Source organism: Flagellimonas marina (assembly GCF_042651185.1).
Lineage (GTDB): Bacteria > Bacteroidota > Bacteroidia > Flavobacteriales > Flavobacteriaceae > Flagellimonas > Flagellimonas marina.
This window is the reverse complement of sequence record NZ_JBHSCL010000003.1, coordinates 57672-112686: the sequence shown is the minus strand read 5'-3', so window position 1 is coordinate 112686 and position 55015 is coordinate 57672. Positions and strand designations below refer to the sequence as shown.

General features: G+C 46.1%; 72 protein-coding genes and 3 tRNA genes (2 of these 75 only partly in view). 61 read left to right on the top strand and 14 right to left on the bottom strand.

The annotated features are described in order from the left end of the window. On the bottom strand, positions 1-385 hold the beginning of the coding sequence (locus tag ACFOWS_RS02915) for an ATP-dependent Clp protease ATP-binding subunit (protein ID WP_379762463.1). The gene continues 2171 nt to the left of window position 1, outside the view; only the first 385 of its 2556 coding nucleotides appear in the window; its start codon is at positions 383-385; its stop codon lies beyond the left edge, outside the window. A gap of 261 nt (positions 386-646) precedes the next feature. Between ACFOWS_RS02915 and gyrA the strand changes: the two genes are divergently transcribed. Together gyrA and ACFOWS_RS02905 are read left to right on the top strand one after the other, a co-directional pair. Further along, on the top strand, positions 647-3133 hold the full coding sequence (gene gyrA / locus ACFOWS_RS02910) for a DNA gyrase subunit A (protein WP_379762462.1): 2487 nt from the start codon (positions 647-649) through the stop codon (positions 3131-3133). Between the two features lie 72 nt (positions 3134-3205). Continuing rightward, positions 3206-4468, top strand: coding sequence for a tetratricopeptide repeat protein (locus tag ACFOWS_RS02905; protein WP_379762461.1), 1263 nt, complete (start codon positions 3206-3208; stop codon positions 4466-4468). A gap of 56 nt (positions 4469-4524) precedes the next feature. Here the strand turns inward: ACFOWS_RS02905 and ACFOWS_RS02900 are convergent, their stop codons facing one another. Then, a complete protein-coding gene (locus tag ACFOWS_RS02900; RefSeq protein WP_379762460.1) occupies positions 4525-5274 on the bottom strand; it encodes a C40 family peptidase in 750 nt (249 codons plus the stop codon). Positions 5275-5294: 20 nt separating this feature from the next. Then, on the bottom strand, positions 5295-6470 hold the full coding sequence (locus ACFOWS_RS02895) for an acetyl-CoA C-acyltransferase (protein WP_379762459.1): 1176 nt from the start codon (positions 6468-6470) through the stop codon (positions 5295-5297). Between the two features lie 113 nt (positions 6471-6583). Between ACFOWS_RS02895 and ACFOWS_RS02890 the strand changes: the two genes are divergently transcribed. From ACFOWS_RS02890 to ACFOWS_RS02855, 8 genes are all read left to right on the top strand, one after another. Further along, positions 6584-8620 carry an HD family phosphohydrolase gene (locus tag ACFOWS_RS02890; protein ID WP_379762600.1) on the top strand — a complete coding sequence of 679 codons (2037 nt, stop codon included), beginning with the start codon at positions 6584-6586 and terminating at the stop codon, positions 8618-8620. Positions 8621-8734: 114 nt separating this feature from the next. Then, positions 8735-8818, top strand: a tRNA-Ser gene (locus ACFOWS_RS02885). Between the two features lie 147 nt (positions 8819-8965). Then, positions 8966-9043 (top strand) — tRNA-Pro (locus tag ACFOWS_RS02880). A 138-nt stretch (positions 9044-9181) separates the two neighbouring features. Continuing rightward, on the top strand, positions 9182-10510 hold the full coding sequence (locus ACFOWS_RS02875; RefSeq protein WP_379762458.1) for a phage integrase SAM-like domain-containing protein: 1329 nt from the start codon (positions 9182-9184) through the stop codon (positions 10508-10510). 86 nt (positions 10511-10596) lie between these two features. Further along, entirely contained in the window at positions 10597-11190 is a 594-nt protein-coding gene (locus ACFOWS_RS02870) for a hypothetical protein (protein WP_379762457.1), read from the top strand. A 200-nt stretch (positions 11191-11390) separates the two neighbouring features. Beyond that, complete coding sequence (locus ACFOWS_RS02865) at positions 11391-11573, top strand: hypothetical protein (protein WP_379762456.1); 183 nt, start codon at positions 11391-11393, stop codon at positions 11571-11573. Next, positions 11539-12282 carry a hypothetical protein gene (locus ACFOWS_RS02860; RefSeq protein ID WP_379762455.1) on the top strand — a complete coding sequence of 248 codons (744 nt, stop codon included), beginning with the start codon at positions 11539-11541 and terminating at the stop codon, positions 12280-12282. The genes ACFOWS_RS02865 and ACFOWS_RS02860 overlap by 35 nt, the downstream gene beginning before the upstream one ends. Beyond that, positions 12279-12467 (top strand): hypothetical protein, encoded by a 189-nt coding sequence (locus ACFOWS_RS02855; protein ID WP_379762454.1) that lies wholly within the window; start codon positions 12279-12281, stop codon positions 12465-12467. Before ACFOWS_RS02860 ends, ACFOWS_RS02855 begins: the two co-directional genes overlap by 4 nt. On the opposite strand, the gene ACFOWS_RS02850 is transcribed toward ACFOWS_RS02855, so the two are convergent. After that, positions 12447-12863 (bottom strand): helix-turn-helix transcriptional regulator, encoded by a 417-nt coding sequence (locus ACFOWS_RS02850; RefSeq protein WP_379762453.1) that lies wholly within the window; start codon positions 12861-12863, stop codon positions 12447-12449. The two genes, ACFOWS_RS02855 and ACFOWS_RS02850, sit on opposite strands and share 21 nt — an antisense overlap. A 121-nt stretch (positions 12864-12984) precedes the next feature. On the opposite strand from ACFOWS_RS02850, the gene ACFOWS_RS02845 reads away from it, so the two are divergent. The 22 genes from ACFOWS_RS02845 (at position 12985) to ACFOWS_RS02740 (ending at position 25058) form a co-directional block, all read left to right on the top strand. Beyond that, positions 12985-13251 (top strand): helix-turn-helix domain-containing protein, encoded by a 267-nt coding sequence (locus ACFOWS_RS02845; protein ID WP_379762452.1) that lies wholly within the window; start codon positions 12985-12987, stop codon positions 13249-13251. Further along, positions 13251-13526, top strand: a complete 276-nt coding sequence (locus ACFOWS_RS02840; protein WP_379762451.1) for a hypothetical protein — start codon at positions 13251-13253, stop codon at positions 13524-13526. The genes ACFOWS_RS02845 and ACFOWS_RS02840 overlap by 1 nt, the downstream gene beginning before the upstream one ends. A gap of 332 nt (positions 13527-13858) precedes the next feature. Further along, positions 13859-13932 (top strand) — tRNA-Met (locus ACFOWS_RS02835). Positions 13933-14013: 81 nt separating this feature from the next. Further along, positions 14014-14268: a hypothetical protein gene (locus ACFOWS_RS02830; protein ID WP_379762450.1), complete on the top strand. Its 255-nt coding sequence runs from the start codon at positions 14014-14016 to the stop codon at positions 14266-14268. Positions 14269-14283: 15 nt separating this feature from the next. Then, entirely contained in the window at positions 14284-14844 is a 561-nt protein-coding gene (locus ACFOWS_RS02825) for a hypothetical protein (protein ID WP_379762449.1), read from the top strand. A 102-nt stretch (positions 14845-14946) separates the two neighbouring features. Next, positions 14947-15186 carry a hypothetical protein gene (locus ACFOWS_RS02820; RefSeq protein ID WP_379762447.1) on the top strand — a complete coding sequence of 80 codons (240 nt, stop codon included), beginning with the start codon at positions 14947-14949 and terminating at the stop codon, positions 15184-15186. Then, positions 15176-15601, top strand: a complete 426-nt coding sequence (locus ACFOWS_RS02815; protein ID WP_379762446.1) for a hypothetical protein — start codon at positions 15176-15178, stop codon at positions 15599-15601. The genes ACFOWS_RS02820 and ACFOWS_RS02815 overlap by 11 nt, the downstream gene beginning before the upstream one ends. Further along, complete coding sequence (locus ACFOWS_RS02810) at positions 15598-15804, top strand: hypothetical protein (RefSeq protein WP_379762445.1); 207 nt, start codon at positions 15598-15600, stop codon at positions 15802-15804. The genes ACFOWS_RS02815 and ACFOWS_RS02810 overlap by 4 nt, the downstream gene beginning before the upstream one ends. 16 nt (positions 15805-15820) lie before the next feature. Next, positions 15821-16546 carry a ParB N-terminal domain-containing protein gene (locus ACFOWS_RS02805; RefSeq protein ID WP_379762443.1) on the top strand — a complete coding sequence of 242 codons (726 nt, stop codon included), beginning with the start codon at positions 15821-15823 and terminating at the stop codon, positions 16544-16546. Between the two features lie 21 nt (positions 16547-16567). Beyond that, the gene (locus ACFOWS_RS02800; protein ID WP_379762441.1) at positions 16568-16900 is read left to right on the top strand and encodes a hypothetical protein; all 333 of its coding nucleotides are present in this window, start codon (positions 16568-16570) and stop codon (positions 16898-16900) included. Continuing rightward, positions 16897-17280, top strand: coding sequence for a hypothetical protein (locus ACFOWS_RS02795; RefSeq protein ID WP_379762439.1), 384 nt, complete (start codon positions 16897-16899; stop codon positions 17278-17280). Before ACFOWS_RS02800 ends, ACFOWS_RS02795 begins: the two co-directional genes overlap by 4 nt. Continuing rightward, complete coding sequence (locus ACFOWS_RS02790; protein ID WP_379762438.1) at positions 17277-17561, top strand: hypothetical protein; 285 nt, start codon at positions 17277-17279, stop codon at positions 17559-17561. The genes ACFOWS_RS02795 and ACFOWS_RS02790 overlap by 4 nt, the downstream gene beginning before the upstream one ends. A 2-nt stretch (positions 17562-17563) precedes the next feature. Beyond that, positions 17564-19579, top strand: a complete 2016-nt coding sequence (locus ACFOWS_RS02785; protein WP_379762436.1) for a hypothetical protein — start codon at positions 17564-17566, stop codon at positions 19577-19579. A gap of 1 nt (position 19580) precedes the next feature. Further along, positions 19581-19901 (top strand): hypothetical protein, encoded by a 321-nt coding sequence (locus ACFOWS_RS02780; RefSeq protein WP_379762435.1) that lies wholly within the window; start codon positions 19581-19583, stop codon positions 19899-19901. 31 nt (positions 19902-19932) lie between these two features. Further along, positions 19933-20277 carry a hypothetical protein gene (locus ACFOWS_RS02775; protein ID WP_379762434.1) on the top strand — a complete coding sequence of 115 codons (345 nt, stop codon included), beginning with the start codon at positions 19933-19935 and terminating at the stop codon, positions 20275-20277. A 75-nt stretch (positions 20278-20352) separates the two neighbouring features. Further along, on the top strand, positions 20353-20859 hold the full coding sequence (locus tag ACFOWS_RS02770; RefSeq protein WP_379762432.1) for a hypothetical protein: 507 nt from the start codon (positions 20353-20355) through the stop codon (positions 20857-20859). Further along, entirely contained in the window at positions 20856-21176 is a 321-nt protein-coding gene (locus ACFOWS_RS02765; RefSeq protein WP_379762431.1) for a hypothetical protein, read from the top strand. The genes ACFOWS_RS02770 and ACFOWS_RS02765 overlap by 4 nt, the downstream gene beginning before the upstream one ends. Further along, positions 21173-21535: a hypothetical protein gene (locus ACFOWS_RS02760; protein ID WP_379762430.1), complete on the top strand. Its 363-nt coding sequence runs from the start codon at positions 21173-21175 to the stop codon at positions 21533-21535. The genes ACFOWS_RS02765 and ACFOWS_RS02760 overlap by 4 nt, the downstream gene beginning before the upstream one ends. Positions 21536-21778: 243 nt before the next feature. Next, positions 21779-23563 carry a DNA cytosine methyltransferase gene (locus tag ACFOWS_RS02755; protein ID WP_379762429.1) on the top strand — a complete coding sequence of 595 codons (1785 nt, stop codon included), beginning with the start codon at positions 21779-21781 and terminating at the stop codon, positions 23561-23563. A gap of 11 nt (positions 23564-23574) precedes the next feature. After that, a complete protein-coding gene (locus ACFOWS_RS02750) occupies positions 23575-23886 on the top strand; it encodes a hypothetical protein (protein ID WP_379762428.1) in 312 nt (103 codons plus the stop codon). Beyond that, positions 23883-24533, top strand: coding sequence for a hypothetical protein (locus ACFOWS_RS02745; RefSeq protein WP_379762427.1), 651 nt, complete (start codon positions 23883-23885; stop codon positions 24531-24533). Before ACFOWS_RS02750 ends, ACFOWS_RS02745 begins: the two co-directional genes overlap by 4 nt. Positions 24534-24638: 105 nt before the next feature. Beyond that, the gene (locus tag ACFOWS_RS02740) at positions 24639-25058 is read left to right on the top strand and encodes a helix-turn-helix domain-containing protein (protein WP_379762426.1); all 420 of its coding nucleotides are present in this window, start codon (positions 24639-24641) and stop codon (positions 25056-25058) included. Here ACFOWS_RS02740 and ACFOWS_RS02735 read toward each other — a convergent pair. Continuing rightward, positions 25039-25482 (bottom strand): hypothetical protein, encoded by a 444-nt coding sequence (locus tag ACFOWS_RS02735; RefSeq protein WP_379762425.1) that lies wholly within the window; start codon positions 25480-25482, stop codon positions 25039-25041. The two genes, ACFOWS_RS02740 and ACFOWS_RS02735, sit on opposite strands and share 20 nt — an antisense overlap. Before the next feature lie 220 nt (positions 25483-25702). Between ACFOWS_RS02735 and ACFOWS_RS02730 the strand changes: the two genes are divergently transcribed. The 26 genes from ACFOWS_RS02730 to ACFOWS_RS02605 all read left to right on the top strand — a co-directional run bounded on the left by ACFOWS_RS02730 (position 25703) and on the right by ACFOWS_RS02605 (position 46683). Beyond that, positions 25703-27517, top strand: a complete 1815-nt coding sequence (locus ACFOWS_RS02730; protein ID WP_379762424.1) for a hypothetical protein — start codon at positions 25703-25705, stop codon at positions 27515-27517. Between the two features lie 76 nt (positions 27518-27593). Next, positions 27594-27980, top strand: a complete 387-nt coding sequence (locus ACFOWS_RS02725) for a hypothetical protein (protein WP_379762423.1) — start codon at positions 27594-27596, stop codon at positions 27978-27980. 80 nt (positions 27981-28060) lie between these two features. Beyond that, entirely contained in the window at positions 28061-28684 is a 624-nt protein-coding gene (locus ACFOWS_RS02720) for a hypothetical protein (protein ID WP_379762422.1), read from the top strand. Positions 28685-28775: 91 nt separating this feature from the next. Beyond that, positions 28776-29138, top strand: a complete 363-nt coding sequence (locus tag ACFOWS_RS02715; protein ID WP_379762421.1) for a hypothetical protein — start codon at positions 28776-28778, stop codon at positions 29136-29138. Beyond that, positions 29138-29446, top strand: a complete 309-nt coding sequence (locus ACFOWS_RS02710) for a hypothetical protein (protein WP_379762420.1) — start codon at positions 29138-29140, stop codon at positions 29444-29446. The genes ACFOWS_RS02715 and ACFOWS_RS02710 overlap by 1 nt, the downstream gene beginning before the upstream one ends. A 12-nt stretch (positions 29447-29458) precedes the next feature. Beyond that, positions 29459-30460 carry a hypothetical protein gene (locus tag ACFOWS_RS02705; RefSeq protein ID WP_379762419.1) on the top strand — a complete coding sequence of 334 codons (1002 nt, stop codon included), beginning with the start codon at positions 29459-29461 and terminating at the stop codon, positions 30458-30460. Next, a complete protein-coding gene (locus ACFOWS_RS02700; RefSeq protein WP_379762418.1) occupies positions 30441-30629 on the top strand; it encodes a hypothetical protein in 189 nt (62 codons plus the stop codon). Before ACFOWS_RS02705 ends, ACFOWS_RS02700 begins: the two co-directional genes overlap by 20 nt. Beyond that, positions 30629-31171, top strand: a complete 543-nt coding sequence (locus tag ACFOWS_RS02695; protein WP_379762417.1) for a hypothetical protein — start codon at positions 30629-30631, stop codon at positions 31169-31171. The genes ACFOWS_RS02700 and ACFOWS_RS02695 overlap by 1 nt, the downstream gene beginning before the upstream one ends. Before the next feature lie 16 nt (positions 31172-31187). After that, positions 31188-31784 (top strand): hypothetical protein, encoded by a 597-nt coding sequence (locus ACFOWS_RS02690; RefSeq protein WP_379762416.1) that lies wholly within the window; start codon positions 31188-31190, stop codon positions 31782-31784. 10 nt (positions 31785-31794) lie between these two features. Next, positions 31795-32283: a carboxypeptidase-like regulatory domain-containing protein gene (locus tag ACFOWS_RS02685; RefSeq protein ID WP_379762415.1), complete on the top strand. Its 489-nt coding sequence runs from the start codon at positions 31795-31797 to the stop codon at positions 32281-32283. 53 nt (positions 32284-32336) lie between these two features. Beyond that, a complete protein-coding gene (locus ACFOWS_RS02680; RefSeq protein ID WP_379762413.1) occupies positions 32337-32948 on the top strand; it encodes a hypothetical protein in 612 nt (203 codons plus the stop codon). A 2-nt stretch (positions 32949-32950) separates the two neighbouring features. Beyond that, on the top strand, positions 32951-33196 hold the full coding sequence (locus ACFOWS_RS02675) for a hypothetical protein (RefSeq protein WP_379762412.1): 246 nt from the start codon (positions 32951-32953) through the stop codon (positions 33194-33196). 4 nt (positions 33197-33200) lie between these two features. Continuing rightward, entirely contained in the window at positions 33201-34244 is a 1044-nt protein-coding gene (locus ACFOWS_RS02670) for a hypothetical protein (protein WP_379762411.1), read from the top strand. Positions 34245-34247: 3 nt separating this feature from the next. Beyond that, a complete protein-coding gene (locus ACFOWS_RS02665; protein WP_379762410.1) occupies positions 34248-35681 on the top strand; it encodes a hypothetical protein in 1434 nt (477 codons plus the stop codon). A gap of 62 nt (positions 35682-35743) precedes the next feature. After that, the gene (locus ACFOWS_RS02660) at positions 35744-36430 is read left to right on the top strand and encodes a hypothetical protein (RefSeq protein WP_379762409.1); all 687 of its coding nucleotides are present in this window, start codon (positions 35744-35746) and stop codon (positions 36428-36430) included. Between the two features lie 8 nt (positions 36431-36438). After that, on the top strand, positions 36439-36753 hold the full coding sequence (locus ACFOWS_RS02655) for a hypothetical protein (protein ID WP_379762408.1): 315 nt from the start codon (positions 36439-36441) through the stop codon (positions 36751-36753). Next, positions 36746-40243, top strand: coding sequence for a hypothetical protein (locus tag ACFOWS_RS02650; protein ID WP_379762407.1), 3498 nt, complete (start codon positions 36746-36748; stop codon positions 40241-40243). Before ACFOWS_RS02655 ends, ACFOWS_RS02650 begins: the two co-directional genes overlap by 8 nt. 111 nt (positions 40244-40354) lie before the next feature. Beyond that, complete coding sequence (locus ACFOWS_RS02645) at positions 40355-40645, top strand: hypothetical protein (protein WP_379762405.1); 291 nt, start codon at positions 40355-40357, stop codon at positions 40643-40645. A 13-nt stretch (positions 40646-40658) separates the two neighbouring features. Next, positions 40659-40904 (top strand): hypothetical protein, encoded by a 246-nt coding sequence (locus ACFOWS_RS02640; protein ID WP_379762404.1) that lies wholly within the window; start codon positions 40659-40661, stop codon positions 40902-40904. Between the two features lie 26 nt (positions 40905-40930). Further along, positions 40931-41281 carry a hypothetical protein gene (locus tag ACFOWS_RS02635; RefSeq protein ID WP_379762403.1) on the top strand — a complete coding sequence of 117 codons (351 nt, stop codon included), beginning with the start codon at positions 40931-40933 and terminating at the stop codon, positions 41279-41281. 53 nt (positions 41282-41334) lie between these two features. Beyond that, a complete protein-coding gene (locus ACFOWS_RS02630; RefSeq protein WP_379762402.1) occupies positions 41335-41943 on the top strand; it encodes an N-acetylmuramoyl-L-alanine amidase in 609 nt (202 codons plus the stop codon). 22 nt (positions 41944-41965) lie between these two features. After that, positions 41966-42658 (top strand): hypothetical protein, encoded by a 693-nt coding sequence (locus tag ACFOWS_RS02625; protein ID WP_379762401.1) that lies wholly within the window; start codon positions 41966-41968, stop codon positions 42656-42658. Next, entirely contained in the window at positions 42640-43035 is a 396-nt protein-coding gene (locus ACFOWS_RS02620) for a hypothetical protein (protein WP_379762400.1), read from the top strand. Before ACFOWS_RS02625 ends, ACFOWS_RS02620 begins: the two co-directional genes overlap by 19 nt. Next, complete coding sequence (locus ACFOWS_RS02615) at positions 43032-43346, top strand: hypothetical protein (protein ID WP_379762399.1); 315 nt, start codon at positions 43032-43034, stop codon at positions 43344-43346. Before ACFOWS_RS02620 ends, ACFOWS_RS02615 begins: the two co-directional genes overlap by 4 nt. Then, positions 43343-43807 carry a hypothetical protein gene (locus ACFOWS_RS02610; protein WP_379762398.1) on the top strand — a complete coding sequence of 155 codons (465 nt, stop codon included), beginning with the start codon at positions 43343-43345 and terminating at the stop codon, positions 43805-43807. Before ACFOWS_RS02615 ends, ACFOWS_RS02610 begins: the two co-directional genes overlap by 4 nt. A 17-nt stretch (positions 43808-43824) precedes the next feature. After that, positions 43825-46683 (top strand): ArdC family protein, encoded by a 2859-nt coding sequence (locus ACFOWS_RS02605; RefSeq protein WP_379762396.1) that lies wholly within the window; start codon positions 43825-43827, stop codon positions 46681-46683. 227 nt (positions 46684-46910) lie between these two features. On the opposite strand, the gene ACFOWS_RS02600 is transcribed toward ACFOWS_RS02605, so the two are convergent. From ACFOWS_RS02600 to ACFOWS_RS02565, 8 genes are all read right to left on the bottom strand, one after another. Then, positions 46911-47180, bottom strand: coding sequence for a hypothetical protein (locus ACFOWS_RS02600; protein WP_379762395.1), 270 nt, complete (start codon positions 47178-47180; stop codon positions 46911-46913). A 19-nt stretch (positions 47181-47199) separates the two neighbouring features. Then, on the bottom strand, positions 47200-47688 hold the full coding sequence (locus ACFOWS_RS02595) for a hypothetical protein (protein ID WP_379762394.1): 489 nt from the start codon (positions 47686-47688) through the stop codon (positions 47200-47202). Next, positions 47678-47863 carry a hypothetical protein gene (locus tag ACFOWS_RS02590; protein WP_379762393.1) on the bottom strand — a complete coding sequence of 62 codons (186 nt, stop codon included), beginning with the start codon at positions 47861-47863 and terminating at the stop codon, positions 47678-47680. Before ACFOWS_RS02590 ends, ACFOWS_RS02595 begins: the two co-directional genes overlap by 11 nt. A gap of 7 nt (positions 47864-47870) precedes the next feature. After that, positions 47871-48308: a hypothetical protein gene (locus tag ACFOWS_RS02585; protein WP_379762392.1), complete on the bottom strand. Its 438-nt coding sequence runs from the start codon at positions 48306-48308 to the stop codon at positions 47871-47873. A gap of 2 nt (positions 48309-48310) precedes the next feature. Beyond that, positions 48311-48469, bottom strand: coding sequence for a hypothetical protein (locus tag ACFOWS_RS02580; protein WP_379762390.1), 159 nt, complete (start codon positions 48467-48469; stop codon positions 48311-48313). A gap of 26 nt (positions 48470-48495) precedes the next feature. After that, complete coding sequence (locus ACFOWS_RS02575; protein WP_379762389.1) at positions 48496-48906, bottom strand: hypothetical protein; 411 nt, start codon at positions 48904-48906, stop codon at positions 48496-48498. Further along, positions 48903-49115: a hypothetical protein gene (locus ACFOWS_RS02570; protein ID WP_379762388.1), complete on the bottom strand. Its 213-nt coding sequence runs from the start codon at positions 49113-49115 to the stop codon at positions 48903-48905. The genes ACFOWS_RS02575 and ACFOWS_RS02570 overlap by 4 nt, the downstream gene beginning before the upstream one ends. 193 nt (positions 49116-49308) lie before the next feature. Further along, positions 49309-50013, bottom strand: a complete 705-nt coding sequence (locus ACFOWS_RS02565; RefSeq protein ID WP_379762387.1) for a hypothetical protein — start codon at positions 50011-50013, stop codon at positions 49309-49311. Positions 50014-50409: 396 nt separating this feature from the next. Between ACFOWS_RS02565 and ACFOWS_RS02560 the strand changes: the two genes are divergently transcribed. Beyond that, positions 50410-51711 carry a site-specific integrase gene (locus tag ACFOWS_RS02560; protein WP_379762386.1) on the top strand — a complete coding sequence of 434 codons (1302 nt, stop codon included), beginning with the start codon at positions 50410-50412 and terminating at the stop codon, positions 51709-51711. Between the two features lie 471 nt (positions 51712-52182). Beyond that, a complete protein-coding gene (locus tag ACFOWS_RS02555) occupies positions 52183-53979 on the top strand; it encodes a ParB/RepB/Spo0J family partition protein (RefSeq protein ID WP_379762385.1) in 1797 nt (598 codons plus the stop codon). A gap of 145 nt (positions 53980-54124) precedes the next feature. Here ACFOWS_RS02555 and ACFOWS_RS02550 read toward each other — a convergent pair whose 3' ends face one another. Continuing rightward, entirely contained in the window at positions 54125-54451 is a 327-nt protein-coding gene (locus tag ACFOWS_RS02550; protein ID WP_379762384.1) for a hypothetical protein, read from the bottom strand. Between the two features lie 200 nt (positions 54452-54651). Between ACFOWS_RS02550 and ACFOWS_RS02545 the strand changes: the two genes are divergently transcribed. Next, positions 54652-55015 carry the 5' portion of a hypothetical protein gene (locus ACFOWS_RS02545; protein WP_379762383.1) on the top strand. The gene runs 197 nt beyond the window's last position, so only the first 364 of its 561 coding nucleotides appear in the window; it begins with the start codon at positions 54652-54654; its stop codon lies off the right edge, out of view.

The following is a 55015-nucleotide window of genomic DNA, read 5'->3' as shown; positions in this document are numbered from 1 at the left end:
GCAGTTTTGTTGTGGGGTCATTCTCATTTCTAAGGATGCACAACAACAGGTGCGCGGTATTTATGGAGGAGCTTTGGAAAAGCTTTGCTTCCAAAAAAGTGGTCTTCAGCGCACGCTCGGCTTGGCGGGTGAGGTGAAGATTTTTCTTGTCCTTTTGCATGGTTCCCGTGTTTGGATTTGCCGGACTAAGGATTTCCACCTTTCTGCGAAGGTGGTCCAAATCCACGTCAAGGGCATCCAAAATGTTAATGGCCTTGCCATTTCCATCTCTTAAAAGACCGAGCATAAGGTGCTCCGTACCAATGAAATCATGCCCCAATCTTAGGGCTTCTTCCTTGCTGTATGCTATTACGTCTTTTACTCGGGGGGAAAAATTATCATCCATACCTTTCTTTTTCAGCAATTAAAATTAATAAAAGTATTGTTACAGTAGTCAAATACTGTACCCTTATTCGATAAACTAGTGGTAAATGTCGAAATAAAGGGTGTTTTTTTACCAGTTTAACAAACCTTTATTATAATAAACACCTCCTTCCAATACTGTTAATAATTTTTTTAATAAAGTAAGTGTCAATTGTTTTGAAAGGGCCTATTTTCCGTATATTGCCATGATATTTTAACCACAAATAAACAATAAGATTTTAGCATGGCGGAAGGAGAAAAGTTAATTCCTATCAACATAGAGGATGAGATGAAATCTGCCTACATTGATTATTCAATGTCGGTCATTGTGTCACGTGCCCTGCCAGATGTTCGTGATGGACTAAAACCAGTTCACCGTAGGGTTCTTTTTGGAATGCATGAACTTGGGGTAAGATCTAACAGTTCACACAAGAAATCTGCCCGTATTGTTGGGGAGGTTTTGGGTAAGTACCACCCGCATGGGGATACATCGGTGTATGACACTATGGTACGTATGGCACAGGAATGGAGTTTACGGTACATGCTTGTCGATGGGCAAGGTAACTTTGGTTCGGTTGATGGGGACAGCCCCGCGGCCATGCGTTATACCGAGGCCAAAATGCGGAAGATCGCCGAGGAGATGTTGGCCGATATCGATAAGGATACGGTGGACCATCAACTCAATTTTGATGATTCTTTACAGGAGCCTTCGGTTCTTCCTACCCGTATTCCCAATTTATTGGTGAACGGTGCATCAGGTATTGCAGTAGGTATGGCCACCAATATGCCACCCCACAATCTATCTGAAGTGGTTGATGGCACTATTGCTTATATCGATAATAGCGATATTGAAATAGATGAACTTATTACCCATATCAAAGCCCCTGATTTTCCGACAGGGGGTATCATTTACGGGTATGATGGTGTAAAAGAGGCCTTCCACACCGGTAGGGGACGTGTGGTAATGCGCGCCAAAGCTTCGTTTGAGGAAGTTCAGGGAAGGGAGTGCATCGTTGTTACCGAGATTCCATATCAGGTCAATAAGGCAGACATGATCAAAAAGACTGCTGACCTGGTCAATGAAAAGAAAATAGAGGGGATTGCATCCATTAGGGATGAATCCGATAGAAAGGGGATGCGTATCGTTTATATTTTAAAGCGAGATGCCATACCCAATATCGTATTGAACATGCTGTACAAGTATACAGCGCTTCAATCTTCTTTTAGTGTCAACAACATTGCATTGGTCAATGGTAGACCGCAGTTGTTGAACCTTAAGGAAATCATTCACCATTTTGTGGAACACAGGCATGAGGTGGTGGTTCGAAGGACCAAATACGAGCTGCAAAAGGCCGAAGACAGAGCACATATCCTTGAAGGGTTGATTATTGCTTCGGATAACATTGATGAGGTAATTGCCATTATTAGGGCATCCTCAAATGTTGAAGAGGCACGTACCAGTTTAATGGAGCGCTTTAAGTTGACCGAGGTTCAGGCCAAGGCCATTGTGGAGATGCGTTTGCGCCAACTTACTGGTCTGGAACAGGACAAATTGCGTGAGGAGCATGCAGAACTTTTAAAGACCATTGAAGATTTAAAAGATATTCTAGCCAAGAAAGAGCGTAGAATGCAAATCATCAAGGATGAATTGCTGGAAGTAAAAGAGAAGTATGGAGATGATAGAAGGTCTGAAATCAACTACGCAGGTGGTGATTTGAGCATTGAGGATATGATTCCCGATGAGCAGGTAGTCATTACCATTTCCCACGCGGGCTATATCAAAAGAACAAGCTTGTCCGAATACAAGACACAAAATAGGGGAGGTGTGGGGCAAAAAGCTTCGTCCACCCGAAATGAGGATTTCTTGGAGCATCTTTTTGTGGGAACCAACCACCAATATATGTTGTTCTTTACCCAAAATGGAAAATGCTTCTGGATGCGGGTTTATGAAATCCCGGAAGGAAGTAGGACTTCCAAAGGAAGGGCCATCCAGAATCTCATCAATATTGAGATGGAGGATAAGGTGAAAGCCTTTATCTGCACCCAAGACCTCAAGGATGAGGATTATGTGAACAGTCATTATGTGATCATGGCTACCAAAAAAGGTACGGTTAAGAAAACGTCATTGGAGCAATATTCCCGTCCACGTCAAAATGGAATTAATGCCATTACCGTTAAAGATGGCGATGAGCTCTTGGAAGCCAAATTGACCACCGGTACCAGCCAAATTTTCTTAGGATTGAAATCAGGAAAGGCCATCCGTTTCGAGGAAAGCAAAACCCGACCTATGGGTAGGAATGCTTCCGGGGTTCGAGGAATTACCTTGGCCGATGATAAGGATGAGGTAATTGGAATGGTATCCGTGCATAATTTTGAAGATGACATCTTGGTCGTTTCAGAAAATGGCTATGGAAAAAGATCCAACTTAGAAGATTATCGCGTAACTAATAGGGGTGGAAAAGGGGTGAAAACCATTTCCATCACGGAAAAGACCGGCGGACTGGTAGCTATCAAGAATGTTACCGATACGGATGACTTGATGATCATTAACAAATCTGGTATTGCCATTCGAATGAGTGTGGAGGATCTTCGCGTAATGGGAAGAGCCACCCAAGGTGTTCGACTCATCAACCTAAGGGAAGGTGATTCCATTGCTGCAGTGGCCAAAGTGATGAAAGAAGACGATGATCTTGATGATGCTGATGTGCTTGACATTGAGGTGAATGACTAAGATGGCATGGCAATTGATAAGAACAAGGAGAATAATTAATAATCGATAAACACTAAATAATTACATTTTAACATGAAGACTAAAGTTTTAATACTGTTAGCCATAGGAATTTCAACCATGGGCTTTTCCCAGAAGAGTGAGATCAGGGATGCGGAAAAAGCACTGAAAGATGGCGATGTTGCAGCTGCAAAAACTGCTTTGGATGCAGCAGCATCCAGCATTGATGCCGCTGATGAAAGATTGCAGGCACAATATTATGCCGTTTTGGGAAATGTATATTCCGATATGGCATCCAAAGGTGATGCTGAGGCCTTTCAACCTGCCATTGACGCCTATAACAAGGTTATCTCAATTGAAGAGGCCAGTGGAAAGGAAAAATACACTACTGTGGCACAACAAAAATTGTCGCAAATGACCGCTGACTTAGTGAATGCTGCCGTTGAGGATAACAACAACCAGAAATTCTCTGAAGCTGCCGAAAAATTGTATTTGAGCTATAAGTTGAGCCCAGCTGATACCGTTTATTTATACTATGCTGCGAGCAGTGCTGTAAATGGCCAAGAGTATGAGCAGGCCTTGAAGTACTACAACGAGTTAAAGGAAATTAATTACGACGGTAGTGGAGTAACTTACACCGCTGTAAATGTGGAGACCGGAGAGGTTGAAACTATGGATAAAAACACTAGGGACCTTTATGTGAAAGCAGGCACCCACAAGGATCCAAAGGAAGAAAGAAGCCCTTCCAAAAAACCTGAAATAGTTAAAAATGTGGCTTTGATCTACCAACAATTGGGAGACTCTGATAAAGCTTTGGAAGCTTACGCAGAAGCAAGAGAAGCCAATCCGGAGGATGTGAACCTAGTTTTGGGAGAAGCTAATCTGTACTATTCATTGGGTGATAAAGAAAAGTTCAAAGAACTTATGGCCCAAGCTTCTGAAATGGCTCCAGACAATGCCGATTTGTTGTACAATATTGGCGTTATTAACATGGAGCAAGGTAATTTGGAGGATGCAAGAGATGCTTACAAAAGGACCTTGGCCATTGACCCGGGATATATCAATGCTTTGTTGAACCTTTCAACAACGTATGTAAATGAGGGTAACGGTCTTATTGACGAGATGAACGCTCTAGGGAATTCCAAAGCTGACATCGCGAAATACGATGAGCTAAAAGCCAAAAAAGATAGCCTCTTCCAAGAAGGTGCAAAAGTTTTGGAAGATGCGGTTAAAACCAATCCCGATAACCAAAGTATCTTGACCCAATTGAAAAACATCTATGGTGCTTTGGGTGATACAGAAAACTTTATGAGAGTTAAAAAGCTTTTGGGGGAATAGTAATTTCTTTAAGCTAAAACATGAAAAAGGGTCACAGTTTTGTGACCCTTTTTCTTTTAGACTATTTTCTTGATGACCCTGAGCTGGTGGGTATACAATTTTTCTTCTGTATTAAAAATGCCCGTATGATCTAACCTATCAATGCGAACATGGCCATGGACGTGAATAATGTAATTGTCCTTTAGAATGATGCCCACATGATCTATAATACCTTCATTGTTATCGAAAAAGGCTAGATCTCCCGGTTCACTTTCCTCAATAAAGCTAAGAGCCTCTCCTTGTTTGGATTGACCTTCGGCAGCTCTTTGTAATGAATGTCCATTTATTTTGTAAACCATTTGGGTGAATCCGGGGCAATCAATCCCAAAAGGGGTTTTGCCACCCTTTAAATACGGTGCGTTCAAATACAGAAAGGCCGTATCGACTAAACTGGATTTTGGTTTTTCACCTTCTATGATCGTACCTTCAAAAGAATGGTTCAATAAGGGTGACGAAGAAATCATTGAACCCAGCAAAATAGGAAGCAACATGCCATTATTGGCACAGATATGGGAAATTACATCCGATGAAATCTTTTGAGGTCCCGAAGTCAATGCTTCGTAATCCAACTCATTGATAAAATTAAATTGCGAGTTGGGTACCCATCCTTCGCATTGGTCGTGGGCCACACGAATCCTACTCCATTTTTTTCTGCCCTCCAATACTTTAAAATGTTCCCCATACAATAGCTGTGAAACCATCTCTGTACAATCGTCAGGCTGAACCCTTATGGGAACAATGCTTAAATGGCAAACTCCATATTGCATGTATTGGCTAAATTGGGTAACTAAATTCTTTCAAGAACAATTGCCGAAGCTCCACCGCCACCATTACAAATGGCCGCAGCACCTAACTTGGCATTGTTTTGCTTTAAAACATTGAGCAGGGTAATGGTAATTCGTGCTCCGGAACAGCCTAAAGGATGACCTAAGGAAACTGCTCCTCCGTTCACATTTACATTGGTATCTGTTAGCCCTAATAACTTTATGTTGGCCAATCCCACCACAGAAAAAGCCTCATTGAACTCAAAATAGTCAATATCTGAAAGGGAAACACCCGCTCTTTCCAGTGCTTTGGGCAATGCCTTGGCCGGGGCCGTTGTAAACCATTCGGGCTCATGAGCCGCATCAGCGTATCCTTTAATATAGGCCAAGGGTTCCAACCCAAGTTCCTTCGCTTTTTCTTCGCTCATGAGCACAACCGCAGCCGCTCCGTCATTTATGGTTGAAGCATTTGCGGCCGTTACCGTACCTTCTTTGGTGAAAGCAGGACGCAATGCTGGAATTTTCTCAAGTTTTACGTTTTTATACTCCTCATCTTCATTCACGATTATGGGTTCACCTCTGCGCTGGGGAACTTCCACAGGAACAACTTCGTCCTTAAATTTTCCGGAACCCCATGCTTCTGCCGATCTCTTATAAGATTGAATGGCGTAGGCATCTTGGTCCTCTCGGCTAAACTCATATTTGGAAGCACATGCATCAGCACAAACACCCATGGCATTTTGGTCATACGCATCTACCAACCCATCTTTTTGCATGCCATCTACCATGGTCGTTGGACCAAATTTCACACCGTTCCGCATGTGCACATAGTGCGGGATAAGGCTCATGTTTTCCATGCCTCCGGCCACTACAATGGAATTTTCTCCCAAAGCAATGGATTGGGCACCTTGCATAATGGCTTTCATTCCAGAAGCACAAACCTTGTTGACTGTAGTGCAGGGAACCGTGTTGGGGATACCCGAATAAATGGCCGCTTGGCGGGCAGGTGCCTGGCCTGTGCCTGCCTGAACTACATTTCCCATTAAAACCTCCTCAACCAGCTCGGGTTTAAGATCTATTTTTTCCAATGCTCCCTTAATGGCAATGGAGCCCAATCTAGGGGCCGGTACGGTGGACAAAGCACCCATAAAGCTACCTATTGGGGTCCTAGCTGCAGAAACAATAACAACTTTGTTCATATGTGCATTTTTACTGATGCGAAAATACTAAAATTAAATGCAAAAGGTCCAGAATCACTTTGAGGCTCACTTCTTATTTATATTTTCTATTTTTGATGAGAACAGCACAAGGAATGGGAAAGACTTTGGATAATGTATATAAGCATCAATCACTTGCCTACAAGTACTTTCTATACCTGATTTCAGTAGGACTCATTGTTTTCTTTTTTCCGAAAGGAGGGAAGTTCAAGTATGAGTTTCAAAAAGGAAAACCTTGGCAGTATGAGAATCTTTATGCGCCGATAGATTTTTCCATTAAAAAGACACAGGAGGAGATAGCCCAAGAGCAACAATTGCTCCGCAATAGAAAAACCGATTATTATACGTTTGATGCTTCAACGGTGACCACCATCAAAAATGATGTGCAACAAGAGCTGAACGGACTGTTTGAAGCAAACTCCATTTCTAGTCGGGAACAGCGAACGATATCAAACACAGCCGAAGAGCTCATCGATAGTATTTATAAACTTGGGGTGTTTCAGGATTTGCCCTCATCGAACTCCATTGTAGTGGTGAAGAACAACAAGGCCTTGCCGTTGGACCCTAATAATTTCATGGATGTTCAGGAAGCGAAAGAACGAATAGGCGGTATTTTATCAAGTAAGAGTTTTCAAGGGGATGTAAGGCTGGGAAATATCATTCAAAGAAATATAAGGCCCAATCTCTCTTATGCGGAGTCCCTTACTAATAAGGCTTTGGAAGAGGAGCTCTCCAAAATTTCATTTACCCGGGGTGAGGTAGCCGAAGGAAGATTGATTATTGCCAAGGGAGAGGTAGTTGAAGCTGAAAATTTTAAAATACTAAACTCGCTGAAGGATGAGTACGAATCCGAACTGTGGCGCGGCAATAATTACTATTTTATTCTTTTGGGCTACACCATTTTGGTAGCATTGGTGTTGATTATGCTGTTTTTGTTCCTAAAGCGATATCGAAATGAAATCTTTAAGAACAATAATAAGGTCACTTTTATCTTTTTCAATATCCTTTTGATGGTACTTGCCACCACCTTCACCGTGAAGCATTATGAAAGTTTTGTGTATGTGGTGCCGCTTTGCATCCTTCCTCTGGTGTTAAAAAACTTTTTTGATGCCCGATTGGGGTTGTTCGTCCATGTGCTCTCAGTATTGATTCTTGGTTTTGTGGTGCCAAATAGTTTTGAGTATATCTTTTTGCAGATTATTGCTGGTATCGTAACTATTTTAACCGCATCGGAACTGTATAAAAGGGCCAATCTCTTCATTTCTGTCGGACAGATCACTTTGATTTACATCATTGGCTATTTTGCTTTTCATGCTATCCATGAAGGTAATCTTGAAAACATAGAATGGATTTTATTTGGGGTTTTTGTTTTGAATGGGCTATTGACCCTTTTTGCACAACCTTTGATCTATATGTTCGAAAAGATTTTTGGTTTGGTTTCTGATGTTTCCCTGTTGGAGCTTTCAGACACCAATTCAAAACTATTGAAAGAGCTTTCAGATAAAGCACCGGGGACATTTCATCATTCGTTACAAGTGGCCAATCTGGCCGAAGCAGCCGCGAATGAGATTGGGGCAAACGCTATGTTGGTAAGAGTAGGTGCGCTATACCATGATGTTGGGAAGATGGACAAACCGACCTATTTCACAGAGAATCAAATTACCAATGTCAATCCCCATGACGATCTTCCGCCGAGGGAAAGTGCCAAAATAATCGTAGATCATGTTATTACGGGAATCGAAATAGCACGCAAGAACAATATTCCGGATAGGGTTATAGATTTCATCCGAACCCACCATGGTACTACTTTGGTATATTATTTCTTTAAGAAGCAACAAGAGTTGGAATCAGAGGTTGATTCGGATGATTTTAAATATCCAGGTCCAATTCCATTTTCAAAGGAAACTGCTATTTTAATGATGTCGGATGCGGTGGAAGCAGCTTCCAAAAGTTTAAAAAACCCTACGTTTACCATTATTGATGAGTTTGTGGACAAAATTGTGAAAGGACAAATGCAAGCCGACCAGTTTTTGAACGCAAATATTACACTTAAGGAAATTGAGATGGTAAAAAAGGTTTTGAAACAAAAACTCACCAATATTTACCATCTTCGAGTGGAGTATCCTGAATAAGGGATGCTGGAAATCAAATGGTTTCAAAAAAAATGAAAAATAGTTGCGATCTATTGTATGAAAAGGTACATTTGCATCCGCATTTTTAGAATGCACGTTCATAAAATAAAACTAGGAGAGGTGCCGGAGTGGTAACGGAGCAGATTGCTAATCTGTCGACGGGTAACTGTCGCCTGGGTTCGAGTCCCAGTCTCTCCGCTTTTTCCTTTTCATTTGGAATATTTTGAGGTAAAGTACCTCAACATTGCTCGGTATAAACTCCGCCCGAGTGGGCTACTTAACAGTAGTGTTTTATTGGAGTTTGAGATTTTTGTTTTAAGGTCTTAAGTCACTAAGACTGATTTTCGGGGTGTAGCGTAGCCCGGTTATCGCGCCTGCTTTGGGAGCAGGAGGTCGCAGGTTCGAATCCTGCCACCCCGACCAGTTGAAAACCCTTGTATTTACAGGGGTTTTCTTGTTTCTGGACTTTTCTTATCCTTATTTTTCTAGACATAAAGTTGGTAAAAAGCAGTAAAAAACGGTATTTTACGGCAACAATTGTCGCAAAATTGTCGCAAAAATATGCCAACCACTGCCAAGATCATTTTGGACACCCGCAGCCATTCCAAGACAAAGGGCGGGCACCCAATATCCATCTATATTTCAAACCACGGACATAAATACGTTTCATTGAAACGGTATTCCGAAAAAAAATACTGGGGCGGGGAAAATGTAAACCGAAGACATCCCGAACACTCGGAGTTGCACCGGTACATTCTCGACAGGAGCCTAAAATTGATAAAAGAAGTTGAATATTGCAATGAGCACAACCTTGGTTTACGGGAATCGGCCAATGTGATAATCAACGGACTGCAGGACAAAGAGGCAAGAATCCAACAGTTGGAAAGCGAGCTCCGTCAATTAAAGGGCGAGAACGCGGCCATGCTCATGGAGTTTTGGGACGGCTTTATCCAGGAGTGCAGGGACAAGGGTATGTCCACGGATGCACTTGAAACCACAAAGAACCAGGTTTCGGCCTTTTTGATGAACAAGGATATGTTGATCAATGACATAAACTATGAATTTTTGAACGACTTCTCCACCTATAAATTGAAGGACAATTGCAATCGGGGCGGGCTGAACCACTATCTGGCCACTTTCAGAAGGGTTTTTCGTGCGGCACAGAAAATAGAATCACTCCATATCAAACCAGGAAATCCTTTCTCCGGACTCATCACCAAGTCAAGAGATGGGGATATTGTTACCATGAGTGTTGAGGAAATGCAACGTTTCAAGGATTTTCAGCCCAATAATTTCACCTACGAGCGGAACGCAAAGAGCATCTTGAAGCGCAGGGACCTCTGGTTGTTCCAATTCTATATAGGGGGGCATGATTTTATCGATGTCTCTTTGCTGAAATGGAGCAATATAAAGAACGACCGCATTAGGTTCAAAAGACACAAGAACAGGCACCATCTAAATGGCGGCCCCCTCGTGGACAACATACTTGTTCCGGAAGCACTGGAAATCATTAAAAAGCATGGGACCAAAAAGAGTAAAAAGAATGAGAGGGTATTCAATTTTCTTCCATTGCCAAATGACCTGCGGACCTATAAGAACAAAATGGCCAACATCCGCAGGAGTTTGCGGGCCATATCCGAAGGCATTGAACTATCCGATACCATGAAAACAAAATCGACCAGGTACATATTCAAAACTTGGGGCGATGAAATGCTATTGGATTTTCGCGCAATCCAACAGATTCAGGGCCATTCACAGGAAGGGGTATCCGCTAGGTATGGAGCAAGGTTACCTAATGAGGTGGTTGACGATGTTCTGAAAAAGATTGTCGATCGAAAAATAAAGGAGGAGAAGGATAAGGACAAAGAGAAGCCATCGGAAAAACCATAGTTTTTCTAAGATTTTTACCCAACGGTGGTTAAAAGAATTCCCATATATTGCTATCCGCTTTTTTAACTAATCAACCAAACATTAAAATGAAAAAAATAATACTTCTATTCGCAACAATCATTTTTACAGCGACACACGGACAAAATTTGTCAAGGGTTCAAAAAGTAAATGGAATCGAGGTCTATGTCATGTCAGAGCCGACGAACAGCTATGAAGTGGTTTACGGTAACGGTAATACCATAAAATGGAGCAGTTTTATCACTGGCGGACTACTGAACGAAAGTATTAGCACCAAGATTACATCGTTCGTGAACAACACAAAAAAGGAAGCAGAAAAGGAGGGTGTTCAGATGGATGCTATTGTGTACACGAACGGTAAAAAGGTTGTCGGGGTAAATTTTACCGGACAAAAAGACGATAGGACGGCAGAAGTCCAAGTGATGAACGGTATTCCTGTCTACATAATGTGTGAGCCAGTGAAAAAATACACTGTTGTTACAAAAGAGGGTCCAGGGCTGAAATGGAAGTCTTTCCTGACCTTGGGACTGGTGAACAATAGCGTTGAACAGGATATTTCCAAGTACTTGAATAAACTAGAAAAGGATTTTAGGAAGGGAAAGGTGGATGCCCTTCTTTACAGCAGCGGTAAAAAAGCGGTTGGGATAAAATTCACAGAATGACTGATTGGGTAAAAACCATAGTTTTTCTAAGGTTTTTCTACAATGGCGGTTAAAAGAATTCCCATATATTGCGTTCCCCTTTATCTTCAATACATTCAGGACTGTTCTTAACAAATGTTTGATAACTGTTGTATGAATTGACCTACGCGACTTTTCAAATGCTTTAATTTTAGGTAGTTATTAATCTAAAATTTTACATTATGAAAAGAGTAATTGCTTTATTGGCCTTGGTGGTACTTACGTTCACCTATTCTTGTGGACCAGAGACCACTGATGAAACAGTTGATTTGTATGACGCGATCAAAGAACAGACAAAACACATCGACGAAAACGCCACGGAAAAGGACGATGTTCCTGATGGTGGCGGGAAGGGTGATAATTAAGCTCTTCCACAACATTAAAATCCATGGGGCCGCTATCTTGATGGGAGTGGCCTTTTTTACCCACTTCTTTCTGCCCCGAAGGGAGGCCGATATTACAATGGTCAAAGCAAGCATGGCCAAAATCGAGTACCAAATTGATTCCCTGAATACCGGGATACTTTCCGGAGCCGAGGACTTTAGGCAGGGGAAAATTGACAATACCGCCTTTTTTTCATTACTGGACCACAATGGTGCCCGAGCCAAAATACTTTCCCAGGAACTAAAAGAATTGAACATTGAATTTGATAGGCTGGACGCCTATTACAAGGACAGATATTTCAACTACCCAAGCCGCCGTAGCCTCATGTGGTCTCTTGGCCTTGGCATAATCATAACCGTACTGTCATTGCGGCTGATGGTAAAAAGCCACCAAACGGTAGACCGCTACGAAAAAAGCGCTGACATGATACTCAGTTTTATGGGGGGTGTCGTTGGAGCCTATTTTTTTGCATGGATATTGGACCCGGTGGAACGCCTTGATCTTCCCTATGCTTGGTACATCACCCTTACCGTATCCATGGGCGTACTGGGAGCAATCTTGTCATATTTCATAACAAAAATAAAAGTTGACAAGATCAACGAGCTCAAAGACAAAGTGAAGTTCCTCCAACTTTGGATTGATTCAAAGCTAAAAACCGAGAAAAAGAAAAGGGAAGCTAAATCGACATGAGTCCGTACAAACTACTTATCGTTAAAATTGAGGAGGCCATGGAACAGTTCGACAATGGCGAACTGACGCTGCAGGAATATGAGGTAATCGCAAAGGGGCTCTATGAGGAATACCTGCAGATGGGTTCTAAAAAAAAACAGGAGGAAAAGCAGGAGATGATTGAACTACTCCTTTTTAGGTCCTGACCGCTTTATTTGATTGTCCATGAGTTTTTGGGCCATCTTCTCCACTGCCTTGGAAATCTCAGGCTCCATTATCACTTCATGGATTTCAGTTAACTTGTCTTCCATGGATTTCATTTTACCCCTAAACTCGTTTACAAGGTCTTCAATTGAAGTGTCCTCTATTGGTAAAATATCGTTGTCTTGCCTATTTATTCGTTCAAATTCGCTGTATTGGCGCAATGGATTGTCCAATTTTTCGAACATTAGACTATCCACACTGTAATTGTATACTGCTGCTATGTTGGCTAGTAATTCAACTGAAACATTAGTTTTCCCCAAAAGAATATTGCTGACTTTCTTCTGAGTAATACCTACAGATTTACCAAATACCTCCTGCGAAAGGTTCTTGATTCGCATGATATATTCAAAATTATGTTTCAGATTGTAAGCAATATCCAAATTCAAAAATATTTTTAGTACTATTAAGTCTGAATTAGACTAAAAATGTCTATTTTCGCATTAAACAAATTAAATACGAATGCCAATATACAAGAAAATAGCAGAGCCTGAAAACTTTGTTGCCAGCAACATAAAGCTCTTGTTATATGTGAACAAACTCCAAGCCAAGGAATTGGGCCACTATATTGGTGAAAGTAGCAGTAACATAAGTAGTTGGGTCACCCAAAGAGCCATGCCGTCGATTACAAAAATCCAGAAGATATGCCTGTTTTTTAATGTGCCTCTGGATGATTTTGTGACCAAAGACCTACAAGATTCTGTGAACAAGTATAAAATCGCCGGATAATGAAAAAGACCCATGTCATCAACGATAACACACTTCGGATGCTTTTGGCGAAACAACGCCAGGACATCCGTATCGGTGTGGTCGACAGGGAAACCGCAATGGCGATACTGGGACTTGGCGAAAAGGATTTTTATAAGGAAGTCAATAGCCCTGATTCAAAGATTGTGAGATCGAAGAAGAAGGGCCGTTTTATTTATAGCAGCATCATATTGGAGTTTAAAAGAATCCATGGGGTCTCATACCATGATGCGACCAATGTAAAGGAATCGGCATGATGAAAAAGAAAATCGACACCAGTTGACCTGCTCGCCAATGCACCACAAAAAAGCGGGGGTACCACCCCCCGCTCGCCAAATATTACACCACCAAAAACATGGCCGGACGGCCAATGGTGAAGTAATAAGATGAACCGGACACCACATCCGGCTCTTTGCAAAGATAGAGAATTAAAAAACACACCCAACGAAAACAATGACAGAGTGTTGGGGGAACTAAATAGAAGTTGAAATGACCAGTATCGACCAATCGGCCTTAGAGCATATCGCAGCTTTCATAGCGGGGTTTGTATTGGTTTTAGTGATCAATTGGTTGTCAAATAAGAAAAAATAGCGGGATGGAGCAGTTGGCTAGCTCGGTGGGCTCATATCCCACAGGTCGGCGGTTCGAGTCCGCCTCCCGCCACAAACCTAGAGGATTCCGATGGCAAGGATCCAAAAAGTGAGAGCCTGACGGCCGGGAAAGACCGGCTTTAAAAAATGAAGTATGTCAAAATTCTGCAAAGTAATAGAGAATGGCAATGGAGATCAGTTGCTACTGTTCCTTACCCCAAATGATAAAGTTGATGGAAGGGCCGATTATGTCATGATGTTTGGCCTGGAAGATGATGCCATTGTCACCTTGACCATAGGGGTTGTTGACTGGGAAGCCGGTATTGATGCCATCAACAAATTTGACCACGCCCGAGCAATGGATATACTAAAAGACCCTATGGGCTACTGTGAAGCAATTATGAAGTAAACAATAATCAATTATATGGAATCAACAGAATTAAAATCCAAGATCGAGACCTTGGTTGCGGAGGCCAAAGAATCGGGCTCAGAAAATATTGAGGTTGCCCTTTATGCAGGGGACACCCAAGAGTTCTTTGAGTTTTTAAAGCACAACGAACTTATTGAAGAAGTAAAGTTCAGTCACAGGCTTACCATTGAACAGGCTGAAAAACTGCTTTCCATCCTTGGGGAGGAAAACGGTGGCCCAACAGCCAAAAAGGAAAGCACCGGCCCTAAAGAAGAAAAAGGCCAAGAGGGAAAGGCCAAGGAAAAACCTGTTTCGGAATTTGCCCAGAAAATAGCCAAGGATTTGGAACACCGCCGTCAAAAGGCAACACGGGAGTCCCCAGCCTTTGGCAAGAAGATTCCCCAGATAAAGGTGGAACCTGTAGATGTGCAGAATGCCCTAGATGTTGTTGAGGGGGTCACTGATGGATTTATAGACCAATTCGGCTTCCTGACCCATGTGTACAGAAACGCTGCGGCCAGGACGGAAACCGACATTACCAAGATAGAGACCGGACTTTTTGTGAAGTTCGAGTAAGGACCGAGGGGCAATAAAGCCTGGTGTTCATGGAAGGGGGCGGTAGATGCGTGTGCACCCGCTCCCTTATGGACACGAAAAACGCCAAATATTTTTTACACCATGAGCCAAACACCACAAAAAAAAGAGACGTCAGCTGCCCATATTTCGCAGCTGCTGGACATGAAGGAACATTACCCCGACATTGCGGGCAACCTACAGTCCATTATAGTCCACATCAGCAGGAACCTTCCTAACTGTACCAGTAAGCCAAAGGGTCCTGCATATTACAATGAATTCATCAAAAGATTTGAGGTTAGGGCCAACACCGGAAACAACCAAAAAGCAATACATGAACATTGAAACAGCACTAGTCATGTTGGAAACAGTTGAAACATCGGTTGGGTTAAAAGTGTATTTGGAGGGCATACACGTTAAAACGATGCCCATCAAATTTGAGGATGTGGTCCGCAAAAAGCACATAATCAACCCCAGGCGAAAAAGGCTTACCAAAGAGGAAAGGTTCAATTTGGAGGTGTCCATTTTTGAAAGGGCATTGAAATTGGAACAGCCCTTTGTATACAATCTTATCAAGAGAAGCTCCCCGAAAAGTGTGCGGTCCGTTTATCCCATGGATGGGCCGCACTACTTTCTCTTGGAGTACAAGAACGGAAGAAGGGTCAAGTGCCCAAAACAGATATATGATGTAGGCCACAATATTGTGGGAACGTTGCACCGGCCCCAGGTTTTTCCAAATCTACAGACCTCCATAGTATGAACGGGACAATATTCAAATTCTACACGGAATACGGTGTATCCATCGACAAGCGGTTGAGAGAGGGAAGGACAACCCTCCACGGCTCAATACTAGAGGCTGAAAAGCACGCCTCCCAGTCAAGGAGCTACCCCTACCCGGTCTATGAAGGCGATCCCACTTCCAATAGAAGGGCCAAAATAATTGGCTATGCCGTACCAAAATAATTTAATCCCCAGCACAATGCAAATACAACAGACAACAGATTACGAAAGATTTCAGATCATCACCGGTAACCGTTCCATTTCACAGAAAAAGGTCGACCGTATCATCAATGACGTGAACAACGGGCTGAACCTTTTTCCCTATTGTCCTGTGATAGTGTGCCAGGACAAGGGAAAAATGAAGATAATTGACGGCCAACATCGTTTCAAGGCGAGCAAGAAGCTGGAAATGCCCATCCACTATGTGGTCGCCGAGGACATTTCCATTAGGGACATCGCCCGCATGAACAGCAATACGGACAAATGGAAATACATTGATTTCCTCAACTGTTATATCAAGTTGGGGATTGATGACTATAAGGTATTGAAGGGGTTTATGAAAGAGCAAAAGGTACAGTTGCGGCTGGCCCTTGGCCTGCTGATGGCAGGTGTGCCCAGGAGTTCCAGTGACGATGCGGCCAAGTTCATGGACGGTGAATTCAAGGTAAGACACTTGGAATGGGCCAAGGATTTCATCATGCTGGCGGACCGTCTTTTCGGGCCGTACGAATTCTATCGCGACATCAACCTACTCAGGGCGGTCCACAAATTGGAGAAGATAGGAAAATGGGACATCGACATGATGGAGCAGAAGATCAGGTCCCACCCCACAATGATGGACAAGCAGACCACCGACAAGAACTATATGCTGCTTTTGCAGCAAATCTATAACATGAGGAACCGTGAGATACGGAGCATCATCTAAGACCATTTAAAAACGCCAAATATGAACACCACAATGACCCCGCCGTTGGTCGCCAATTACCACCTGGTCCAACCGCTCAGAAAGAAAAAGAACCTCATGGAGGTGCCCAACCTCCTGCAGACACCCGAATGCCTCCACCCCCTATATGTGGACATCAGGAACTGCAGGTATGTCAAATCGTTCGAGCAACGGTTTTCCGGCTCCATCGTATACCTGAGACTGATGTTCAGGGATGCGGAAAACTGCAACCACGTAGTGGAGAACCGCATCAAGTACCTGTTCAGGAAATACCGCTATGTTTTCACAAAGCACGGTGACCACGCAATTGTCGAACTTAAATTGGAGGATGTATGATCAAGGAACTGGTGATACTGGCCGTGTTCGCTTGGGTAATGTTGGGGGTCAACCTTTACCGGCATTATAGGCGAATGGCCATACGTGAATTTGACAGAAAGTGCCAACAGATAATTTGGCAAAGGTGCAAGGACAGTTCTTGGCCGAAATGGTTGGACATTGACCTTAAACAGTATTACAGGGACCAGTTGAAAAATTATGAGAAATGTCGTCCCTCGGAAAAACGGATGATGGCCAGCCTCATGCCCTTGACCATCGATACCTGGTTCACCCCGGACCAGCAGTTCATGTTGTTCGGGATTGTCCCGGAGCCATCATCGGAAACAGGTGGACAAAGAGCCGGTTTTCCGGCAGGGACCATTAAAGAGAAGAAAAAATGACAGCGAAAATAAAATTGACGCTGCCCCATATTGAGGGCAATTATTTTGGAATGGACTGCGAACTTACAGTTAGTTCTTTCTGTGAGCGGTTCAAGGATAGGGTAGGGGTGGACATGTCCGTTTTTGCCCGCGCATCCTTCCTTTCCATCTATATAAATCCCCAGGACACGGAACTGCTCAACGAGCTTGTGCAGTTCTGCAACATCTTAAAATTGGGCTTCCACTACCAGGGAGCCGATGGAAGGGTTTTGATTTCATTGGAACAACCTACAAAAAATTGATTATGGGGAACACAGCAAAGAGAACGTACACCGGCCTGCCGGTATGTAAGGTCATCGAAAAGGTGGCAGGGGTCAACAACGCCGTCACGGTCATCAAATCGGCCGAGTGGCAACAGTACAACCACTATCCATTGAAGGCCGTATGGCCGGTATTGGACAAGCCCGCCCTCTCGCTTTGCCGCCAAAGGTACAGGGCCTATGAGGAACACTACAACCAAAGGGTGGACGAGGCGAACCACTTTATCGGTAAATATAACAATAGTGTCAGTGCCGAGATAGAAAAATCGGAGGCTCCCAAAGCCTATTGGCTCGCCTCCCAGAACTTTTTGGAGGCGAATTCGGCGATGGACGTATGGAGGTACAACAACCTGGCCCGGCATGAAAACGAAAAGAAGGGGATGAAGGTCTACCAATTGCGAAAGGTCCAGCCGTTGAAGAACGAGCACCGCCTTTTCTTCGACCTGGTGCTCCGGAAATATGCGACCGATCTGTTAAAAATGCTCCCGGTTTTCCGAAAAAAGGGCAAGAGCGAGCCCGTCACCATCCCGAAGGTGGACATCAACAGCTGCCACCTGCAGAACCTGACCCATGTCGGGGGGTCCAGGATGACCAACCAGTCCCGTGCCACGCTGCGAAGGCACAAGAAACGCCTAGAGGAAGCGGGGGTGCTGCAGGACAGGTCCAGCCGCGGCCATAAAAGGGGTGTTAACTACTTTGTCAACCCCGAGATAATGGCCATATCCGACGATTTTTCCAAAAAAACAATGGTGTCTGATAATCAGCCTCTTAAAATGTTAAATAGCACAAAATGCACGGATATATACACCCTTACTAGAGCAATAACACAAAATAATTTAAACGCTGTTGACAAGTCAACATCTGATATAACGAAAAAATCCGTAGGGGAAAGCGAAAACCCCGATGACAGCGCAGGATTTTTACCGGTCATGCGTCCTCCTTCGGAGGATTTTACTAGAGCACCGATGGGCAGAAAACAAAAAAAATCAGCCGGCGGCGAAAAATTTCCCGCGGCGAAAAAAAATGGGGCCCGATCGCCCGGGGAAAATCCCGAAAATGGTACCGCATCCCGAAAAGCGGGCGTTGATCGACCATCCCCACAATCGGGAATGGCTGCAGGGACCACCGAAAAAGGGGGTGCGTCCATGAACGCAACGGCAGCTGACAACCTTAGGAATACCGGTGTGGCCGGCAACATCCCGCTGCATAGGGGTGTCCAAGAAAATCCAGGGCAGGGAACAACCCCTGCCAAAGGTGACGGGACGACGATTTCGGCAAGGAACAGTGACGAGCTCAGGGAAAGCCTTCTCCCATCATGGGACTTTTCCGTTAAATTGGCCGATGGGAAGTGCTCCGAGGCCGATATCACACCCCTGAACAAACTGGTGCTCGAGTCGAATTCTGGAAATCTGGACCATTTCGAGTACGTTGACCTCATTCTGCAGAACCTCTTTGTGTATTTCGCCAGGCTGTACCGCTTCAAGACCGGCTATAGGCTCTACCACAAACTGGTGTTCAAGCTATATGAGGATTGGGCCAAGAGTTATTTCTTCTACAACCGGAACGGCCATTCATTGGACAAGTCCACGATATTGGAACGCTACCGAAAACTGGTGTTCACAATGACCAGTAAACGGCATGGGGCACAGCAGCGCATCGACCGCGGCATGTTCGACCCACCGCACATCGAGGTCTACCTGAACCCCCATGCGGCGACACCCGGAACCCTTTTGCACCATTACAAGAAAATCGAGAAAAAGGCACCGACCCTGGACCATGAGATCGCCCAGTTCGGAAAGGGCCTCCGGAAGATAGCGGAGCGCAGCAAGGTATACAGCCTGCACAAGCACCGTCTTTTCAGGAAGTTTTCACAGCACGCCAAGGGCCATATCGACGATATGCAACTCTTTCAGTATGCCAACGACAACCTGCCATCGGAGCTCAAACGGGATTTTGACCTGCACTGGACGGTGTTCATCAACAACAAAAACCAAAAATGATATGGAATTTTACATCAACATCTTTTGTTACACCTGCACTTTCTTCTTCGTGATGATCATGCTCTATTCCTTTGTCCTGAAACCAATTCTGGACAAAAAAAGGGACTATGACCAAGTTACGGAGGCGATAGCCGACAAGCGCAGCCCAATGCGGTACTATAAGTACCATTACAACGGCCATCTGTACTTCGAGGCCCCCAACCAGAAATCGGCATCCAGGCTTTTCAAGGCATTCGAGGCACAGCAGCGAAAGTTCGGGAAGATGTACACCAATGGCCACAAGGTAAAGGCCGCTGAAAAGAGCAAATTGAAAAAGGTTTGACACCACTTACAACGCCAAATATTGAACCACTATGAAAAAAGCATCGAAACAACAGGAACTGGATTTTGACCGGGCCGAAATGCTCAGGGACAAAGGGATAAAGCAGGCCGTGGACCACGCCGATTCAACCATCGACAATTGGTCGGAGAGGGCTTTCAATTTTATGAGGAACTACCTGACCACCACAAAGGAGTTCATGGTCGAACAGGTAAGGGAGGCATCCAAGGGAAAAGTTCCGGATCCGCCCAGTAACAGGGCCTGGGGCGCAATAGTTCTACGCGCACGAAAAATGGGACTTGTCCGCAGGAAGGGTTATGGCAGGACCAAGAACGTAAGGGCACACTCCACCCCCGCCACGATATGGGAGGTGGTTTGACCAAATACCAAGGCCCACACCCATCTATATCGGGATATGGTCCAAAAAATCACTAACGCCAAATATGACACCACAATGAAAAAAATCAGATTTATTTTGTTATTGGCCCCTCTTTGGGCCACCGCACAGCTGCACATGAACATTGGTGTGGCCGATGTATCCCAGCGGATGGACGGGAACACCAGCGCATGGAGCGTTGGGCTGTCCCATTTTTTGGAAAACAACATCGGAATCTCCGGAAACGTCAGGTACACCCTTTTGAACACCGACAATTATTACACAGGCGAGTTCTATGTAAAGTACCGTTTCGGTGAAAGAAGGCACCGTTTTGAGATCGGTCCAGGGATGGGCTACAATGTCGATGATGGGGACATACACCCCATAGTCCACATAAGGAACAGTTTTCGGGTCGGCCGAGACCTATGGTTGACCGTTGATTTCGACAACGCCATACGGCGGGGATACCTAGATGGGGAGGCAACCTTTACCAAGGCAAGGCGCGAGACCTATTTCATGTTCGGGCTTTCCATGGATATTGACTATTCGATTTTTGAACGTGAACCCAAAAGACCAAAAAAATGAACAGAAGCACCAAAAAGCCTAGTAAGCGATGTACCTGCGGCAACCAGAAAAGGGACCACGAGAGTTGTCCCAACTGCAGCCGGTACAAAATGGTTTTCCTGTTGCGGGACCCCAACAGCCCCTATAAGGTGCGGGACCCAAAGGGGAATTTGGTGAATCCTGTGTTTTGGTCCTTTTTGAAAGAGGATAAAAAGCCGTTGGAGGCCATCAAGAAAAATATGTTGGAAAGGGCCAGAAAGAGGCCAATCTTCAACCATTGCAACAAGATAGGTCTCTATGACCGTATGGGCAACCAATTAGAAATGATCACGGTATGATTAAGCACGACATCACGATTGACAAAATGAGCACCGAGTATTTCAGGACCCTCTCCTGGGCCTTGGAAAGGTATGGGGCCATACTCAACGACCTGGGTGCGCGCGCCCCAATGTCCAATGAGGCAAAGGATCATAGTATTTGTTTGGAGGTGTACTTCAAGTTGGAGCCAAAGGTTTCCAAAAGGGAACTTTCAAAACCATTGGCTGACAGGGAAAGACAGAACAAGAGCCTAAAAGTACCTGTACACGCCGGAATAGTGATCATCGACGCCCTGCACCAGGTGAACGGGGAAAGGGACTTTTCCCAGACCCCTGCCATGGAACATATAAAGGAACAGATTTCAAAACAATTGCTTTAAGATTAAAAAAACACTACTTAATGGAAAAACTCAAAAAATTGAACACCACAGAATCAATAGACCAATGAAATTCCCGGAACATAAATACAGGGGGTTCAAAATCCAGTATTTTGATTTTGGGCAACACAAGGTTACTCGTCCGGATGGATATGTTTTCTGGACTTCTAATTTTGAGGTGTTCAGACGTGAAATCAAAAATTTTGACAAAACCAATTATTAAACGCCAAATAATACACCACTTTTATGAAGATTTATTGGATTGACCTGTTCTGCGGTGCCGGAGGAACCACAACGGGAATACACCTATCGAAAGCAAATGCCAGCGTCATCGCTTGCGTGAACCATGACCAAATGGCCATTGATAGCCATAAGGAAAACCACCCCGACTGTCTGCACCTCACCGAGGATGTAAGGGACAAAAAAGTTGTTGCCACCCTGGGGAGGCTTGTCTCGAAACTACGGGTACAAGATCCGGACTGCCACATCAACCTATGGGCATCGTTGGAGTGCACAAATTACTCCAAGGCAAAAGGGGGCCTGCCCAGAGATGCGGACAGCAGGACCTTGGCCGAAAGTCTTTTTATGTACGTGGAGGAACTTCAACCGGACTATATATTTATCGAGAACGTCAGGGAGTTCATGGCGTGGGGCCCATTGGATGAAAATGGCCGCCCCGTGTCAAGAAAAAACGGCAAGGACTACGTGAAATGGTGCAATCGGATACAGGGGTTTGGGTACAACTATGATTTCAGGTTGTTGAACGCCGCGGATTATGGGGCGTATACTTCAAGGCTCAGGTACTTCGGCCAATTTGCCAAAAAGGACCTTCCCATAGGTTGGCCATTGCCCACGCACGCCAAAGAACTTCCGGAGAGCGAAGGAATGTTTCCCAATAAATTGAAGAAATGGAGGCCAGTCAAGGAAGTTTTGGACTTGGATGACGAAGGGAGTTCCATTTTCGAGCGTAAGAAGCCGCTTTCAGAAAACACCTTGAAACGGATTTATGCCGGATTGGTCAAGTTTGTGGCTAACGGTGACGAAGAATTTACCAAAGTGTACAATTCAGGAAACGACTTTCAAAGGGTCAAGTCGATGGATGAACCCATTGGGAGTGTGACCACCCAAAACAGCCATGCCAAGGTAAAGGCAATTTTCCTTAGTACCTATTACGGTAACGGTGGATTACACGGGGTGGAGGGACCAAGCCCAACGGTAACCACAAAGGACAGGGTGGCCAAGGTGGAAGCGAACTTCCTTTTGGACTACCAGTACAAATCCAATGCCCATTCATTGGAGAGACCATGCCCCACCATTGTGACCAAGGATAAACTTGCCCAGGTAACACCCCATTTTCTGGTCAACAGTTATTCGGGAGGTGGCCAGCATACCGATATCCACGGTCCTGCACCCTCAATCCTGACCAACCCAAAGTCCAATCTTGCCACCTGTAACTTTATGGACCAACAATTCGGGAAGTCTACCCCCAGCGACATCAACGGCCCATCCGGAGCGTTGACCACCAATCCAAAAATGAACCTGGTAAGTGCCAAACCATGGATAATGGACACAAATTTCGCAAACATTGGGTCGGATGTCGATGGCCCCAATAGGACAATAACAGCTTCAAGGCACCATCACTATCTGGTCAACCCACAGTTCCAGTCCAAGGGGGCCAGTGTCGAGGAACCATGCCCCACAATCATCGCAAGGCAGGACAAGAAACCACTTTCCATGATCAATTGTCGGGAGTCCTCCGGTTTTGGGGTTATAGTTTTCCATGGCGACAGTGAAATGACGGTCAAGATTAAATATTTCATGGCATACCATGGACTTGTGGACATCAAAATGAGGATGTTGAAGATACCCGAGCTCTTGAAGATTCAAGGGTTTCCGAAGGGGTACAAATTGAAGGGAACCAAGACGGACCAAAAAAAGTTCATCGGCAACGCCGTTGTTCCCTTGATTGCCCAAAGTCTTGTTGAGAGCAACTATTCGACAATAAAGAAACATTTGGAAAAAGCCGCCTAAAACTGAAAAATATGGAGGAAACAAAAATTGAGGTAATAAAATTCCTGGAAGCCAGACTTCCAAACAAAAGGATTTCGGTTTATCTATTGGACATCAATGGAGAGAAATGTTTTGATGTCGTCACCAGGACATTGGTGGATTTCAGGACAAGGAACATAATCAGAACGGACAACAGGTATTCCGTGGAAACCTTTTTGGTAATGTCCGAAATGTTCGACCATTTCACATCCAATCCTGAGATAACGAACAAAATACTGGTTAGGGAGGTAGCCAGGATAAACAAGGTAACTGCAAAAGGAAATCTAAATATTATGAGACAATGAAAACATCACCAATGTTGTACAAGCCCGAAATGGTCAGCGGGATACTAAAAAAAATCAAGACCGAGACACGTAGGACGAACGGGTTGAGGGAGATCAACCAAAATCCGGACGATTGGGATTTCTGCACAATGTCAATAAAGGAACTGCGCGCCAATTTCGTCAGAAAGGGGACCGGCGAAGTCAGGGAAATAAGGATGCCCTACGGCCATATAGGGGATGTGATATGGGTCAGGGAAACTTGGCAATACGATTGTCATTGGACCCAGGGAGCAGGAGATTTTGTATACAAAGCCGACAATCCTACAAAATCATTGATGTTGAATGATGAATGGAAACCCTCCATCCACATGCCCAAGGATGCCTGCAGACTGTTTTTGAGGGTTTTGGATGTCCGGATTGAACGGCTCCATGATATTTCCAATGAAAGTGCAATCGCTGAGGGTATTGCTAAACATGCGTTCGCCCCTGGGTATAAAAATTACATTAACCCATCTAAGTTTCTAGCTTTTGGTGATTTTGATTCCGCAAGGACAAGTTTCTTCTCCCTATGGATTTCCATAAATGGAGAAAGCTCATTTGATGCCAACCCATGGGTATGGGTGTACAGTTTTGAGATCACCGATAAGCCAAAAGACTTTTTGAAATGATAAGTGACGCGCAGGCCATCGGGATTGTATTGGCCATATACCTTTTGATCATGGCTTACATGGCCACCATTCTCTACGAAATATTCACCGACAACGACCTATAACATGGAAAATAAGACCCAAAGACACTTCACCCAGAGCATGGACAATTTGTTGGACATCATTGCCCAACACCTAAACGTTGAAAAATCCGCGATACTTTCCGATTGTCAAAAGGAGCGGACCATTTACGCCAGGCACACGGCCTCCTACGTGGCCTATGAGCTCAACTATGGCAGCTTGAAGGAAATAGGTCGGCACCTGGACCGGAACCACGCCTCAATATTGAACGGAAAGAAAAGAATAGTGCAGTGGCTCACCTACGATAAGAAGCTCAGAAGGGACATCAATGCCATCATGACCAAGGCCCTTGTCCCCGACCAAGTGTCAATGTTGAAATATGTTTTGGGACTTGTGCCCTTGGAAAGGTTGCCGGATTTTTTGGAACACGCCAAGGAATATGCCCTCACCGAGCCGGTTGGGTGACCGGCTCCCCGATCGATCTCAAAAACTCCATTACCTCATTGCTGTGCAGTATCTTCTTGCTGCGGACATCCTTGAAACCGAGCCCACGGCTCTCCATCATTATCCTGATAATGTTCCTTCTCAGGACCAACCCACTGAGATAGGGCACCTTTATCGATAGGTCAAAACGGGTCAGCCGACTGCTCCCAATCGTGACCGGCTTCCCAAAGGGCTCCAACGGCTCCCCTATCTTTTCCAACATTTTCACCACTTCATCGCTCCTGAGATATTTTATCTGGTTGGCATCCGACAGTGGAATATTGCGGGTGTCGGCCACAATGGCATTTATGTACATGGAGAACTCCCTTCTGGCAAAGGGCTTCAATTTCTTCAACAGTTTCTTTTTGGATGTCCTGTAACTGGTATAGGATATTGGATGTGGCATGGCGGTGAATATTTGGCTTTGTACGGTATTCAAAATTATACCAAAAAACCGAACAACCGAACCATTAACCGATTTACCCACCGATAATCTTCAACAACCCCGCCATTAACCCAACGACCCTGCACCCCAATAACCCAGTGTTGGCCATGTTTGTTTCCATAATTCTGGCGAAAAGTGGTAAAAGCATTGTTGTTAGGGTCAAGGTGTCATCTCAGGCACCTTGTCCTATACCACAAAAACCGGAAAGGTCATTGAAATTTTGGGAATGGAACAGGTCGACAAAGCATTGAGAAGGGGCATTCTGCCGGGCACCAAGTACGAAAAATACTTCAAGGGCTCGGATTGTGAGCTCACCAGCTTCGGTAGGGGCGACACCTTTTTGACCATCCGGAAAATGAAGGAATGGGCCGAAAGGTACACTGGCCACACAAGGGATTTTGCCCTTGGGGAACTGGCCGGACTTCCAATGGAGAACATCGTCGACAGAATCCACAATTTCCTGTACTGGCATTTCCAGTATAGGATGGACGGGGAGAAGCAATACCTGAAAAGCCCGAACTGTGCCTGGAAGACCAGAGCTCAGGGGATAGACTGCAAGAGCTACAGCATCATTGCCAGTACGATCCTGAACAACCTGGGCATCAAGCACTATTTCAGGAAGGTAAGGCAGCCAAACCCGAATTGGCCCAGTGGTGGTATCGACCCCACATTATGGAGCCATGTCTATGTGATCGTTCCCAAGGACCAAAAAAGATTGACGGTCCGCAGGCCCAGTGAATATTGGGTCATTGATGCTACCGTCCTGAGCAATAGGGAGGTTCCCTATCTCGAAAAACGTGAGGAATTGATGAGCAGAGTATCGTTACCACAGTATGGATTGGCGGCCCCCGGATTGAAGGGGTGCTCATGTGTCCAGAAAAAAAAGCCCATTGTAAAGACCTATGAGGTCGTATCACCGCGAACAAAGTCCGGGGTACAGACGCGTTCGGTCATTGGGATGGCAGCTGCGGTGCCGAGCGGTGAAAGGGAACTTTTCATGCGCGCCATCGAAAGGTTCCAGTTGTTCCTGGCCGACCTTGTTGTCAACAAGGGACTGCCCGTATCGGCGGCCAACCGTGCCACCGAGCGTTTCGCAAAATTTGTTGAGGCGGGAATTGAGCCCACGATAAAGGACCTTTTTGCGATCCCATTGAACTCGAAAGAGGCCAAGGGCCTTGGTGTCACCATTACGGCACCTGTGCTGACCAGCACCAGCCAACTCCCAAGGACAAGCGGGTATTTCAATGCGACATCCACCACTGTAGGAAAGGCCGCGGGAGCGGTACCGGTCGTCGGACAGGCCCTCTCCCTTATCACATCGATAGTCCCCAAGGACATATACAACAAGACTTTTGGCGCATTGTTCGCAAACGGCTTCAAATTCAAATGTTGGGGCGCGTCCAGGAACCCTGCAATGGCGGAGAAAATGCTTGCAGAGAGGGTCCCGGAAATGAAGAACAGGGCGCAGCAGATTCTGTTGGGCTCCATCGAGAATTTTGAAAGGGCGGTCAACGACTATATGGTGTACGCCCATGGGGTGGACATCAAGGGAAGATGGTGGCTCGAACAGGGTGGCGCAAGGGACTGCACCCGTGATGGGTTGAAGGTATCGGTCGGTGGCTTCAACAGGGTCATATCCGAAGTTATCGAGGCGTTCAAGCAACATGCAAGAACACTGGGCCATGACCTACAGCAAATCGGTACGCGCACCCATACCTATGCCGCGGACCCAAAGATCGACCAACCGGTGGTCAATTACCAGATACCGAATTTCAGGTTGGTGCTGAACAGGTACCCGACCCAAAACAATACCCCGACCAACTCCAACAATGACATTTCGGATTCATACGTCGACAAGAACGGCAAGGTGAATTTTGGAGGAAGCACCGGTCCATCCAAGGCAGGTTTCGGCCTGTTGGCAGGGGGGGCACTAGCGGCCCTTGCGATAAGCGCACTGGTAACGGGAGAAAATCCAATAAAGTTAAACAGTAAATAATTTCAAGATGAAGGATAATATCGTTGATTCAGTCAAAGATACCGGCCTGGTACTAGTATCGGGAGCGGTGGGGGCCATGGGCTCCAAGATCGTCGCCCCCCATATTCCAGGGGGAGCTTATGGGAAACTTGGCCTTGGCCTTGTAACTGGCATCATAGCCGGAAAGAGCAAACCAAAGTCCATGGTGGGCAAGCACCTGCAGTCCGCTGCGGTCGGTGCCAGCCTCATCCAGTTCACCGAGGGGTTGACCGCATTGCTGCAGCCAATTGTCTCAGGTTGGGCCGACAATGGGGAGCCATCCACATTGAAGACCTATGTGAAAAAATCAGTGGGCCTCGCCGCCCCGGACAGTTCTTTCTACGAGGAACTATTGGCCCGAAGGGGTGTCAATGATGCCCCCATTACCATTCCAGCGACCACTATGGTGGAAAGTGAAGCGTTCACCGACCCTGCAGGAGTGTAACCGGAAAATACAACAACCATCGTCTTTCACCACTTGGGATAATCCCGCTCGCCAAATAATACACATCAAAAACTAGAAAGATGAAAAACACAGTAGGACACTTGATGGTGATGAGCTTCATCATTGCCATTGCGGACAGATTCTCCGCATCCTTGGAAAGCCTGATCAAAGGTAACGACGGTCAGGGCACGAATCCCGAGATCACATTGAACCCTGTCGATCTCTATATCAAGAAGAACATCAGTTCAGCGACCACGATCACACCGCTTTTGGACGCGAACACCAAAAAGTTGCGCGGTGTGGTATCGTTCGATGCCAACGGTAGGCTGTCCCAGAACAGGGCGGTCGTGTTCAACAAGATTTTTGTTGGATATGCGACAAATGCCGCCGCCGATATGGAGGGCAACCTTGTTTATAACACCGCCCCCATCGCGGCATTGTACAACGCCGACCTTGTGATCAGACAGGATGGAAGGGAAGTTTTGAAGAAGAACGTTTCCTCATTGATCAACGTGGGAACACCACAGAACCCACAGGACGGCTATGCAGAACTGGAGAATCTGAGATACCTAAAGGATGATGAGGAAGTGGAGATCGACCTTGAATTCCCGGCAGGTGTTTCCATGCCCGCCGCTGCTACGGCAAACCAGTACATCTTCGTGAAGATTTCCGGTTACGAGACGCAGCGCAAGGAGAAGAAATAATCCTGGCCCGCACATAACCCTAGCACCCAAGAAGCCTTGCCTTTGTTAAGGCAGGGCTTTTTTAAACCGTAGAATTTAAACAATCAGTAAGATGATAAACTGGAAACATAAAAGTAAGGCCCTTACCATCGTGACGGGTGAGCCCCAAGCCGAGGACAACCTGAAACTGCCCGCAGGAAAGTGTGTCGGTATCGCCGTGGTCCCTTTTGGGACAGACCCCGCGACACCGGTACAGATCAGTATCAAGGATGGTGGGAACGAGGTCGTTGAGACCATGAACTATAAGTTTTTGCAAAAGACCAATGGAGGCCGGTTCGTCGACAGCTTCATGCCCGTGAGCTTCAAGTGCGACAGAAATCTTGACATCACTTTGAGCACAACGGCAAATGTCGCAGCGGATTTCGGATTGGAGGTCCTTTTCCTTATCCAACAGGACGAAAACATCTATAGTTAATGAAACTGGCCAAAGGATATACCGCGTTCAAACTGGTGACCGTGGCGACAGCACAGTTCGATGCAAATGACATGCTGTCCCCACAGTTCCACAACCAGGGTAAAAACTCCATAGCCGTGATCAACGGTGACGAGATTTATCCCGGGGAACATTTTTCGACCCCGGACCTTGTGGTGCAGGAGGGCACTTTCAACATATCCTTTAAGGTTGCCAACACCGCAATTGCCCACACGCACAAGGTAAAAGTGGTGTACACCAAGATCACCGGTGAGTTCGACACGAACCCGCCGAAGCAGAACTGTACATAAATCCCCATAGATATGAATACAGAACCAAAGAGCTACATAGAGGTCATCAAGGACTGGGAAAATTTTTTGGGGGACCACCCCAACAACTTCCTGCGTATCAAGAACCTTAACAACAACCAGTGGCTCATCTACAACGAGAATTCGACCGGCCACTCCCTATTGAAAAGGGAAACGGTGGAAACATCGGATTTTCCAGACTTGATCGCCTATTTCGACGACCAGATAAAACGGAAAAAACTCAATGAGGTGTATGTCCAGTTCAAGAGGACCAGCGGCAACACTTCGGTTTTTGCCCAGAACCGAAAACCGGAAAAGTTTGACCTGAGCCACAGAAGGAGGGAACTGGAAAATTCCGGAAATGTCCAACAGAACAACATGGCCCAACAGACCCCTGACCATCAGCAGACCTTTACTGCAGTACCCCCGCAACCACAGGCCCATTCACCACGGCACAGTCCAAACGGATTTGAGAAGGAGGTCATGCACCACATGGGAGGACTTGGGGCGGCGGCACTTGGGGCCGGACTGGGCTATAGGGAACTTGTCACCTTGGAGAAGAAAGCGGAAATGTCCGATCACTATAAGGGTGAGATGGAACGCTACAAAAAGGAGAACGACATTCTTGTCATTGACAACCGTGACCTACAGGGCAAGGTGAACAACGCCACCCGTGAAAAGGAGCTCGCTATAAAAGAGACCCAATTGGCGACCAAGTCCTGGATGGATTCCGACAACTTGAAGGCCCTTATAGAGAACATGGGACCAGTGGTCCAGACGATACTCTCCAAAGGCCAGGCGGGAGCGGCCAACCAGCAGTTGGGAATGGGAAGTGCCACGGGAATTTCGGAGGCCAAACAGCGATTGATAGAATATGTGTGCGCCGAGGAAGTCGATGACGCAAAGGTGGTGATACTGGAGAACGCCCTTGCCGCGATGTACCATAGACCCGATTTTGCCAATAAGCTCTACGAGATAATCCAAAACGAGATGTCCGATGCCGCAGCTGGAAGTTAAAAGTACGGGTTCGCCCATGGCGGACATGAAAAGATTGGAGTGTCTAAATGAGGTCAACGCACTGACGGACACCGAGATAAAGAACCTTACAAAACTGGTGAAAAGCCCAAAGGCAAGGAATTACCTGCGGAACGATCTCCAGTTTGCAAAACTGAAAATGTTCATTTGATGAAAAGTTTGACCACATCCACGGCCCTTGACAGCATAAAGGCCACATCGAAAAGGGTAAAGAACAGTGTCGCCTCCAACCCGATGACCTTGGTTTACGGGGTTTTGGGGGTGGCCTCGCTATTCCTTCTCTACAAGGTCGGAAGGACCGCGGGGAATGCTTTGGATTCCATAAAGGATGACCCTAATGCGGGTGGAGGGAACTTTGACAACGGAAATCCATCCGAGGTAAAGGACGGGGCCACCATCACCTTGGCGCAGGCACAGACATCCGCGGCCATCCTGTTGGAGGCCATGCACACCATTGGCGGGGTCAGCCGTTCCGAGTTCGAGCGGATAAAGAATGTTTTCAAGGGCAGGACCATACAGGACTATGTCTTGATGAGCAAAGCCTTTGGTGAGCCCAGGAGATCAATAATTACCGGCGAATCATCGGTACTTGTCCTGGGTGGCGTCAAGATGAACCTGTCCCAGTGGTTGGCAAAGGAACTGGACGATGAGCAGATCGATGAACTGAGCTTGGTGATACCAGGTGTTTTTTAACCATAAGTAAAATGTTATGACAACGAAGGATTTAGAGCTCTATTTGGCCCAAACGGGCCACCATGGAAATTATGAGGACGCACTCTACAACTGTTTTTGCGACAACCCAAAAACGGCCGGAACAAAGGTCACACAGTTGGAGTTGTCCACAAGGACCGCAAGTGGGGGCAAATCCGTCCAGACGGTCAATATCGATAAGATAACCCCATCGGAATATGCCGCCCTTATTAGGGCGCAGCGAGGAATCAAGGAAGCCATCCGTTGGGTACGGTCCTCGAATGTTGACACCAATACGATGATCGTTGTGGATGTCCGCGATGGGTATGCCTATTATATATCCAAAAAACCGGCACCGGTGGCCAACACCACCACCCCCAAGCCGACTGTAAAACCCGTACAGACCGTACAACCGACAAAAACCGTCCAGCCCAAAGGGGAAGTTGTCACAACAAAGTCCGGCGGGGATATGGTGGTAACGGAAACGCCCGACAATTTGGAGAACATCCAGGCGGGCCAAAAGAAATTGGGGGGGAACTGGCTTTGGTACCTTCTTATCGGGGGTTTGGCCCTTGGTGCCATCACATCGTCAGGGCCAAAAGTTGTTGAAGCATAAAATTTGAGCCATGGTATTCAAGGGAAAAGTCATAGACAAGGATGGGCAGCCTCTCATAGGAGCGCACGTGACCACACAGTTCCGCCCCCAGAACGTGGGGACGACCACTGATTTTTACGGTGAGTTCATTATCGGGGATGCCAGATCTGACGAAAGTTGGAAGATTTCCCATTTGGGCTATGCCGACAGATATTTCAGGGTACCCAAAGGTGGGGGGGAACTGACCTTTACATTGGATGAAAAGGCGTTTGAACTTGACGGGGTCGTGTTGACCCCGGGCGGCGGTACCCCAGGGGACAAAACCTTTAAGGAAGATTACCAAGATATTTTGGACAACCTGCCTATGCAGCACAAGGGAGGGTTTTGGGACAGGCTCAAAAAAAACCCATTGACCGCAGTGGGCGTGGGTCTATTGGGAGCCCTTGCAATAGGCGCGTTGATGTCCTACGCCGCAAGGCAATCCGATAGGGCGGAGGCCAAGCGATTGGCCAAGGCGTGATTATCCGGACACATCACCGGAAAAAAGGATGATGAATAAAAATTGACTCGAGCATGCTGATTTTTAAGGATAAGCTACCAAAAACCAACAGGGCGGCGATTGTCGCCAAGATAGGAAAGGTGTCCAGGAACCTGGGCATCGACCCAAATTGGTTGATGGCGGTCATAAACTTTGAAACGGCGGGAACCTTCTCCACGACCATCCAGAATCCCTACACCGGTGCGACCGGGCTGATCCAGTTCAATGAGGATTTCAGGGGGGCGGGGTATAAGACGGTCGGCGGGACCCGATATCCCATCACCGAGATCAGGGGTATGGACCACTTGCAGCAGCTTGAACTGATAGAAAGGTACTATGCCCCGTACAGAAACAAAATAAAAGGGTTCGTCGATCTCTACCTGGCCACTTTTTTTCCATTGGCCATGGGAAAGCCTGATGATTGGGTGCTCAGGACCGATAGGGTATCGGCCAGGGCAATAGCAGAGGCAAACCCCGTATTTGACCAAGGTGGGCAGGTGACTGTGGGGAGCATCAAGAAGGGCCTTTTGACCAAGGTGCCCGCCCAATATCTGGGGTACTTGATCAAGAACAGTTCCAAGGGGATCACACTGGTGGTCCTGGTCGCCTTGGGTATAGTGATTTATAACATGGTAAAAAGTAATTGATTATGACCGGAGTTGTTAGAAGGAACCCAGACAGGCAGATGTTCATGTTCGATGGACAGCTGATATTGAAGAATTTCGCCGCCGGCAACATTGACCAACGTTTTGCGGAGGCCAACGATTGGGTTTTAGGAGATGTTGGGAACGGCATCATCGCCATTATGGGAAAATATGACGGAAACGGGAACAAGGTCCCTGCAAATTTTGATATGGACAGTTCGATCAACACTAACAATTTCCCTGATGTTTAAGATAATGAAACGGATAACATTCACATTCTTGGCACTTGTAATCTTTATTTCCTGTGCCGCACAGAACCAGAAAGCCCGGGTTTTTCCCAATGGGATAAAGGTGCTTGGTGACCCAATAATAACGGCGGTCCCTTTGACATCTCACATCATGATACTGGACCAGGATGGCTTCTCCTACAAAATTTCCTTCGCGGATTTCGAGGATCAATTGAACATTTCCGGTATCTCCGGATTGACGGTGAACCCGAACAGCGACCCCATTGAAATTTTTAGCGGAACCTATGCCGAGGCACAAACGGAATATGGGGCTGACCCGAACACATGGCCCGCGGAGCTTTTCGGGATAATACCCGACTATCCAACCACCCCTGTTCCATTGAGTTCGATTTCCTATGACAATTCAACAAGCGGGATGTCGGCCACCAATGGACAGGCCGCGATCGATGAAATGGAGGCCCGTGTGGACCTCAATGACGCAAAGGTGACCAATGCGACCCACACAGGGGATGTGGTGGGATCAACGGTTTTGGCAATTTCCGCGGGAGCGGTCGACACCGATGAACTTGCGGACAATTCGGTGACAGCGGACAAAATATCAAATGGATCAATTTTAGCTGAGGATCTATCAAGTACATTTTATATACCCAAAACACCGTTCACACCGGTTTTGGAAGATGCCGCAAACGGCACCATTTATTCTGTTACCACAAATGATAGCTTTTATTCAAAAATCGGAAACAGGGTATTTATCAACATCAACATAATAGGTATAAGTACCCCTGGAACCCCTGCCAGTACCTTTTTGATATCCGGAGTTCCCATTCCGGCCACAACAGCGAGCACTGGACAGATAATCAGCGCGAACGTTACCGGTTCAAATAAAAGTTTTTACAGTATCCAAGCCAGGGTCGTAAGCAACTTTATTTATTTGGACGCCCTTCAGACAAATACTCAGCCCGATGCGGGATACCATACTTTGAACACGGTCTCTTTTGGGGCCTCCCCCCAAAGTACGATAACTATTTCAGGAACCTATGTAATAAACTAGACAATGAAAAGGATTTTACACATACTTGTACTTTTGATCGTGATGGCATCAAATGCCCAGACTATCGTTGGGGACGGCAATTCTATCACCATTCTTAATGGGAGCGGAGAAACGAACACAGCTTCAAACACAGGCATTTCTGGAACGGGCGTATTTATCGGAAAGAACGGGGCGGAACTTGAGTTCAAGAACATCAATGCAGCGTCCAACAAGGTCAGTGTCACGGACGACCCGGCAAACAATGAGATCGATATAGATGTCAATGAGTCCAATCTCATTCTCACGGAAAGCCAAATATCGGACCTTTCCCATACGGTGGATACTAAGCTCACCGACCCCGAGGTCGAGACAGGATACAACAATCAAGTGCCACTGGCCACGCAGTCCGAAGCCGAGGCGGGGACATCCACCGCGGTCAGAAGGTGGACCCCACAACGAATTGGGCAGGCAATCGCGGCACTGGCCCCATTGGGAGGTGGTTTCGCCAATCCGGCCGTATCCGATCTACAGATGGCCGGCTATGACATAACCAACATAGGCAACCTGTACATCAACGGGTCGTCTACGGACAACAACGACCTTATAGTTGGAAGGACCGATACCGGCTCGTTTTTTTATGATGAGGAATCCTACAATGCTCTTTCTAAGGGAAGGTTGGATATAGACGCCGCTACCGGTGACGGCTCCTATGAAGGGGATTTTGACGTGATAGGGGCCTTTACCGTAAACGGAAGCCCCGTTTCAGGTGGGGCGACCAACCTTAGCTACACACCCTCGACGCGTACCGTTGCAAGTGACACCGGAACCAACGCCATACTGACCTTGGCCGATGAGACGGACCCCGGGTTGTTGTCCGCCGCCGATAAGACGAAGCTCAATGACATAACCCTGAGCAACCCCTTGGACCTTGATGGTCTGGCCATTACAGTAAACGGAAAGGAGGACCTGATAAACAAATCAACGGACCTGAGTTCCCCGGATGATACAAAATACCCAACCACTTTGGCGGTGTCGACCGCTTTGTCGAATAAGATAACCTCGGACATTACCGGATATGGTGCGGGCATAAGTGCCACCGACAATATTGTGGTATGGGACCATGATGTCAATAGCACCGAACCAACACCTGGTCCCAACGATGTCGTGATAGGGACCAATGTCCCCGCTTCGGACACGGGAACGGGTGCCACTGACATTCCCTTGGATGGGCAGTATTATGGCGATATGTCAAGTGCCAATACGGCCACAGCATACACCACTGACGCCACAAAGAGGAAGGGTGGATGGGCCAAGATATTGATCAATGCGGCCAGCTTGCCGACCGTTGATGGGGACAGCACCTATGAGGAAGGAAAGACATTTGCCGCATCAACGGACATGTACCTGGTCATATACCACGATGGTTCAACCGTAAAAAAATTCCTTTTGGGAAAATGAGAATACTGATATACATACTCGTGCTTTCCAGTTGGGTCTGTCATGGGCAGTCACTTATCGACATGCAGCTTTTGGCTGGCCAGCAGGCAAATGCCGGTGGTCCAGTCACACCGGTACAGTTCAACAAAACCGGGGACACCCTTTTCACCAGTCAGTCATATTCCAGTTTTGTGACCGATCTACCGGATTACACGGCTGGGGATGTCTGGATAAAGATCGATTACATAAGGGAGGCGGACGTGACTTTCACGGACCCTGTCGATTGGACCTCAATTGTGTCCGCAAATGCGGATACGCCCGATGGGACGTGCAACGTCACTTGGTACAGGCCAAACGGGACCGAAGGGGCCAACGTGACCACCACAACGGACAGCTCCACGACCGACGCCATTATGTCCATAGTGTTGGCCTATTCAAATGTCACCAGCAGCGGCACGCCCTATGAGGGTTTACAGACTGCGGAAGTATCGGGAACGCACATCATAACACCGGTCAGTGTCACCAGTACGGTGGACGGGGGGCTCCATGTCGACCTGATATTTTTTCCCGAAAGCCAGCCTAATAACACAGTGCTGGGCGAGATGACCGAAAATTATTTTGAGCGAAGCGCAATATTCGGTTCTGATATATCCATGGGGGCCTGGAGCCAAACATTGGATTCGGGCGAAAGCTCCACTCCGGAGGATTACACCTTTGGTACCGGTACCGGTTACGGGGGCAGATATGTAAGCTTTATTTTGAAACCTTAATTAAAGATATGAGAAAGATAGTTTTTTTGGTGTTTTTGTTCTGTTCCATTTCCTACGGGCAAGAAAAGAAAAAGTATCAGATCACTTGGTCCGAGTATGAGGTCGAGACCCATACATGCCAAGAGGTGCACGGTGATCAGCTGTGCATGAGCGATGGTGTCCACTGGAACACGGTCGGGCAGGCGTACCAAAACAGTTTTGTGGTTACCGGAAAGAAGAACAGGGATTGGCACCTGCAGCAATTGGAGATTAGAAGACCACAACCGGACACGGCCCCGGTCGACACTTACATTTTCAACATAAAAGCGATTGAGATTGAATAGGATTTTATACATATTCCTTTTGTTGCCTTTCTTGGTGTTCTCACAATATGATGAGGCCACAATATTGTCACATGCCGCCATAGCGGAGGCCAATGCGGGCAACTCTATTCCCTTGGACCCCGATTCACCGAACCGAATCATATATATTGCATCAAACGGGAGCAGTGGGAACACCGGGCTTACGGAAGGTTCTCCAAAGGACATTGATTCCGCATTTGATCCCGGTTTTGTACAGTCCGGGGACGTGTTTTATATAAAGTCCGGGCTCTACAATTATGGGACCCCATCTGGCGGCACCAACAGTTCGCACTACGATATTTCAAACTTGCCATGTTCCCCAGCGGACCCATGCTATTGGATAGGCTACCAAACAACGCCGGGGGATTTGAACAGGTCCTATGGGGCCGGTCCCGCAGTTGACACCACGGCTTACCAATCAAGAACGGCAAGGGCCGATGGCACACGTCTGCTCGACCCCACCCTGATGCCCACATTCAGGGGGGATGTGAACGTGACCGATGGTAAATACATTGACAACGGGAACCTTTTTGAGAGCGATGGCGGTGAATCGGGGTATGTTTTCCGAAACCTACAAATAGAGTTTTTCAGAAGGGCCTGGTACCAGAACAATTTTGATAACAGTATTTTCCAGAATATCATCATAGCCAATATGGGATGGTTCACCGATGTCGAGGGACAGGGCGGCGTGAACACCGACCTTAACGGGGACGGCATTGTGAACTACGGGGACTCCAATAACAATATTTACAGTGACTGTGCGGGCTACAACCACGCATTCAGGTTCATATCCATACAGGATGCAGAGACCTCATTGGTACAGTACAACGTAGCGGCCTCATGGATAGACGCCGGAAACCCACAGGACTATTATTTCCACACCACCGGAACAAACAACCTGTTCCATCATTTGGAAGCCTACAGGATGGCGGATTCCAACCATTCCGGCCACGGGATATGTTTCAACCAGGAAGCTGTGGGGAATGTGGCCAGAGATTGGAAGATTGTCGGGACCAATGCCCATTTGGATGGGGCCAGCCATTCGTACATGCACAACGGTACTTTGGTGGCCAAACCGGAGTTCAATGCCTATGTGACCAACTATCGGGGCGGGGCCTTTTCGATTTTCGATGATTCCTACAACGCATTGTTGGAGAACATCACCTATGAGAACAGCGTTACGGGATTGACCATTTGGGACCAGGGAAGCCACGCAAAGCCACCTGTACCACCGTACGAGGCGGGTGGGAACGGTATAAAAATGAGATATGTCACTTCCACCGCAACCACTTATCCGGGCATTTCCCCGACGTGGTACAATATGGGTGTGAACTTTTCCAGTACAAAGGCCACGGTCCCCGTCGACAACATTTCATTTGAAAATATACAGATTTCCGGGTTCGATGTTTTCATCGATTCCTATGTGGTCAACAACGGATTGACACTGACCAACTCATGTTTGACCGATGTCCCGACCTTTGAGACGACAAACGAAACCTATAGCCTTGATGCAAGTAGTACCATAACCAATGTGAACTTCAACAATTCAGAGGTTCCTACCGGGTTCAATATTTCCGGTACCACCACATCGGCCACATGCCCCTATGAGCTTGCGGGATATTCCGTGGGCGCAATTTCCGGCAACACCACAGAAGCGGGGGGAACGGCCACGTTTACCGTGGTCCTGAACACCCAACCGACAACGGATGTGGTCTTTGATGTTGTTTCAAACGATACAGGGGAGGGAACGGTTTCCCCATCTACCCTGACGTTCACAAATGCTAATTGGGCTTCGGCCCAGACGGTCACGGTGACGGGCGTGGACGATGCCATCGATGATGGCGATGTCGTTTTTACGGTAACGGTCAGTGTGAACGCAGCGGCCAGTGACGATGATTATGATGCATTGGCCGATGCGGACGTGAGTGTGACCAATACTGACGATGATGGTTCAGTTGTGTATATCACCCCTGATATACAGGACCCCGCCGAGAGCACTTCGCTGATGGACACCGAACTGGTGGACCGCATAAACAATGGGTGGGCACATCCCGCCGGTGGTGGGTACCCCGACGATGAATCCTACATCATATCCCAAAAGGATGCCTTTGACGCAAATGTGGAAGTGGGCGCATGGGACAACTTCAATTTGGACGATGGCGATACCGTTGTTGACGCTCCGATACCACAGAACGGGGTGGGAAACCAAATATTCTATGCCGCAAAATATGCCAAACTTTACAACGATTCTGCCCTGGCGCAAAAGGTCATGGACCGCATTGTGGCTTACAGTCAGAACGCATCACTGGACATTGCCCAAAAAATCATAGACAACAGTTATGAAACCCGGAGCGTCGATACCACGCCGTGGCTTTTCATGCCCGCTTGGTTCAACAAGGTACACCTTGCGTTGGCCGAAATAAAGGACCTGGTGAACATCACACAGTCCGATTGGGACGGGGTCAAGCAATGGCTTTCCAATTGGAACGACCTTTTCAAGGACAATCTTGATTTCAGTATGGACGTGACCTATGGCCAAGGCGCCGACTGGCAGGCCGAAAACTACAACCTGTCCGATTATAATTTGCTCTTGGGCTCCAGTGGGACGAGGACAAACCCACCGTTTACAGATTCCAGCGGTGGAACCACGGCAGGGGAATATTATACCGTGTTGGGCCAGCAGACAGGTCTTAACAATGTACGGTGTGAAATGGCCAATACCATCCATTCTTATGGGGTGTATTTTAATGATACTGATGACATAAATATGGCCTTTGCCTTTTTCAAGGCGTGGCTGCGCTTCAATTTTTATCCCGATCTGACCAGTGCAGAACTGGTGAGGGCCTTTTTGGGAGAGGAACAATTGGGCATCAATTATGTGTCCGTTTCTTTCACGGCCATGGGCCAAATGGCTATCAGGCACAAAATTGCCGGAATAAACGGCCTGACGGGGATTTCGGACGGGAACCTATTTCTTGACTGGACCACGGGCGAGGGCACCGATGATTTTGCAAACGTGGGCACGGGGTACGTTGGTACATCAACCAGCGGTGGCTCCAAGTCCCTTTTGACCGCTTTCAAGGCACATTTGGACTTCATGCGGCAAGATGGTGGCCAAGGTTGGTCCCCACAGAGATATTTCAACGGGACCACATTGATGGACGGTGCCGACAGGATGAACCATAGACCGACCGCAGCGGCCCTGAACACCTATTATCAGGATGCAGAGCTCGAAGCGGGATGGAAGAACGACACCTCCTATGGGTATAGGACACCCTTGACCGATGGAACTGGGGCGACCGGTACCGGGAGCTATGTGGAACCCAACAATGGCGACCATGGCGCATGGTACGGACTAATGTATTGGGCCGATATGACATTGGAAGCCGCCCAACCACAGGGCACCATTATAAGGGCAAGGGGAAATCGGGGTCACATTAACGGGCGTTCGTCCAAAATAATAAGTAATTGACATGGAATGTTACAAAACATCAATAAACAAGCCATGAAAATTCCGGACAAGTTTGAGTACTAAGGCCAAAAGTTGGGCTCAAACGGACATAATTTAAAAAATTCATTGTTTATGAGTATTGAAGAACTTAAAGGTTTGACAGAAAAAAAGGAAACGCGTTCCGAACGGAACTGGTCAAGGTCTTTTGGATGGATGGGGGTAATTATGTTCTTGGCGGCCATTTTTGAAACTATGGTCACCATGTTCTGGATAGGGATGGAAGTCGTTCCCATGGACAGATATAGGATTGGATTTGCCAGTATAGGTTTTGTTTTTGCACTGGCCAATAGGCAATTGGGTGTATTTGCCAACAATATAGGGGCTGTTATGTTGGATAGGTTCAAAAGGATTTTTGGTGAATAGAAACGAATGAAAAATGATACACATAAAAATTGCAGACCTGGCCATTGACATTATGATATTCAAGTTTTTTCCGGCCGTCACGGGCCTATTTGCTTTTTGGGGGGTTGGCGGTGGAATCTTTGGGTTTTTTCTCTCATTGATCGTTGCGGCGGGAATCAAGGTCGCTCTTTTTTTCTTTGAAAAGGAGATAAAGCATTTTTCCTATTCGTTGCGTGAACGATGGGACAGGCACCGGATCAAGGGAAAGGACAAAAAATAAGGCTTTAACATTTAAAACTATATAAAATGAAAGGGATTCAGAATTTTATTGAAACAGGTAAGGGCCTATTGGACCTTGCGGATTTGGCCGACGATGCGTTGGCGAACGACAAGATTGGATGGGAGGACCTCCCCTTGGTGGTAAGTGTGGGCGGGGTCGTCAGCAAATTGAAGGGGGCGGGTGAAGCACTTCCGGAGCTCCTGGATGCCGACAATGAGGAATTGGCCACGGCCAAATCTGAACTTCGGGCCTACGCCGAAACGAAGTTCGAGGATTTGGAGGGCGACAAAATTGAAAAGATCGTTGCAGATGTGTTCGATGCCGTTATAGGCATTGCCGGACTTTTCAACAATTTCAGATCGTTCAACGCCGCCTAAAATTTTAGGGAAGGTCCTCGTTATGGACCTTCCCATTAAAAATGTCAAAAGGAATGAGCAGGTTGGTGCCCATATTGGACAATGGCCATGGAGGAATGATCGGAGGTGTTTATCAGACGGCCGGAAAACGTTCCCCCAAGTGGGAACTTGGCACCCTCTATGAGGGCATGTTCAACCGTTGGATAGTGAACGGGATCATTGAGCAATTGGACATTATGGCCATTCCCTATTACCATGTTTCCCCTGAACCCCGGGATGTTTCCCTTGGGACCAGGTGCGATAGGGCGAACACCATTCATTCAAAGGACCCGAACACCTATCTGCTTTCCATCCATGCCAATATCGGAGGTGGTAAGGGAACGGGGATCGAGGGTTTTACCAGCACCGGAGCGACGGCCAGCGACAGGATCGCGGAGTTGTTCCTTTGCAATATCGAAAATGATATGTGCAATGAGAGAATGAGGTTTGATTACTATTCCGATGGTGACCGGGACAAGGAGCGGGACTATAGGGTGCTCACTGGGACAAATGGGCCGGCCCTTTTGATGGAGCTTGGATTTATGGACCATCCATCGGACTATAAAAAACTTTGGGACAAATGGCACCGACAGGAGCTCATAAACTCGCTTGTAGGTAGCATTGACCAATTGTACAACGAATAAATTGCTGACAGCTATATTGATAATGGGACTATTGAAGTTTTTCAACATAAAGGGAATTATCAACGCCCTGGGCTCGAATATCAGGGAAATTCTCCTCGTGGCATCCGTGATCATACTGGTACTGCAGTTCATCAGGACCAACCGATTGATCGAGGACAATGCGCGTAAGGACAGCAACATTTTGACCCTCACTGCCGAAAAAGCGGAAATTCTGCAGGAATACACTGCCAGCACTAGGGAGTGGCGCGGGATCATGGACCATGTTTTGCCCGGATTCGGCCAAAAGCTGGACAGTGCCAACATCAAGATCAAGAACATTGAGCGCATCTACAGCCAGCGCACCACATACTTGGACACGACCAAAAGGACCACTGGTCTGGACACCATTTTGGGCGTGATCCAAATGGGGGTAAAAACCACCGGCCCGATCCCGGTAGTGGAGGCACCGATAGTCGATAAAGGCCCTTGCCATATCATCAGGGGCCATGTCGGATACGATGGAAAAAAACTGTGGTTGGACATCACGGAAAGGAAGTTCACCACCATAAACGAAGTTGTCACCCATATCATTAGGAGGCAATGGAAGATTCTGGGCCTTATACCCACAAGGCTCTTTGGAAAAAGGGAACTGGCCGTGACCGTGTTCAATTCTTGTGGTGAGACCGAAACAGTGATAATGCACAAATATAAGGGAAAATGGAAGCGAAAAAAGTAGAGGATATCAATTATAAGGTAGTATTCGTCAACGCCATGATCGGGGCCGTGGCCACCGGCGTGACGTTTTGGCTGATGAACCGGTTCTTTAAAAGTGATGGAAAGGCCGGACTGGGAATACCATTGAAGGTCTTTGCCAGCCTTCCGGTAAGGGAGCAAGCTAGGTTTGCCGATGAAATTACCATGAAGAACTCCAAGGACCCGAAATGGCTGGTGGAGCAATTGGCCAACATCGACGCGGACAATCCAGAGACCTACCTTGCAATGGAGGGAAGGAGCATTGCCAACTGTGCATTTATAGCACTCTACGGGGCGCATGACGGGTCAAGGCTCAAATGCATGAAAATATTGGACAACCTAAAAACTATGAAGCCATGAGAGCAAGCACGTTGATAATGGTGGCATTGGCCCTGGCGGGCGGATATTTTGTCTATGACAGATATTTTGCGCTGCCAAAAATCTCCATTGTGTCCATCGACTACAATCAGAGAAAGATCACCTATAACATCGAGGGGACCCAGTACACCTACAATTATAAGAGCCCACAGTCGGTCTCTGGCATAAAGGACGAATATGACCTTGACTTTCAAAGGGACGGGGACAGGGTTTCATTGGTTCTGAGAAAGGGAGGCATTACCCAAAAGCAGTTGACCACCGTTGATTTTAAGAACAAAACACTGATAGCATGAAGATCAAGACCAAACATATTTTATTGGGGGGGCTGGCCATTGTCGCCGGGTTTTCCATCTGGGGCGGCAAAAAGGCATATGACATCAACAGTGTCGCCCAAAAGGTGAAAATATCACTACGGGGTTTCAAACTTCCCGAGCTTTTCGGCCTATCGGTAAGGTCAAAGGTCAACGTCGCATTGGCCAACCCCACCGCAACTCCCTTGGATGTATCTACTGGCGGGCTTGTGACGCTCACCACAATAAGGGTCTACAACAAAGAGAACCGATTGGTGGCCACCGCCAACCCGGGACTTACAAATATCAGCATTCCGGCGTACTCCGAAGTGGTCGTGCAGGACATTCCCATTGAGAGCAATGTGACGAGCATACTCAACACGCTATTGATAGGGAGCACGAATGCCAAGGACTATCGTGTAGAGGCCGAGATAAGCGCACTTGGGAGGACCTTCACCATATAAATAAAAAAATTCACCCTATGAATTCAGTAGAAAGATTCAATGCACTAAATGGAAAGACCGTAAAAAAGGAGGAACTGGCCGAAATTCGTCAATTGGCGGAAAAGGAGGGCCAGGACGAAGTGGTTCGCCGAGTCGACAAACTTTTAAAGAGCATTGTCAACCACTGGCTATTGGGTGAACGCGGCGTGATTGTAAAGGTCAGTAAAAAAGCAGTGTGGAAGGAAGATAAAAATGGATTGTCCAAACCAAACAAAAAATCCAAAAAAGAGTATTTTTTGGTGGCGAAACTTTGGAACTGGCCCAATGGGTGGACCGTCGCGGAAAAGTTTGTCACGGATTCAAGTTTCAAGCTGAACAAAATCCAGTTAAGTGACTGGAACGCCATTAAAGAGGAAGAAGGAGCATACAATCCGACACTTTTTAAGGAAACCTATCTTGATGGCAAAAAGATTGGTAAATCAATTAAGGTAAAGGATGAAAAGGGCCTTGGGTGTCCCGGCACCCCAGAGGGTGAGGATTGTGGGTGCAACGAAAATAAGGATACAGGGCTTGGAGCCCCGAGGCACGGAGGGCTTGCAAAGGAGGCCCTTACCAGTTGTGGCCGGTTGAAAAAGGGGTACATGTTCGAGAAGGGGGGAAAGATTGTGCGGGCTCCCGAGAAAAGACTAAGAAAAAAAAGTGCATCCCGAAAAAAGGGGAGCGTGGCCAAAAAGTCCAAAAAGGAAATTGTGGGGCCATCAGGCCAATATGGTCTGTTCGGTGCAGCTGACACCCTGGACCTCAGTGGCCTTGAATTCCTTCCCGATGGATATGGGAACCAAGGGCTTGGTGCCGCGGTAACACCGGATGACATCTACCAATATGTCACCGACCTTATCATCAACACCATAAATTCAAGTAAACGGCTCCCTTGGCAAAAGAGTTGGGAAATGACCGGACTTTCCGATGGATTGGAGGCCACCAACTACGAGACCAAGAAACCGTATAGGGGGGTCAATTACTTTCTTCTGAATTTTGAGGTAAAGATGGACAAGAAGGGCAGGGGGGTATTGGTCCCCAAGAAATGGAAAAACCCATATTTCCTCACTTTCAAACAGATCGAGAAATATAAGGGAAAGCTCAAAAAGGGGAGCCATGGCCACCGTGTGGTCTATTTTACCAAGCTCTATGGGTACAGTGAAAAGGACAGATCGGGCAACCGTTTGGAGTTCTACAGTTACGATAAGAGAAAGTTCCGGGCTTGGCTGGAAAAGAACAGGTCGAAACTGCAGATTCTCAAAAAGAAAGGCTGGACCATCGATAGGTTGGCAAATTCATATATTCCCATATTGAAATATTACAATGTGTTCAATGCAGGCGACATCACCGGCATCAACTGGGGAAAATTCCCCAAGAATACCAACGCCGATAAGACCCCTGAGCAGCGCATACAGATCGCAGAGGACATCGTTTCAAGTTATCCAAACCCTCCAGAGATAGTATATCAAGGGGACCAACCGCATTACCGGCCCAACAGTGACGCTGTGTACCAGACCCCTTTGCAACATTTCAAGGACCCACAGAACTACTATAGTGTTCTTTTCCATGAGCTTGTTCACAGCACGGGCCACGAGAGCAGGTTGAACCGACCGATCAGAAACTCGAACAAATCAGCAGCCTATGCAAAGGAGGAGCTTGTCGCCGAAATGGGGGCCGTCTTCCTCTGTGCCGAAAGCGGCATATTGTTCAGGACCCTCAACAACAGTGCGGCCTATCTGAAAGGTTGGAATTCTCGTTTGGTAGGACACATGAAAAAGGACAACCGTTTCTTTTTCAGGGCATCCAGTGCAGCTCAGGCCGCAGCGGACCACATCCTTGCAAAGGATGGTAACGGTATCCCGAAGTACCAAAAGGGTAAGAAAAAGTCTAAAAACGTATCGTCTGGCACCAAAACCGTGACCAAAAGACCAAAAATCGGTAAGAATGGATCAGTAAAGCGTAAAAAAAGTCCAGCCATGGGAATGGCGGGAAGTGTGATGTTGGACAATGGCAGAACACCTTTGCCACCAGGACAGGTGGGAGCGCATGGGGATGCTCCCACCAACGTCCTGGACCTTCCGGTGACATCACCGGAAACAGTGGTCCCGGATCTGGCCGATACTCCAGAACCCCCAAAAGAGAAGGTGGGGACTGGTGAAAAGAAAAAAGGGGTCATGGACAGCGACGACCTGATGAGCATGCATTTTGACACCCTTGATTTTACCGGGGAGTGGAAGGAGTTCATGCAGGAGCCGGCCAAGAACATGAAGATCGCCATTTGGGGTAAGCCGAAGAACGGTAAGACCTCGGGGGCTCTAAAATTGGCCAACTACCTGACAGGCTTCGGTTCTATACTCTACAACTTTGCCGATCAGGGCTATAACAAGAACACACAGGATCTTTGGAGGATTTCCGGACTTTCCGAAAAATCCAATGCATACCATACCGATGTGCGGACCCTAGATGAATTGGAGGAAAAACTCAGATCGGGAAAGTTTGATTTTGTATTCATTGATATGATCAACACCTACATCAACAAGGAAGGTGTGAAGTACGCTGAGTTTGAGGACCGTTTCATAAAAAGCTACCCTGAAACTTCCTTCATTCTTATCTTTGAGGTGACCAAAGCTGGGGATTTCAAAGGAGAGCAGGGTTGGACCCATATTGTGGACGCTACCGTGACCGTGGAAGACTTTGTAATGAGCAACCGTGGTAGATATGGCATGGGAGAACTGGTGGTATATCCAGAAGGTTTAAGGAAGCTCAACCCAAAGCGCTACCAGGAAATGGTCGAGGAGGACAAAAATGACATTGATGACGAGCCGGTACCGGAAGGAGCGGCCACAGTATTGAAATAGCAAAGTAGTTTTTAGTTAAGTTTGAGTTAGTTGGGAAACGGCACCTGTTATGGGTGTCGTTTTTCTTTGAAGAAACAAGAATCTTGATTTCCGTCGGCAGTTTAAATAAACCCGACGGAAACCGACGATAGCGAAAAAGTCCGCCCATTAGACAATTTAAAGCTCAAAAGCACACCAAATACATTGTAAATGCAGAATTCATTTTGTAGGCCACCTTATTGAGATGGCTATGTATTTTTTTGGTCGCTTTCAAAACCCTTTAATTTAACTTCAATGAATTTCTTAAACTCAATGATAAAGCCCTTGCTATCATTGCAGGGCATTAACTTGGTCTGAAAGCCCATTTCCTTGGCGAAGCCACTAATAAATTCTACCTGGTGGCCCAAAAGGATGCGGAAATCTATAAGTAGACTATCGCCATGTTCGGAACAGGGAATAGTGTGTTGCTCGAGATATTGTTTGATGACCGACAACAATGTTTCTATATTATTATTCATGTACAAAAATTTGAAATGATCATATCTCCCTTTTTTCAGGGGAGACATAAGGGAGTCCAATCAGATTAAATACATCCTTTTCCTCCCGCATGGGATAGGTTTTGAAATTCTGGCGCAACATTCCATCCTTACTCGAGTACCCCCGTTTTGTCCATCCAGTGGCCAGCACCTTATGGCTAAAGTCCGCGGAACCGGTCCGGATGGCGAAGATAAGGCCCCAATTTTCCTTTGTCGCAAAGAACAGGTCGAGTTTGATTCCATCGGGCAACAATCGTTGGGTGTATTTGCACGGGAGCTCACCCTTTACCTTCACCCACTTGTTCACCACTGAAGCAACCCCATTTTCAAATAGGCCGGTATCGTAGGGCTTGGGAATGGCCACTATCTCAATGTCCTTAACTTCCGGTCTTTTCCTTCTGATGCTGCCGGCTATCTCTATACGCTCACAGTGCGGGGCAAGTTTGGCCTTTACCTGTTGCGCGATTATCAATGCTGTTTCAAGTTTCATGGTCTTTGATAAAATTTTCAAGATGTTCCTTCAATTGTTTTGCTTCTTCTAAAGTGAGCACATAGGAATTAAAGCCGTATACTTCATCATTGTGTTGAAATTCAATTGTACGTGGGACCAGTGATGTTACCAATAGGTAAGCTGAGCCTCTTTGAAACAATAGTCTGTACGCCATAATTTATTTATTTATAGGTAATATCGAACGCCCCGGTAATCCACTCTTGGACGATTTCAACTTCCTTTTGTTCATAATCGAAGTCCTCTCCAAGGGGATAATCATTGAAGCCAGGTCGCCACTTGTACTCCAAAAAATGTTTCGCGGCACCATATGGATAATTTGGCGAAAGCTCACGGTTGGAGTAATATTCCTTCCCCTTCCACTTAATAACCCTGTTTAGGGTGACGATGGTTCTGGTGTTGTACCCCTCCGATTGCTCAACCACCAATCGAACAGCATGAAAATCTTTTTCAATCCAACGTAGCTTAGCTAAATACTCAGCCCTTTTTTCAGCCGTTTCGAAGTAATGGTAACCTTCAACTTCTCCATGAATATCTTTATATTCTGAATTGTAGAAGCCTCCCCAAGTTTTCAATAAATATTCATATTTTAGTGAATCCATTATTAAGGATTTTTGGCCACATGGTGGATGATGGATTTTCTTTTAACATCCAAAGCAAACCATTTCAAACGCATTTTAAGGGCATCCATGTCATCCTCATTCATTGGTCTTATTTTTCTGAAATCAGTGGCAAATTTTTCAATCTCCTTGTCAAAGTTCATTTCTGCTGTATGTTAATTCATTAATATTATTCTATCCATCCCATGCTGCAGGATGGACAGCTAGCACTTATATGTCCATTTATTTCTGCTGCTGAATATTTAAGTGTTCCACCACATCCGGGGCAATCTATATTCCCTTTAGATTTACCGGTCCGTTCAATATGGTCTTTGACTAAAGCAACTGAATTCATCGCCCTTTTTTGAATTTCCACAATTTCCATAGCCTGCCTCTCGACTTGTTCTGGTGATGGGAACTTTTTAAGCAAACAATTTCCTCCATGGTGTCTTTTTAGGCAAGGGAATCTGAATGGTCTTTGGGATTCGTCCCGTACATCCTCATATCTGACCCCTTCCGCACAAACTTTGTTGGAAATGCCGTTGAAATGAACGCATTTCCCAGATAACTGCTCAACCAGTTGTTCTTTGATGCTTTTCATCTTATAAATTGATGTGGATTCATTATAATTTCGAGTATCAACATGGATAGTATTTCGGCCTCTTTAATGGTTATATCGTCTGGGAGGTATACATGGAGCATGTTGTTTATTTCAGGCTTCAATTCTCCCAGAGTTTCTTCATGAGAATATTCCCCCCTATTTTCATAATTTGACCTGATTTCTTTTAATCGTTCTAATGCTTTTTCCATAATTGTTGTTTTTTTCCGGAAAACACCGGTATATTTTGGGCTGTTGGCCAGTATCCTATTTTTCCGGACACATCAATGGTTCTAAAGATGCGATATCACACCATCAAGCCCAATTCATTTTTTATTGCATCCAGATAATACCCCTGTTCTATGGGCTCCATTTTCTCAAACTTTGCCATCATCCTCTCTCGCTTCAATTTGAAATGTTCCCTCTCTTTATAGTTGTCACCGAAATATTGGTAGTCGTGCAACCGTGTAGGGGGGGGTAATTGAAATACACAGTTTCAGTGGCAACCCCTTGTCTGGTTCTTGCTTGGAAACTTTTCTTGTTCCATCCAGCACCGCCTAACATTTCCTGATAGAGAGGGTTGTCGTAGGTACTGATCGCTTGCATTGCCTTTTTGAACCCCAGCAACCTTGAAAGCAATGTTACATGATCATCATCGGTCATTTCAAAGGTATACTGATGGTTTGATTTTCTGGTCTTTTTTGGATAGGGAGGGTCCCAGTAAATAAAGGAATCGGATTGATCGAACTTATAATAGGTCAAGAACACCTCCCAATGTAGGTTGTGGAACCACATATCGTCCAACGTTCCATTTTTGTTCCTGCCAAATGGGTTACTATTATAATAGTCTGTCCAATGTCGGATGACAGCGGGGTCGATGTCGTTCACCAAGGTCGTGGTCGCTGGAAGTATATTGCGTGTGATTCCGCAATGTCCCAAAAAGGGCACAGCAAATCTTTTGTGTGGCGGGATAAGGTTTATGATGTTCTGGTAGACCCCTGAACCTCCCTTACCTCCGAAGTAGCCTTCGAGCTCTGGAATTTTAATCGGCATTGTTGGTGTAATTTTGGCGTTTTGGTCCTTATCCTTATTTTCGGGGATATGAACCATGGTTTTCCAAAAGTAACCAAAAATATTTTAGGCGCAACCTGATTGGCGTTTCAGGGCCAAAAAATCGCAAAAAAATCGCAAAAAAACAATATATGGTTCATAAGTTACTGGTAATCAGAAAAAGGGTGCCTGTTTTGGGAGCAGGAGGTCGCAGGTTCGAATCCTGCCACCCCGACGAACCTTGATTTTGTGGATATAAACAAAATCATAATTCATTAAAAACCAGAAGATTAATTATTTTCTGGTTTTTTTTATGCCTATTTGGAACCAATATTGAGGATGTCCTATTCGATGTCCTATTTTCTTAGGGGCAAATTCCTTAACTTGTACGTTCTGATTTGATTTTTGTGTGATTTGACTTTCGCTAACGGATTGTTCCACTTAAAGCGAAAACACATGAATTGTTCAAATTCCTTCAGTATCAGCTATTGGCTGAAAAAAACGGCCAAGAAGAGTGACGGCCTCATTCCCATTTACGCTCGAATAAGATTTGAGGGCCGCTATTGTGACCTCAGTGTCCATAGATCGACCCTGGAAGAACGATGGTGCCCTAAATTGGGCAGGATGGACCACAGGTCCACTGAAGCCAACAGCACCAACAAGTATCTGGACGAGGTCCGTGCCAAACTCTTGGATTGCCATCGTCAACTCTTTTCAGAGGGACTTCCCATCTCCCCCAATGCCATTAAACAACGTTATCTGGGAAGTGATAAAAAAATTGTCTCATTGGAGGATATTTTTGAATACCACCGCACGCACGAGATACCCAAACTGGCTCCTGGTACGAGCAAAAACTATGGTGCCACCGAAAGGTATCTCAAACGTTTCATCAAAAAAAGATTCCATGCAAAGGATATCAGATTGTCCTTCATCGATTATTCCTTTGTTGTTGAATTTGAGAGTTTTCTTCGAACCTGTACCCCAATCAATAAACACCAGCCATTGACCAATAATGGAATCATGAAGCATTTGGAGCGGTTCAAAAAGTTTGTTGGCATTGCCTACAAGTTGAGATGCATCCCGATTGACCCTTTCCATCAATACAAATTTAAGTATGAGGATTATGACAGTGATTTCCTAGAGGACTGGGAAGTTCAGAAGATATGGTCATTGGAAATAGAGGGAAATGGAATGGCCATTGTAAAGGATATCTTTCTTTTTGCCTGCTATACAGGCTTAAGTTATATCGAGGTCAAGTTGCTCAAAGCTGGTGACATTGTAGCCGGAATTGATGGGGAGCAGTGGATCAACGTAAAACGAAAAAAAACCAAAACCCCCGTAAAGGTACCTTTGCTTCATCCGGCAAAACTTATTTTGGATAAATATCAAGAGTATTCCATACCAGAAAACGGAAATGCCTTACTTCCGGTTTTTTCCAATCAAAAAGTGAATTACTACCTTAAGATGATCGCAAAACAAGCCAATATCCGGAAACACCTGACCTTCCATGTGGCACGGCACACCTTTGCGACCACCATTACGTTGATGAACAATGTACCCATCGAAACAGTGGCAAAACTATTGGGGCACAACAAGCTCTCGACCACACAGAAATATGCCAGGGTGATGGAGAAAAAGATAAGCAAGGACATGAGGGCCCTCAAACAAACCTTGAAAGGGAAATCGGATGTAAACAGCCGAGAACATCACAACTATGAAAGTGCAACCCAAAAGAAGTACTTAAGTATTGTTAGATAGAACGTGGAGGGCATTTTCATAGACCATTTCGTTAGCAGATTGTTATTTTAATCAAAATGCGTTTTTTTGAATGAAATAATGTACATTTTTATAATGGACATGAAAAGCAAAACTACTTTCCAAGACTTTCCAATATCCTTGAAAGCATATATGAAAATATGGAGTTGGCCGGAAATAGTTGAAATATACTATCCCCCAAGTAGCGGAACGGGTCAATAATGTGCTTAGTACCTTAAAACTTTATCGAAAAATAGGTAAAGGCCAATACATCAATCTTTCGGTTCACTTGAAAGAATGTGATAAATAGCTATTCCAATATTCCCGAAAGTTAAGCCCGCAAACTATTTCTCGGACAAGGGACGGCATAAAGCCGTTCCGAAGGTCACTGTTTATTCCGTTTCCTTGCCACTCCAAAATTTTGTCTTCCGCTTATGAGCCGCTCAAATATTGTTTAACCAAAATCCAAAAATCATGGAGACAAAAACAAAAAAAAGAGCGGCCCGAAAAACAAACAGTGGGCAAAGAACAAAAGCCAGTAGGGGCACAAATCTGGAAAAGGAGAATTCAGTTCCTCAGATCCGAGTACTGGACCTCGATTCGATTTTACCAGATCCCGAACAACCCCGAAAAACCTTTGATGAAGAAAACCTTCAACAATTGGCCAATAGTATCGCCAAACATGGGGTCTTGCAGCCCATTACGGTCCGTAAGACCAATGATGGCCATACCATCGTAATGGGGGAACGGAGATATAGGGCCAGTAAACTGGCTGGACTACAAACAATTCCTGCGATAATTGGAAATTACGATGATAAGGAGATTCTGGAAGTCCAGATCATCGAGAACCTCCAGCGAAAGGACGTGGAACCCATAGAAGAGGCAGAGGCCATCCGGTTCCTGTTGGACCGTTACGAACCCGGTGATATTGCCAAACGCCTGGGGCGTTCAGAAAACTTTATCCGCCAGCGTATCAAATTAGCTGGATTGATCGAAGGATTCAAAACATTTGTCCGTAATGGAGAAATGACAATCTCCCTCGGAGTGGCGGTGGCCCTTTTTGAGCCCGGTGAGCAACAGATGCTATTGGAAAGCCTGGAAGGGGATTTTCAGGCCCACCGAATCAAACGCATGGTCGAGAGCCGGACCTTTGACTTGACCAAAGCCTGCTTTGATGTGACCGACAAGACGTTGGTGCCCAAGGCAGGGGCATGCGATATTTGTCCATTCAATGCCGCGAACCAGGGCAACCTGTTCGGAAATGATAAGATGGTCTGTACCCGGACTTCCTGTTTTGAGAACAAAAAGACCAAGACTTTTATGCAACTTCTCAAAAGAGTGAAAAAGGAAGGACTGAGATTGGTACCGAATATCAACAAATACTGGGTGGACGAGGAACGGAACCAATGGGTCATTGCACAAATGGAAAAACAGGGGCTTCAAGTGAATTTGACCAATGAGATGGAAATTTTAAAAGAGCCCATAAAGCCAACTTTGGATACCATAAGGGAGGAATACAGTCACTATGAATACACCGAAGAAGAGTTGGGTGAATTCCTGTCAGAGGCCTTGGAATCCTTTGCAGAGGAAAAGGAGGCATGGAACAACGCACTGGACCATGGTTTTGAAAAAGGAATCCTTTTGGAAACGGACACCTACCTGACCGAAACAGTTTTTGTTAAGCAAAGGGAGGAAATTGAAATGGGTGGATCTGCCGCCAAGTCCTTGGATAAAAGGAAGATGGCCGAATGTACCCCAGAGGAACAGGTCATCAAGATAAATACACGGGAACTTCGGAAAAAACAGATTGAGAACAACAACCAGTTCAAGGAAGTGGTGGACATGATACGGGAAACTGATTACATTGATCGTAAGAAGCCTTTGTCCACGGATGAAATGGTGGCCATTGCCATCTCGTTGTACGAGAACAATATCGGATACTATAGCCAAAGGGAAGATTTTGCGGATTTCTTTGGTGGTGATTCCCAATTGTCCAATGAGGAACTGCTGGACCAATTCAAACAGAACTTCAAAAAGGAGACATTTTATAAACTGCTCCGGTTCCTATTGACCCGGCAAGTGCACCTTGGAGAGAGCAACCACGTCAATAATATGACCAACCAGTCCTTCTATGTGGCGATGCAATCCTTTTACAGGGACAAGATTTCGGTCATTGAGGAAACCTATGCGGAGAAGCGGGAAAAACGTGAGGCACGAATCAGGGAAAGGGTCGCAGCCCTCAAACGGCGGGCCAAGGTAATTGAGGATTGAGTTGGATAAATAAGGGGGCCTGGGAACAGGCCCTTTTCCTATGGTCTCCAATTTGGGAATCAAAGTCCCTAAAGGGCAATGTCCATAGCACTTGACTGCACTTGAAACAAGGCCGTCCGAATTGGACATGGGTATGTGCATGGAGTCAATCCAACCGTTCAATGGAACGGATGTCCTTGATCTTGATCGGGAAATCACATCGGTCGTTACCTTTTTGACCCACTGTGATAACGATTTCATACAGCTCCTGGATTTCTGTGGAATAGGCTTCCAAACGGTCCAAATTGTTCTTTGAGGATTGGATGATACCTAAAAGTGGTGAGCCATCACTTGTTTCCAAAACGATCATTTCATCGGTGAAGATTTTGATGTATTCCGCCCCCATGTTTCCAAAGATAATCGTTTTCTGGATCGCTGATGTTTTATCTGTTCCCCTCTCATTGGACTCAATTGGTGAACAGGTAATTTTCAAATGACCCGGTCAAATGTCAGAAATCCATGAATGATTGTTCCGATCAATAGTTCCCAAAGGTAAACTCGGAAAATATTTCTCGGACAAGGGACGGCATAAAGCCGTTCCAGAATTCCACTATTTATTCCGTTTCCTTCCCGCTCCAAAATTTTCCCTTGCATTTGGCGGTGTGCCACTATTGTTCAACTAAAATGCATATCATGGAAAAACAAAATGTAGTGCAACTGGATTTTGGCTTTGAACTGGAGCCAGCAAAAACACCGAATCCAAACCTAAGTACCAAGTCCCACAAGAAGGCCCAATCCGATTTTGTCCTTGACTTTTTGGACCTATTGCAAAGTCCCATCATTGTCTACCCATCACAATGGCAGGATGCCGTTCCCAAAGACCTTTTAAACAATGTTACCATGGCCCGGATGTTGACCCAGATGCGTGGGGAACACATGGCCTCCTTGACAGAGGTTGTGACCTATATGATGCCTAGTACCTTCGAATCCCCCATGCCCAGTGAATGGGTGAACATCTACACATGGTGTGGGCTAGAGTATGCCAAGACCTTTAAGA

Bases quoted from the DNA above. Each gene is read 5' to 3' on its own strand.
- gyrA (WP_379762462.1), top strand. From the start codon at position 647: ATGGCGGAAGGAGAAAAGTTAATTCCTATCAACATAGAGGATGAGATG.
- ACFOWS_RS02905 (WP_379762461.1), top strand. From the start codon at position 3,206: ATGAAGACTAAAGTTTTAATACTGTTAGCCATAGGAATTTCAACCATG.
- ACFOWS_RS02900 (WP_379762460.1), bottom strand. From the start codon at position 5,274: ATGCAATATGGAGTTTGCCATTTAAGCATTGTTCCCATAAGGGTTCAG.
- ACFOWS_RS02895 (WP_379762459.1), bottom strand. From the start codon at position 6,470: ATGAACAAAGTTGTTATTGTTTCTGCAGCTAGGACCCCAATAGGTAGC.
- ACFOWS_RS02890 (WP_379762600.1), top strand. From the start codon at position 6,584: ATGGGAAAGACTTTGGATAATGTATATAAGCATCAATCACTTGCCTAC.
- ACFOWS_RS02875 (WP_379762458.1), top strand. From the start codon at position 9,182: ATGCCAACCACTGCCAAGATCATTTTGGACACCCGCAGCCATTCCAAG.
- ACFOWS_RS02870 (WP_379762457.1), top strand. From the start codon at position 10,597: ATGAAAAAAATAATACTTCTATTCGCAACAATCATTTTTACAGCGACA.
- ACFOWS_RS02865 (WP_379762456.1), top strand. From the start codon at position 11,391: ATGAAAAGAGTAATTGCTTTATTGGCCTTGGTGGTACTTACGTTCACC.
- ACFOWS_RS02860 (WP_379762455.1), top strand. From the start codon at position 11,539: ATGTTCCTGATGGTGGCGGGAAGGGTGATAATTAAGCTCTTCCACAAC.
- ACFOWS_RS02855 (WP_379762454.1), top strand. From the start codon at position 12,279: ATGAGTCCGTACAAACTACTTATCGTTAAAATTGAGGAGGCCATGGAA.
- ACFOWS_RS02850 (WP_379762453.1), bottom strand. From the start codon at position 12,863: ATGCGAATCAAGAACCTTTCGCAGGAGGTATTTGGTAAATCTGTAGGT.
- ACFOWS_RS02845 (WP_379762452.1), top strand. From the start codon at position 12,985: ATGCCAATATACAAGAAAATAGCAGAGCCTGAAAACTTTGTTGCCAGC.
- ACFOWS_RS02840 (WP_379762451.1), top strand. From the start codon at position 13,251: ATGAAAAAGACCCATGTCATCAACGATAACACACTTCGGATGCTTTTG.
- ACFOWS_RS02830 (WP_379762450.1), top strand. From the start codon at position 14,014: ATGTCAAAATTCTGCAAAGTAATAGAGAATGGCAATGGAGATCAGTTG.
- ACFOWS_RS02825 (WP_379762449.1), top strand. From the start codon at position 14,284: ATGGAATCAACAGAATTAAAATCCAAGATCGAGACCTTGGTTGCGGAG.
- ACFOWS_RS02820 (WP_379762447.1), top strand. From the start codon at position 14,947: ATGAGCCAAACACCACAAAAAAAAGAGACGTCAGCTGCCCATATTTCG.
- ACFOWS_RS02815 (WP_379762446.1), top strand. From the start codon at position 15,176: ATGAACATTGAAACAGCACTAGTCATGTTGGAAACAGTTGAAACATCG.
- ACFOWS_RS02810 (WP_379762445.1), top strand. From the start codon at position 15,598: ATGAACGGGACAATATTCAAATTCTACACGGAATACGGTGTATCCATC.
- ACFOWS_RS02805 (WP_379762443.1), top strand. From the start codon at position 15,821: ATGCAAATACAACAGACAACAGATTACGAAAGATTTCAGATCATCACC.
- ACFOWS_RS02800 (WP_379762441.1), top strand. From the start codon at position 16,568: ATGAACACCACAATGACCCCGCCGTTGGTCGCCAATTACCACCTGGTC.
- ACFOWS_RS02795 (WP_379762439.1), top strand. From the start codon at position 16,897: ATGATCAAGGAACTGGTGATACTGGCCGTGTTCGCTTGGGTAATGTTG.
- ACFOWS_RS02790 (WP_379762438.1), top strand. From the start codon at position 17,277: ATGACAGCGAAAATAAAATTGACGCTGCCCCATATTGAGGGCAATTAT.
- ACFOWS_RS02785 (WP_379762436.1), top strand. From the start codon at position 17,564: ATGGGGAACACAGCAAAGAGAACGTACACCGGCCTGCCGGTATGTAAG.
- ACFOWS_RS02780 (WP_379762435.1), top strand. From the start codon at position 19,581: ATGGAATTTTACATCAACATCTTTTGTTACACCTGCACTTTCTTCTTC.
- ACFOWS_RS02775 (WP_379762434.1), top strand. From the start codon at position 19,933: ATGAAAAAAGCATCGAAACAACAGGAACTGGATTTTGACCGGGCCGAA.
- ACFOWS_RS02770 (WP_379762432.1), top strand. From the start codon at position 20,353: ATGAAAAAAATCAGATTTATTTTGTTATTGGCCCCTCTTTGGGCCACC.
- ACFOWS_RS02765 (WP_379762431.1), top strand. From the start codon at position 20,856: ATGAACAGAAGCACCAAAAAGCCTAGTAAGCGATGTACCTGCGGCAAC.
- ACFOWS_RS02760 (WP_379762430.1), top strand. From the start codon at position 21,173: ATGATTAAGCACGACATCACGATTGACAAAATGAGCACCGAGTATTTC.
- ACFOWS_RS02755 (WP_379762429.1), top strand. From the start codon at position 21,779: ATGAAGATTTATTGGATTGACCTGTTCTGCGGTGCCGGAGGAACCACA.
- ACFOWS_RS02750 (WP_379762428.1), top strand. From the start codon at position 23,575: ATGGAGGAAACAAAAATTGAGGTAATAAAATTCCTGGAAGCCAGACTT.
- ACFOWS_RS02745 (WP_379762427.1), top strand. From the start codon at position 23,883: ATGAAAACATCACCAATGTTGTACAAGCCCGAAATGGTCAGCGGGATA.
- ACFOWS_RS02740 (WP_379762426.1), top strand. From the start codon at position 24,639: ATGGAAAATAAGACCCAAAGACACTTCACCCAGAGCATGGACAATTTG.
- ACFOWS_RS02735 (WP_379762425.1), bottom strand. From the start codon at position 25,482: ATGCCACATCCAATATCCTATACCAGTTACAGGACATCCAAAAAGAAA.
- ACFOWS_RS02725 (WP_379762423.1), top strand. From the start codon at position 27,594: ATGGGCTCCAAGATCGTCGCCCCCCATATTCCAGGGGGAGCTTATGGG.
- ACFOWS_RS02720 (WP_379762422.1), top strand. From the start codon at position 28,061: ATGAAAAACACAGTAGGACACTTGATGGTGATGAGCTTCATCATTGCC.
- ACFOWS_RS02715 (WP_379762421.1), top strand. From the start codon at position 28,776: ATGATAAACTGGAAACATAAAAGTAAGGCCCTTACCATCGTGACGGGT.
- ACFOWS_RS02710 (WP_379762420.1), top strand. From the start codon at position 29,138: ATGAAACTGGCCAAAGGATATACCGCGTTCAAACTGGTGACCGTGGCG.
- ACFOWS_RS02705 (WP_379762419.1), top strand. From the start codon at position 29,459: ATGAATACAGAACCAAAGAGCTACATAGAGGTCATCAAGGACTGGGAA.
- ACFOWS_RS02700 (WP_379762418.1), top strand. From the start codon at position 30,441: ATGCCGCAGCTGGAAGTTAAAAGTACGGGTTCGCCCATGGCGGACATG.
- ACFOWS_RS02695 (WP_379762417.1), top strand. From the start codon at position 30,629: ATGAAAAGTTTGACCACATCCACGGCCCTTGACAGCATAAAGGCCACA.
- ACFOWS_RS02690 (WP_379762416.1), top strand. From the start codon at position 31,188: ATGACAACGAAGGATTTAGAGCTCTATTTGGCCCAAACGGGCCACCAT.
- ACFOWS_RS02685 (WP_379762415.1), top strand. From the start codon at position 31,795: ATGGTATTCAAGGGAAAAGTCATAGACAAGGATGGGCAGCCTCTCATA.
- ACFOWS_RS02680 (WP_379762413.1), top strand. From the start codon at position 32,337: ATGCTGATTTTTAAGGATAAGCTACCAAAAACCAACAGGGCGGCGATT.
- ACFOWS_RS02675 (WP_379762412.1), top strand. From the start codon at position 32,951: ATGACCGGAGTTGTTAGAAGGAACCCAGACAGGCAGATGTTCATGTTC.
- ACFOWS_RS02670 (WP_379762411.1), top strand. From the start codon at position 33,201: ATGAAACGGATAACATTCACATTCTTGGCACTTGTAATCTTTATTTCC.
- ACFOWS_RS02665 (WP_379762410.1), top strand. From the start codon at position 34,248: ATGAAAAGGATTTTACACATACTTGTACTTTTGATCGTGATGGCATCA.
- ACFOWS_RS02660 (WP_379762409.1), top strand. From the start codon at position 35,744: ATGCAGCTTTTGGCTGGCCAGCAGGCAAATGCCGGTGGTCCAGTCACA.
- ACFOWS_RS02655 (WP_379762408.1), top strand. From the start codon at position 36,439: ATGAGAAAGATAGTTTTTTTGGTGTTTTTGTTCTGTTCCATTTCCTAC.
- ACFOWS_RS02645 (WP_379762405.1), top strand. From the start codon at position 40,355: ATGAGTATTGAAGAACTTAAAGGTTTGACAGAAAAAAAGGAAACGCGT.
- ACFOWS_RS02640 (WP_379762404.1), top strand. From the start codon at position 40,659: ATGATACACATAAAAATTGCAGACCTGGCCATTGACATTATGATATTC.
- ACFOWS_RS02635 (WP_379762403.1), top strand. From the start codon at position 40,931: ATGAAAGGGATTCAGAATTTTATTGAAACAGGTAAGGGCCTATTGGAC.
- ACFOWS_RS02630 (WP_379762402.1), top strand. From the start codon at position 41,335: ATGAGCAGGTTGGTGCCCATATTGGACAATGGCCATGGAGGAATGATC.
- ACFOWS_RS02625 (WP_379762401.1), top strand. From the start codon at position 41,966: ATGGGACTATTGAAGTTTTTCAACATAAAGGGAATTATCAACGCCCTG.
- ACFOWS_RS02620 (WP_379762400.1), top strand. From the start codon at position 42,640: ATGGAAGCGAAAAAAGTAGAGGATATCAATTATAAGGTAGTATTCGTC.
- ACFOWS_RS02615 (WP_379762399.1), top strand. From the start codon at position 43,032: ATGAGAGCAAGCACGTTGATAATGGTGGCATTGGCCCTGGCGGGCGGA.
- ACFOWS_RS02610 (WP_379762398.1), top strand. From the start codon at position 43,343: ATGAAGATCAAGACCAAACATATTTTATTGGGGGGGCTGGCCATTGTC.
- ACFOWS_RS02605 (WP_379762396.1), top strand. From the start codon at position 43,825: ATGAATTCAGTAGAAAGATTCAATGCACTAAATGGAAAGACCGTAAAA.
- ACFOWS_RS02600 (WP_379762395.1), bottom strand. From the start codon at position 47,180: ATGAATAATAATATAGAAACATTGTTGTCGGTCATCAAACAATATCTC.
- ACFOWS_RS02595 (WP_379762394.1), bottom strand. From the start codon at position 47,688: ATGAAACTTGAAACAGCATTGATAATCGCGCAACAGGTAAAGGCCAAA.
- ACFOWS_RS02590 (WP_379762393.1), bottom strand. From the start codon at position 47,863: ATGGCGTACAGACTATTGTTTCAAAGAGGCTCAGCTTACCTATTGGTA.
- ACFOWS_RS02585 (WP_379762392.1), bottom strand. From the start codon at position 48,308: ATGGATTCACTAAAATATGAATATTTATTGAAAACTTGGGGAGGCTTC.
- ACFOWS_RS02580 (WP_379762390.1), bottom strand. From the start codon at position 48,469: ATGAACTTTGACAAGGAGATTGAAAAATTTGCCACTGATTTCAGAAAA.
- ACFOWS_RS02575 (WP_379762389.1), bottom strand. From the start codon at position 48,906: ATGAAAAGCATCAAAGAACAACTGGTTGAGCAGTTATCTGGGAAATGC.
- ACFOWS_RS02570 (WP_379762388.1), bottom strand. From the start codon at position 49,115: ATGGAAAAAGCATTAGAACGATTAAAAGAAATCAGGTCAAATTATGAA.
- ACFOWS_RS02565 (WP_379762387.1), bottom strand. From the start codon at position 50,013: ATGGTTCATATCCCCGAAAATAAGGATAAGGACCAAAACGCCAAAATT.
- ACFOWS_RS02560 (WP_379762386.1), top strand. From the start codon at position 50,410: ATGAATTGTTCAAATTCCTTCAGTATCAGCTATTGGCTGAAAAAAACG.
- ACFOWS_RS02555 (WP_379762385.1), top strand. From the start codon at position 52,183: ATGGAGACAAAAACAAAAAAAAGAGCGGCCCGAAAAACAAACAGTGGG.